Genomic DNA, 57,671 nt, shown 5'->3' on the forward strand with positions numbered 1-57,671 from the left:
GCCGCGCCCTTTATCCTGAGCCCACACCTCTACGACGGCGTCACATACTTCTACCGCGTATTCCATTTCGGTGCCTGTAAAACTTTCAGGCGAATACTGGAAGCTCCAGGTTGTTTGCGGATATTGTGCCGCATACTCTCGTACCCACTTGGCACCTTGGACGGCAATCGCTTTAATGCCATCTTTGTCTAAGCCAAAAACTTGCTCACGTTGGACTGTGGATGTTGAATTGTAGACATGCACAATGGCTTGTTTTACACCTTTAAGAGCTTGGTAAGAACGGCTGATCAACTCTTCGCGAGCCTGTGTTAAAACTTGAATGCATACGTCATCTGGAATTAAGTTTTCTTCAATTAATTTACGCACAAAGTCAAAATCAGGTTGCGATGCCGAAGGAAAACCAACTTCAATCTCTTTGAATCCTAATTTAACCAATAAAGTGAACATACGTGTTTTTTGTTCAACATTCATTGGGTTGATCAGCGCTTGGTTACCATCCCTAAGATCTACACTGCACCAGTTAGGCGCTGAAGTGATCTGTTTATCTGGCCAGGTACGGTCAGAAAGGCGAATCGGAGTGAAGGGACGATATTTGCGATGATCAAACATAACCGGTTTCCTATATGTAAAGAAGAATAAGTTTAATGATGCATAGTGGGTAAAGTTGCTTAACGTAAACGGTTGCTGGCAAAGCCCTGATTCGCTATAGAGTTGCGGCAGGGCTTGCTGAGTATCTGTTGCTCTTGTGGGGCAAAGAGTTGCTGGATAGGCAATGAAAAAACAGATGAGGTATGTAACTTTTGATTACTTTCTCGCCGGAAGTCGGGTAGATACCGGTCTGTTATTCAATGAAACAAAGTTTACGTAGGTTGGTGCGCAATTACCTTGCTAATGTTGCTGAATGCTTTTTATTTACGCAAATTTATGTGAGTATTTAGTTTATATGATTGCTTTAAATTGCGCTGCTAGAGGTTTTGTCGATGTTAGGTGTTGAATTGGACCGTTTTGATATAACAATATTGCGCGAATTACAGCGTGATGCATCGCTATCTAATCAGGAGTTGGCAGAACGGATTGGTTTAACGGCTGCACCGTGTTCGCGTCGAGTTAAACAACTTGAAGATTCTGGTGTTATTGCTAATCGTGTCATCCGGGTGAGTGAGCGTAGTGTTGGGTTGAACCTCATAGCCTTACTTCATATCAGTATGGATAAACATATTCCAGAGCGGTTTGAAACATTCGAAAAAGAGATCGGTTTAATATCAGAAGTCATGGAGTGTTATTTGATTACAGGACATGATGCCGATTATCAACTTAAAGTCGCGGTTCCAGATATGGATAGTTACCATGATATATTGTTAGGAAAGATCACCCGTATTAAGGGTGTTACCGGGGTTAAATCTGCCTTTATTATGCGTAAAGTGATTGATACAACGGCAGTACCATTGCACTATATTCCTTCTCATCGGTGAGCCATCTTTACTTTTTATTTATAGGTCGCCTTTTCATGCATTTTATATTCAGTAGAAAAGCGTAGAATTACTTAATATAAGCTTTTCCTTAATTAATGATTTTGATATGAATATTACAGATAGTCTTCTTTCAGGTTCGTGGCTGTGGGTTACAGATGTTTTATATCTGTGTGCGCTTATGTTTGCGCTATGGCGCAGCCCATGGCAAGTCATTGTAAATAATAGGGGGCTGCAGCATCTATTCTGTGGTGCGACGGTGCTGTTGTTGCTTATGTGGAGTATGAGGGCTGGTATTTCGCCTGGGCTCAGTATTCATTTTCTCGGTGTTACAGCGCTAACTCTTATCTTAGGCTGGGATCTTGCCATACTGTCTGCGTCATTAGTTTTATTGGGAATGACGTTGCTGGGTAAAGAAAGCTGGCAAGGCTTCGCTGTCAACGGCTTGTGTTTAGTTGTGATACCTGCACTTTTAACCTATTGGATTCATCGGCTGGTGGATAAAAAGTTACCAAAGAACTTTTTTATCTATCTGTTCATATGCGGCTTTATCGGCGCTGGTGTGGTGATTGCTGTTTCGGGAGTCGCAGTGTCCACCATACTCTGGCTTGATGGTGTTTATCCGTGGAGCAAAATTCAGCACGAATACATAAACTACTTACCGCTGATTATGTTCCCCGAAGGTTTAGTCAACGGCATTTTAATGACAGGAATAATGGTGTTTTATCCCGACTGGATAAGAACCTTTAATGCACGCCTCTATATTGATGAGCAATAAAGCGTTACTGCCCTGTTTATTGTCTAACGGGGTGTTTAGCGAGCTTGCGTTGTAAGGTTCTGCGGTGCATATCTAGCGCCCTCGCTGTGGCTGAAACATTGCCATCATTTTCACTTAACACCTTTTGAATATGCTCCCATTCTAGTCGGTTAACTGACATCGGCTGATTAGATATGTCGACCTCTTCATCGGCATCGCTTTGCTCAAGAGCATGCAGGATTTCGTCTGCATTGACTGGTTTTGGCAAGTACTGTGTTGCACCTAGTTTGATGGCTTCCACAGCGGTAGTGATGCTTGCGTAGCCCGTTAAAACGACGATGCGCACTGTAGGGTGTGCTAGCTTTAATGGTTGAATAACCGTGAGCCCAGAGGCTCCCTCCATTTTTAAGTCCAGTGATACAAAATCAGGTAGCCAGTTCTTTATTACTTCAAGCGCTTCTTCTGCACTTCTTGCTACCTTCACATTAAAGTCACGTTTTGTGATGGCGCGTGCTAGTACACGTGTGAAAGTGGCATCATCATCGATAATTAAAAACTTTGGTTGTTCAGCCATGAACACTTCTCCGGGATAAGCGAACTTCAGTTATTGTACCTTTACCCTGTGCGGCATAGAGTTTAACGTCGCCGTCATAATGGGCGAGCGTTGTCGAGGTGAGAAACAAGCCTATACCTAAACCCTTACCCTTGGTCGAGATAAAAGGTTGACCTAAGGTGTTCGCCTGTTCAACCGATAAACCCGCGCCATAATCTCGGATAGTTAACCAAATAGCGGTTGGGTCCCAGCGTAACGATATTTCAATATTCTTAGAGCACGCGTCAGCTGCATTATTTAATAGATTCAAAATAGCTTGCCGCAATGCGGTTGTATTGCGCAAATCTGGTGGAAGGTCTTCTTGAATGTTAACGCTATAGGTCACTTCTGGGCGGGTGATATTCCACTGTTCTATGATTTCGCTAAGGAGCTCTGTTGCTAGCGATGTTTTTTCGCTGTCTTTCTCTTCTGCAACGGAGCGCGTCATATGCTGTAGTTTATCGGCACAGGTCTGCACTTGCTGCTGCAGAATATCAATATCCTCCTTGTGTTCATCCGATAGCGTAGAGTCAGTGCGCATTTCATGCAAAATAACACTCATGGTACTGAGGGGCGTGCCAAGCTCGTGCGCGGTGCCTGCTGCCATGGTTCCTAATGCGAGTATTTGCTGGTGATGGACTTTGGCTTCTCGTTCTTCAATAAGGCTTTGTTGCTGGCGCTGTAGAGCACGATTGATGCGTACAATAAAATAGGTAATAACAATCACAGTGAGGATGAAGTTCAACCACATCCCTAGCATATGAAAATTAAAAAGAGACGTTAGTGAATGCTGGTGTTCTGATAGAGCAGTGACAACAGGAACGTAATAAATCAGTAAGGAGCCGTATATAGCCGTTACTGTGATGGCCATCATCCAAATATAGCGGTTGTTGAGTGTCATAACGGTGATGATCAGGGGGATCAACAGCATGAAAATAAATGGATTAGTGCCTCCACCTGATTGGTACAGTATAAAACCGTAAATAATGGCGTCAGCGAGTAGCTGAGTAAAAAACTCGGGTTGAGTGACGGGCCAAGAAGAGTGAAGGCGTGCGTAGGTTATTAGGTTTAATAATCCTAATAATAGTAATGCTGAACCGGTCGCCCATGGGTTGAGGTCGACTCTTAAATACACAAGCGCAAATGCAACCGCGCAACACTGACAAAACAGGATAACAAAGCGAATGTAAGTCAGTTGTAATAGCTGTTGATGGTTGCCTGCCACGTCCTGTCCTGCTCCAAAATAAGGTTAGGACGAATTATAACTGAAAAGTGCTGCGTTGCAGATTGGGACAAATTGTCGCGGTTGTTGGAGTCTAAGGTTTGTGGGATGCTAAAAACAGCGGTACTAAACCACAACTCTTTTATTGTGAGTTGTGGTTTGTGGAGTAATTAATCTGTGAAAGGCTGATCATTACAAATTTAGTAACTGAAAGCTAAGTTATGTATTTACTGAGGTACTGCAGCGTAGACAACGACTTCACACAGCATCTCTTCACGAGCCAGTCCTGCGACTATCATTGCAGCGCGGTTTGGGTAGGGTGCTGCAAAATATTCGGCATAGACCTTGTTGAAAATAGGTAGCTGTTCACGAGCAGTTACATAGATTAGGACTTGCGTCACATCATCCATCGTTAGTTTAGCTGCTTCAATGGTGTGCTTTAAGTTGTCCATCGTTTGGCGTGCTTGGGCTTCAATACCGCCTTCAACAACTTTACCGTTAACATCAATAGGGATCTGAGCTGTATAGAATTGGTTGTTAGCGATAATAGCCCACTCTAGTGGAGCGGCTGAGGCAAATAGGTCTGTTTTAACAGCTGTTTTCATATGGGTTACCACTTTTTTGTAAACGTGAATGTGAATAAGTTTTTTAATGAACAAAAGGAGCCTTAATCAAGCTCCTTGTTTAACCTATTGAAGTTAAAGCCCTTGCTCATCCGCCATTTTTAAAGCGATCTGTGGAGCTGTCCATAATGAAGGTAGCAACACCAGAGATACGGGTACTGCGGTAACAACAATGAAAGACTGTAGTGCTGAAATACCACCTGACCCTATAGAGATCAGTAGTGCAGCGACAACACCCATCATGATGCCCCAAAATACGCGTACAGCGCTTTTTGGGTGATCAGTTCCTGTCATTACCATAGATACTGCGTAGGTCATTGAGTCACCTGTTGTGGCGACAAAAATCGTAGTCAGAATCAAGAACAGTACAGAGATCACAAAACCCATGGGTAGCTGTTCAGTAATCGCTAGCAAGGCGGCAGGTAAATTGAAGCCGGTGAAGGGCTCAGAGATAACGCCGGGGTTTGCCAGCTCAAATGCTAAGCCGCTCCCGCCTACAATGGTGAACCAGAAACAGGTGATAACCGGTGCAACAATGGATATGAGTAAGATCATTTGGCGGATAGTACGGCCACGAGATATACGTGCCACAAACATTGCCATTAATGGGCCATACCCTAGGAACCAGCCCCAAAAGAAGACAGTCCACCAGTCTAACCAGCCTGGGCTAGCACGAAAGGTTGCCATCGGAATGAACTGATCAAGGTAGATACCAAAAGAGTGCAGGTAGCTATCAATGATGAAGGCTGTTGGGCCAAAGAGCAGGATAAATGCCATTAGGGCAACAGCAAGTATAACGTTGGCACGGCTTAGGATTTGTATACCACGGGTTACACCACTTACAGCTGACAAGGTGTAGATGGCGATAAGTCCGAGTAAAATCATGACTTGAGTTGTATAGGTGTTTGGAATGCCGAAAAGTTTTTCCAGTCCAAAGCTAACTTGCAGTCCAAGAAAGCCGATTGGGCCGACGGTTCCCGCTACAACGGCGAGTACGCAGCAAGAATCAACAATGGCGCCGAAAGGGCCTTTCATGACACGATCACCAAATACTGGGTACAGCAAAGTGCGCGGTTTGAGTGGAAGTCCTTTTTCATAATGCAGGTACATGTAAACAATACCTGTCAGGCTTCCGAGAATCGCCCAAGCAAGAAAGCCCCAGTGCATAAAGCTTTGTGCTAATGCATTGTAGGCCGCATCAGTTGTACCTGCTTCTCCACCAAATAGCGGAGGAGGGGAGGTAAAGTGAGCCATAGGCTCAGCGGCTGCCCAAAATACACCGCCACCGGCTAGTAGGGTGCACATGATGATAGATATCCACTGGAAAGTGGACATCTCAGGGGCTTTTAAGCCACCCAGAACAACCGAACCAGTACGCCCGACAGCCAGGAAAATACCGATGATAAATGTCAGCAGAAGTAATACTTGCCAATAAGCACCAAAGTACTTAGTTGATGTAGCAAATGCACTGTTTACCCAGCCTGACATCATATCAATGTCATAGAGTGCTAATACTGCAAACAGTACTATTGCCCCACCGCTGATAAGGAATACCGGCATATCGACGCCTGCCAGCAATTTGCCTTGGCTGCTATCTGGCGTGTCTTTGGCCAGAGAAGCCTGAGTTGCGTTACTCATTTTAGTCTCCTGATGGATCTCTTATATTTATTGGTGTATCAGGTCATCTACTTAATAGCGGGAGCGCATGGCCCGCGTTATTAAGCGCCTAGGTTTAATGGCTTTAACGAATCGTCCAGAAAGTTCAGCCAATTCAGCCCCATGACTTTAGCCACGTCTTCAGGGCTAAAACCACGTGCTAACAATCCGTTGGTGATGTTTGGGAAGTCCCTGCTATCTTTGAACCATGAAAGTGGGCGCGGCCAATTCGCATTCGATTTAGAGCCTTCGCCGTAATCCATATCTTTTGACCAGCGACCGTTACGCATCCACTCTAGGATTGATAATGGTTGCTCTTGGCAAAGGTCGGTGCCAATGCCGATATGGTCAATGCCCATCAGTTCTGCTGTACTGGCCACCATGTCGCAGAATTGATCTAGCGTGCAATCCGGGCCATTTTTTAGGTGGAATGGATATAAGCTAAAGCCCAACAGACCACCCGATTCCCCTAACGCTTTAAGAACGGTATCGGACTTATTGCGTTTGGCTTCGTGAAAGCTCGTAGGATTAGCATGTGAAATTACAATAGGGCGTTGTGAGATTTCGATGGCTTCCAGCGTGCTGCGTTCAGCACTATGGCTCATATCTATAACCATGCCGACGCGATTCATCTCTTTGATCGCTTGGCGGCCAAAGCGAGTAACACCGCTGTCGTGTGCTTCGTAACAACCGCAAGCGAGTAAGCTTTGGTTGTTATATGTCAGCTGCATAATCATAAGGTTTAGCTCACGCATTACCTCGATCATGCCGATATCGTCTTCAATTGGGGAGCAGTTTTGCGCCCCAAACATGATACCTACTTTGCCTAGCTCTTTAGCATGACGGATATCCATCGCGCTTTTCACTGGCATGATTAAGTCGCTGTTTTGTTCGAAAAGCCGGTTCCATTCCGAAATGCGCAGCAATGTTTCACGAATTTGTTCATGGTAAACGATGGTGGCATGCACCATCGTTACACCACCTTCGTGTAGCTGTTCGAAAATTTTTCGGTTCCAGTTCGAATATTGCAGACCGTCAATCACAATCAAATCGTTATGCAGTGCACTATTCATTGATCTGCTCCTGTTAGGCGCGGATGTAAGTCGTTTTTACAATGGTGTAAAACTCTTTAGCATAGGTGCCCTGTTCGCGAGGCCCGAAGCTTGAATCTTTACGTCCACCGAACGGCACGTGGTAGTCAGTACCTGCTGTTGGCAAATTAACCATGACACAACCTGTTTTAGCGTTACGCTTGAAGTCTGTTGCGTATTTCAAAGAGGTTGTACAGATACCGCCTGTCAGGCCGAAGTTTGTATCGTTTAGAGTGTCGAGTGCTTCGGCATAATCTTTAACTTTGATGACACAGGCGATAGGCGCGAATGCTTCTTCACGGTTGATCGTCATGGCATTCGTGGTGTTAGTGAATAGTGCTGGCTGCATGTAGTAGCCGTCAGTTTCTTCTGTTAATACCTCACCGCCATAAACAAGGGTGCCGCCTTCTGATTTGGCTGTTTCCAAATAGCGAAGGTTCTGTTCCATCTGGCGTGCATCAGCAACCGCACCAATGTGAACACCTGCTTTTAGAGGGTGGCCAACAACCAGTTTTTTCATGCGTTCAATAACGGCGTCAACAAAGCGGTCATGGATCCCTTCAGTAATGATCAAACGAGAAGACGCTGTACATTTTTGGCCTGTGCCGCCGTAAGCACCGCCTACTGCGCACTCCACTGCGTTATCAAGATCAGCATCATCCAGAACGACCAATGCGTTTTTGCTGCCCATCTCTAATTGGCATTTCACTAGGTTTACAGCGGTAGCAGCAGCAACTTTACGGCCAGTCTCTAAAGAACCGGTGAACGTTAATGCATTGATACCACGTGAATTAATCATGACATCACCTACTTCAGAGCCTGGGCCCATCACTAGGTTGAGTGTGCCAGCTGGTAAGCCTTGGCGAGAGATGATTTCTGTTAGCGCCCAAGCACTTGCAGGTACTTGGTTAGCTGGTTTGAAAACAACAGCGTTACCAAACGCTAATGCTGGTGCGATTTTCCAAGCGCCGGTAGCTGTTGGGAAGTTCCAAGGTGTGATAACACCCACGACACCCACTGGCTCACGGCGTGTTTCAATTTCAACACCGGGGCGCACAGATTCAGCAGTTTCACCCATCTGGCGCAATACTTCAGCGGCGTAGTAGTGAAAGAACTGACCCGAGCGGTATGTTTCGCCAACGCCTTCTGCAAGCGTTTTACCTTCTTCACGTGCAAGTAACTCACCCAGCTCGTCTTTACGTGCAATAAGCTCATCACCAATGGCCATAAGAACAGAGTAGCGTTGCTCTAACCCGCTTTTTTCCCACTCGGCTTGGCCAACAGCTGCAGCAGCAATGGCTGCTTCAGTTTGTGCTCTATCTGCTTGAGCATAATGACCGATCAGGTCGCTGGTATCGGCAGGGCTGATATTAGCCACGCTTGCATTGTTACCTTCTACCCATTCACCTGCGATGTAATTTTTATATACTGAATCAGACATATTGACCTCCCGAATGTAGTTGGATTGATCATAAAACTTGTGCTGTAATAATAAAAATTAATAAATAATATCTAGCGATAAGGTTTTCTTATTATGCTTCCAGAATTGAAAGTGACTCAGCTGCGCCACTTTGTGTGGGTGTCTGAATTAAAAGGGTTTCATGCAGCTGCGGAGAAAGCACACCGGACACAGCCGGCCATCTCATTATCTATACGTGATCTTGAAAATAAATTGGGCGAGGGGTTGTTTGAAAAGCGAAATGCTAAAACGGCTAAGACTGAGCTAACGCCATTTGGTAAATACTTTTTGCCCAAAGCAAAAGAACTGATAGCGCATCATGATCGTATTGCTGAAGATATGATGTTGTTGTCAGAGCATAAAACTGGTCACTTAAGGCTTGCTTCTGTGCCCTCTATAGCGAGCAGGGTGTTGCCAGAGATTTTGCTGAAGTTTGTCACTAATTCTCCGTCACTGCATGTCAGTTTTTTTGATGATAATTCGGATGCCGTTTTAAAAATGGTAGAAAATCAGCAAGTTGATTTTGGCATTTCTCATTTATTCCACGAGCAGGACCATAGTGACAAGGTGTTTACACCTATTTGGGAAGACCGCATTGGTGTGGTGTGCCCAAAAGATCACCCACTGGCAGGCAAAACGGGTATACATTGGAAAGAGTTGAGAAAGCACCGACTTATTAGTAACGGGACTTCGCGGTTATTAGAGGATACTGAGGCACGATCATTGTTAGGGCACTCACAGTTCTATATTTCCAATATGATCTCTCTGATTGCTATGCTGGAAGCTGGTTTTGGAATGACAACGTTGCCGTGGTATGCGTTTCCTCAAGAGAGTACGACGTTGAGGTTTATCCCTTTGGAAACCCCTGAGGTAACGCGGCGTATTGGTATTGTTAAATTGAGTAACAAGTCACTCACGCCTCCGGCTCAGGCACTTGTGGATTTTATTCTTGCAGAGAGTAAAAATTGATTGAAATCAGTATTGGCTAATTATTTTACAAAAAAATGAATAGGTAAAAAGGGGCTCTAGCATAGGAAAAATAATGGTTTATAGCAGTTTGATAAGTATTGCTTATCAGGCGATATAACCTTTTGATTTGAGTGGTATTGGTTATTTGGCTGATGATAAGTGGCCCTTGTTGCAAAAATCGTGTGAGTCGATTTTCTTGAAGGTGGGCTTCCTCTGTCAATAATGATTATAGACAAAGCCAGCAGAGGGTTAGAAGCGTCATGGTTTTGAACACATCTATGCTGTCGCTGATTTGATATCGGCATTCTGAAACCAGATGTGAGCAAACAAACGAGGATAAAAATAATGACAACGCCTGCAGCCATCAATGCTGCCCTTCGGGGTGATAACGCACTGCCGTTACGGCCTATCAACCAAGTTATGAACCTTGATCGATTGGGTGCCATGCATCAAAGCCGATTAAGCTTTATGCGCACGCTAGTTCGCCGAATCATGCGTGAGCGTTGGCAGATTGAACCGTCGCGTTTTGAGCTTGATGCGCAAGGTTACGGTACTGTAGTCTATGAAGTTAAAGCGCCTCATGGCTTGTTTAGCTTCGTTCTGTTTTCTGATTACCTTGCCCCAGAAGATCGCAATGATCGTGTTATTGCTACACAGTGGGATCTCACCATGGCTTTAGTCGATGGTGAAGTTGACGATATCTATCTTGAAACATTACGCCAGAACGTACCTAAGCAGGAAGCGGGGCGAGTAGATTCACGTGTGTTTGTTTTATCACGTGCCAACCGCAGCGCGCGTAACTTTGATTATGTAGTGAATCAATTAGCTAATGGTGAGCAGCCGGATGTCGCTAAAATTGCACAGGTCGGATACTTGTACCGAACGACTGCCGTTTATGGCAGCGGGAAGTTGGGTATGGCAGATTGGGAGAAAGTCTCTACTCGTTATCCTGACTTCGCACGTCCTTTTGCGGCTGAGATGTTTGTTTGTCTGATGCTACGTAATTTCAGCCTGCTACAAGCCGAATATATAGCTAAAAATCAATCACCTACGTCTTTTGTACCTATGCAGCCAGAGATTAAACGCTTCTTTGGTATCGGTAATTCAACCGGCTTGGGAATGGCTCCTTACTTAATAAACCACCCGATATTGATTAATCAATGGGTCGAAATGCGTGAGTTAGCACTGGCTCGTGTTCGGGTGTTAGGCGGAATTGATGCACACGTTTATCAGCAACTGGATCAGCTGATTGATCGTTGTTGTGTACACACCGCTGAAACAGTCACGGAAGATGAGTGGCAGAGCGCTAATAACCAGCAAGTGCTCAAAGATATGGGTGCACTAAAAGAACGTGTGGCGGACTCTTTCAATAATTGGAATGAGTTATTGCAATGGAGCGAGGAACACTGCTCTTTGCAAGGTCAAGAAATGCTGATCTCTATGATGCTAGAGTTATATCCTGAGCTAGTGGATGATCTAGAGGACTATCATACAGCAGAAGAGTTTTTGGACCTTGATCCACTAATGCCAGTGCAGCAGTTGAAAGAGGTGATAGAGCAGCGTTATGACTGGGCGTTGGCGATCGACTTTAATGCAGAGGGTGCTCGCGAAATTTTCTGGTATCGTTCAGAAGAAAAAATGGAGCCGCGTTTGGGTGGTACTGAGTTAGAAGATGGCCGTAAAAAACAGATGGCACTGGGAGTGGGATATGCCGTACGCAAGTGCTATGACCAACTATGCGAGTATGTAGCGGCTTATCCGGAGCATACTGCGGCGCGCTTTATGGTGGCTAACCCTAAATTGCGAGGCATTGTACGCAGAATTCAGACTATGAATAAATGCGTATACGGTGATATTCAGGCCAACTTGCTGGATAGAAACGTTCTTCCAATGCATTTGCTGCGCGCGAAGTTAGCATTTTTTGGTGTTGGTAAGTTTGACCCTCGATCTCGCTTATGGGTGCGCAACACTATGTTTCAGGGGGCTCCATTACTGGAAGATATCGGTAAAACATTTAATGACGACTGGTTTATGCCTTTAGCACCTAAGCAAGACGCATCAACATTAAATACTTCAAACCCTGAAGCTTCAGCACAGTAGGAGAAAGCTATGCATGTATCAATGATAGAACTCAAAGCTGCCCTGCGACGTTGTTTCGAGGCCAGTGGTTATTTTGTAGGCAACTATGAAGATGCTGCCAATATGATTTTGTGGCTAGAAAAGCACGGGCTTAATGGTCTGGGTGAATTGGATAGAGCTATTTCTTATATAAAAGAAGATAAAGAAAAACCGTTAAGTACAGTTATTTATGAAGATAATACATCCGCTATTATTGATAGTAATGGCCGTAGCGCGCTGAATTGTATTGCTGCTTCTGTAGACCTTGCTCATGCCAAGGCTCTGGAGTGCGGTATTGCGACGGTGACTGTGCATAACTGCCATAACCGCATGTTCGTACTAAAAGCACTGACTGATTGCGGAAGACGAGGAATTAGTGCAGCAGCTTATTGGCAGAATGGCAGTCAGGTGGTCAGTGAGCATGCGGTTTCGATTAACGCGGGTGACCGGTATCCGAGTTACAGTGAAGCGACAACGAACTTAGCCAGTCTTGATGCAACGGCTGCAGAGAAGCAAGCACTGACGATTATTTGTAGCTCTCGTGTCGATCTGACCACCTCTTTGCAGCAATCCAAAGGGAACTCAAACGCCCGTTACGTAAGCGCTTCACAGGTAGCGGCAAACAAAGAGTACAGTGTTGATCATGGCATTGATATTGATGAAACACTGTGGTCTCAAATCAACAAAATTGGCGAAGGTATCTTAGTAGAAAATACTGAACGTTCGCGGATGGGTGCTGGCGGCAGGTGAGTTTTCGCCACTCGTGATTAGCTACTCTGCACTGGATCTATTGGCACTGCTGATAGTCATGAGTGGGATCATTCTACAAACATGGGTAGGTATTGGCTTTGGCTTACTAGCTGCACCAATACTCTACTTAGTTGATCCTGCTTATGTGCCAGTCCCCGCTTTAATCTTAGGGTTTAGTCTGTCGTTGCTCTTGGTATTAAATCAGCGAAAATTCCTGTCTTGGCGACGGGTTCTACCCGCAATTATTGCGCGCTTTCCTGGTTGCTGGTGCGGCGCTCTTCTATTGGTTGCAGCGCCCACTTATCTACTTAGTATACTGTTCGGCTGTGTTTTATTGATGGCTGTTTTAATATCCCTATTTACCTGCAAAATTACGCTAAACCCTATAACGCTAAGTATAGGCGGCTTTTTTTCAGGCCTCATAGGTACAGCTACATCGGTAGGTGGGCCGCCTATCGCACTGGTTTACCAGGGTGTAGATAGAATCACTGCACGTAATGAGCTTGCCGCTTTTTTTCTTATTGGAACGCCTATTTCAATCTTGTTTCTAGTCCTGCAAGGGCGGGTTGATATGGGTAGTCTATTGCTGAGCCTTAAAATGCTCCCTGGAGTGCTGGTAGGTTTTGGGGTCGCACGGCTTTGTGATAACCGTATTAGTGTTTCGTCGACTAAGCCCGTACTGCTTTTCATCTCAAGTGCATCAGCTATTATGATTTTATACAAAGGAATTAATGGCTGGTGGGCTGCTTAGCGGGCGTATATTCGCTTAAACCATCCTGCGCGGATTGTTTCTCTTCCTTATATCGGCGAAAATAGTCAGTAATCCTATTTAACACATGCGGGTTGACGTTAGTTGTTGACTAATTTTAGTCTCAGGCTGCCGACCTATGCATAACTCAGAAGACTCTATCTCATGTCTAACTCAGCTATTGCGCAAGAAGTATTTAAGCGCAGGACTTTTGCGATCATTTCTCACCCGGATGCTGGTAAAACAACAATCACTGAAAAATTATTACTTTTGGGTAACTTGATTCAAAAGGCTGGTACGGTCAAAGGTAAAAAGAGTGATCGTCATGCAACTTCTGACTGGATGACGATGGAGCAGGACCGTGGGATCTCTATTACTTCTTCGGTGATGCAGTTCCATTGGAATGATCGTGTTGTAAATCTTCTGGATACACCAGGGCATGAAGATTTCTCTGAGGATACTTATCGCACCTTAACGGCGGTAGATAGCGCCTTGATGATTGTTGATGGTGCGAAGGGTGTTGAGGATCGTACTATTAAATTGATGGATGTATGTCGCTTGCGTGATACGCCAATTTTCTCCTTTGTTAACAAGATGGACCGTGATATTCGCGACCCAATTGAGTTACTAGATGAAATTGAAGAGGTATTGAAAATTCAAGCAGCGCCTATTAACTGGCCAATCGGCATGAGTACGTTTTTTAAAGGCGTATACAACCTTTATACCGATACTATCCATGTGTATAAAGTGGGACAAAATGCAGTATTGTCGGATGATACAAAGATTCATGGTCTAGAGTCTGAAGAAGCACGTGAGTTATTAGGTGATGACTACGATGATTTTGCTGACGAAATAGAACTCGTTCGTGGTGCGAGCCATGAGTTTGATCAAGAAGCTTTTTTAGCGGGTAAACAAACGCCAGTTTTTTTCGGGACAGCGCTAGGTAACTTCGGTGTTCGTGAAATGCTTAATGACTTTGTTGAGTGGGCACCTGCACCGATTGCACGCGAAACAACGACTCGCAAAGTAGCTGTAGATGAAAGTAAATTCTCTGGTTTTATTTTCAAGATTCAAGCCAATATGGACCCTAAGCATCGTGACCGTATCGCTTTTATGCGCATATGTTCAGGTAGTTATACCCGTGGTATGAAAATGAAGCATACGCGTATTAACAAAGATGTGCGCATTGCCGATGCCGTAACATTTCTTGCAGGGGATCGTGAGAATGTAGAAGAGGCCTGGTCTGGCGATATTATTGGTTTGCATAACCACGGTACTATTCAAATTGGTGATACCTTTACAGAAGGTGAAATTTTAAAGTTTACCGGTATACCGCATTTTGCACCTGAGATGTTTCAACGTGTTAGGTCGCTAGATCCACTTAAGGCTAAGCAGTTGCAGAAAGGTTTGCAGCAGTTGGCTGAAGAAGGGGCAGTACAGTTATTCCAGCCACTTAAAAACAATGATCTAGTGCTGGGTGCTGTTGGTCAGCTGCAGTTTGAAGTGGTTATGTTCCGCTTAAAAGATGAGTACAAAGTAGACTGTAAGTATGAGCCGATATCAGTACAAACGGCCCGCTGGGTTGAATGTGATGATAATAAAATGCTCGAAGAGCTACGTAAAAAAGGTTATGAAAACCTCGCACTTGATGGTGGTGGTTTATTGACTTATCTGGCGCCAACTCGTGTAAACCTGAGTTTGACTCAGGAGCGTTGGCCTGATGTGCAGTTCCGCGCAACACGAGAGCATTAAGTCATTTAGTGACAAGGCTTAAGGAGAAGGGAGATGGCTGACTGGCAAATTATTGATAGTCACTGTCATTTGGATTTTCCTGTGTTTGATGCAATACGCCAGCAGCTTGTGCAAAGTGCGCAAGCTGCTGGCGTGAGCCATTTCGTAATACCGGCTGTTACGTATAAAGACTTCCAACGCGTTATTGATACGGCTTCCCTTTACCCACATGTATCTTTTGCATTAGGGCTTCATCCCTGCTTTATGCAGGAGCACCAATTATCTGATTTAGAAAAATTAGCTGAATATATAGAATCTCAACCTGTCTGTGCAGTAGGTGAAATTGGCTTAGATTTCTATTTAGAGGGTTTCGATTCAGTTGCTCAAATTTCTTTATTAAAAGCACAGTTGAAGATAGCCAAAGAGCATCAGTTACCTGTTCTGCTACATGTACGAAAAGCGCATGACATTATGCTGAAAATGCTCAGGGAAATGAGTTTTGATGAGGGCGGGATTGTGCATGCGTTCAGTGGCTCGGCTGTTCAAGCTGAGCGTTACATACAAATGGGTTTTAAGTTGGGTTTTGGTGGGGTAGTGACTTATCCTCGGGCTAATAAGATAAGGCACTTGGCTAAAACGTTACCGCTTAACTCTATTGTGTTGGAAACGGATTCGCCTGATATGCGACTGTATGGGCGACAGGGAGAGCCAAATCAGCCTAAATACATTGTTGATGTGCTTAAGGAGGTAGCAGGCTTAAGACCTGAATCTATAGAAACCATCGCGGCAATAACAACCGCTAATGCTAGGCGGTTGCTTAAGTTAGATGGCTCCTAGAGTCGTTTTACTAAGCAATAAAACCTATTGGTACTCTGTTCGGTAAAGGTCGCTTAGTGCTTTCCATGCTGTGTTTGTTTTATCGTTCTTAGGTAGGCTATATAATCTGCCGTTTGTGTCTAAACTGGTAGCGCGATAACTGTTATCAGCCGGCTTAAGAAGAATAATCATTAAGCTGCGAGGGTAGTTAGGGCCTGTGATTTTTTGTTGGTAGGCTTTTTCAAATGAATCGAGCTGGCCGTTTTGGCTGGCCACGAGACTTAAGCGAACACAGTAACCCGTATTCCCTTTGCACAATCTTCCCTCTTTGGTATCGACTAGATAAAAGCTGCTGTCTTTTTTCTCTGGTATAAGAGAGCTTGTTGAAAAGCACCCACTAAGAAGAGTCATGGTTAGTAGTATGAGTGAGGTAAACAACTTGTTCATGAATCTTCTCTCTAGATGAGGGGTTATTTAGTAGTGTAATCGCTAAAAGGGTTTCCTGAACTCAGGTCTATCTTGTTTTCAAAACCCGGAAGGCGAATGCTACTGGCTGTGATTTCTAAATCATCACCGGCTAGCACATTGTGGTCGTAGTGGTAGATAGGCCTAGTTAGCCCTAAAGTAGTTTGCTGGTCATAATCACTGGCTCGTGCTTGTGTGATAACTTTTTTGCTTTCCCACTCAGTAATTCTGTTTTGGCCGTGCTTGGTTAAAAGCATTTGTTTTACAATATGCGGAGCGAGTATCGGTGCGCTGGCATTATTGCCGCCAAAACCTTTTGAATTAAGAATGACACTATCCATTCCCAGGGCACCTACTTCCATATGCTGTTGAGAGAGCAATAGGTTTGATTGGTGTACATCTGAAGCAATTTCATCAGTAGTGATAATACCTGGGATATAGCCGTACGCCCATGTACCAAGTGACGTGACGAGTTGATCGCCACCGGCCGTACCTTGAGAGTGACCGAGGTAGCATTTAATAGCAGCGACAGGCCACGACTTAATATCGAACGCTTTCGCTATTTCGTTAATAACATGTGATTCGGTTACTCGGTTTTGTGGAGTGCTCGTGCCGTGTGCTTGAACATAAGAACGTTGCTGTAGCGATGCTTGGCCTAGCATGTCCTTTATCAGGGACGCGGCTTTTCCTAGCGTAATGTAGTTGCCGATTCCTGGTGCTGAAATAGATTTCTTATGGCCATCAGCATTAACAAAGACATCAGGTACCGCGCCGAATATGTCTGCGCCTAGCTCTAGAGCTAGGTCATCACTCATCAGGACTATGAACTGACTAGACTCGCCTATGGTAAAGCCACAGTTGTCACCAAACGGGCGGCAAGCTTTACGGTAATCTTTATCAGTTAGCTCAGCTAGTTTGTCCAAATTACGCAAATCTTTATCTTCAGCCAAAGCTCCCATGGCACGGAAGCCTTCAATAACCTCTTGGGTTACTGGTGCATCACTACCACCGACTAAGACAACCTTTCGGCGTCCTGAGCGGATATCTTGAACACCGCTGCGTAAGTTGTATAAAAAGGTTGCACACGCGCCTAGCGCTCCTCCAGTAGTCCCTACGTTACCTAATATGTAGGCGTTCACAAAGTCTGCGGGCATCTGTGCATAGCCTAGCGGCATTTGTTTGGAGCTGGTGCGTTTGCCGATAGAGGGGTATTTAGTTAGCCCGCCAAAACCAAAGTCATCCAGTTGTCCTATAGAATTACTAGCATATACGGCAATTTGGTCTGGAGAAATTCTATTTAATATATCCTCGTAAGGTATGCCGGCCGAGAGTAATGCATCTGATGCACTAAAAACGGTCATTTGTAGATTACGGGGGTGATTTCTAGATTGGTATAGCTTGCCGGGCTGAAAGCCAGAAGGTAGTTGCCCTGCAGACTGTACTTGAGCTGTTTTAAAATCTGGAAATATTGCTTCTAGGCTTCCACTAACAGTCACTTCTACTTCTTGACCATTGCCTGGCGAAATCGACCAGTTGTCAGGGATGATGTTGGGTAGGTGACGCTTGCGTAATGTAAAGCATATATTGTTGCTATCGGTATTTTTTAACGTGGCAGCTTTATTAAAGGTAACCTTGTTAATATCAAAGCTACTGGCTTCAATGCGGCGAATTAGCGTTGAGTTAAGTAGCTGCTCTTTGATGTTGTTAATAAGTGCGTCTAGAGGAAGCTGTTCACCGGCCTTATTGAAGTAATGACCGTCTTCATAGGACGCCAAGCCCATAAGTGTGGCTAGCCCTAATAGGATGTTTTGCTGATTATTTTGATCCAGTTTATCAAAAATTAAACGGCGGTAAGCATGATGGAATGATGTGCGACCTGCGGGATTTATTCCACCGAAACCGACGATTAGAGGTAGATGTGACAATGAAAACTCCTCGGCTGGAACTATAACTGGATTAACCGGACTGAATAGGTACAGTAAATTTCATATTCTAGCGGCACACTGGTGCTGTGACTAGATAGAATCTAGGCTAATCTTAGGAAAATTACTTATTCAGTGTATTGATTGTGGCTAAGTTTGTTGGAAACTGTTCTAAGGACGATTTGTATTAGGCTTATTGATGTCGGATGATGGCTGTTAATACAGCTGTCGATGCGATGAGCAGAGTAATGTTAGCTTAGATTAGGTAGCCTTATATTATATGGATCTTATGATGAACATTTACATAGGTGCCTGCATGTATTAGCTATTTAGTCGTCGCGCAGCTAAATTGAACTAATTATTAAAATTTGTATGACACGCAGAGGGAAGTTTATGAAAAAGTTAGTGATAGCATTATTGGCAACCAGTGTGCTGGCTGGTTGTACAACTATCGATCCTTACACCCGGGAGCAAAAAACGGGAAATGCGGCTAAAGGCGCCGGTATTGGTGTGCTTGCTGGAGCGTTACTTGGCTCTGCTGTGTCAGGTAAAGGTGATCGAACTCAAGGCGCAGTTATTGGTGCGTTGGTAGGTGGTGCAGCAGGCGGAGGGATCGGCTACTACATGGATCAGCAAGAAGCTCTGTTACGTCAGCAATTAGAAGGTACAGGTGTGAGTGTTGAGCGTGTCGGTGACGAGATTCGTTTGATTATGCCGGGGAATGTCACTTTCCAGACTAATTCGTACCAAATAGCGAGCAACTTTTATCCCGTTTTGGATTCTGTTGTAACGGTTCTCACTAAGTTTGATAAAACGGCGTTGAGCGTGAATGGGTTTACCGACAGCACTGGATCATTTGAGTACAACCAGCAGCTATCTGAACAGCGTGCGGCCAGTGTTGCTAATCAGCTATCTAGTAATGGCATCAATGGGTTGCGTATTAGTACACAAGGGTACGGTGAGCGTTATCCAGTAGCTGATAATGGTAATGCTTCTGGGCGTGCATTGAACCGCCGTGTAGAAATTAATATTCGAGGGACTCAGAAATAATAGGCTGAGTCCCCTTCTTGATCACACTATTCTGCGGCGTCTACTGAATCAAACTTATTCAGGAGTTGCTGCAGGTTTTCCTGCCAGACTTGTTGTCCGTCTTCCAGTTTTTGTTTTGCTTCACGTAGTTCGCTTATTTCCATTCTTAGTAACTCGACTTCGTCGATCATGCTTTCAATTTTAGTTTCTAACTGGTTGAACAGCTCGGTTTGCATTGGAGACCCTTTATCATAAAACTATTTAAAGATGCCGATTATAGAGTGGGTGCGTGCGAAGTAAACCATTACCAGAACATCACGATATCATCAGGCTGAATATTGTGTTGTGTGGTAAGGCTGTCGATGTGTCCTTTTACGACTGTTGGCTGTATCTCATCGACTATCATTGTTAAGCGAGTGTTGATTAATTCTGTAGTTGGTTGGCTGCTTTGATTGTAAAACATGGTCTTACGATAAACGCTAAGTTTGTCTCCTCTTGATAGCCCACTGTCCTTGCCTGCATTTATCCAAAGCTTGTTTTCTTCTGTGCGGGTTATTCTTGCTGAGTAAGGTAAGCAGCGAAGAGATTGGGACAGATCCGTGCTGATATTATCAAGTAGTGTTTTGACATTTTTCCCATAATCTCCGTTAAAAAAGGTGGGAGTGGCAAAGCCTATTCTGTCAGTTTCTGAATGATTCCAGCGTCCTTGGGTGGAGTAGCTTTTCTGTTCTAATAAAGTGCCACTGAAAGCGTCGTGAATAAAGAGGTCTAGGCTAAAGTTTCGTAAATGTTTTTTACTTTTATAATCAAGCTTATTGTAGGTGTCTATTAGCCAATTCTGTTCGTTTGCGGTGCTAGGGTTCATCATCGATAAGTCTCGGATAACTCCAGAGATAATAAACTGGCTATCTAGTTGTTGAGTGTAAGGTAGCATAGTGGTGAGTGCCCCGTTATCTAGCTGGCGGGAAGTCGCGGTACCTAATTGTTTATGTAGCAGCAAGTTCCCTGCATTAAGTGCTGAAATGCCTTCGGTTGTATTTAAACGAGACGCAAGTTGCGAAGCGAGATTGGATTCAACGCTTCTCAGGTTGCCTAGGCTTGCTTGTAAGGGGTGTTCGAGAGGGAATGCAGTAATGGCGACGGTTTTGCGAAAGCTGTTGCCTGTATTCCCATTTTCACAGGTGGTTTTTGTATCAATATCAGCGCTAATGCGCACATGAAGCTTCTTGCCGAAAAGCTTTTCGTCAATAATTTTAATGTTCGATAATTGGCTCATAGTGGAGATACGCATGTTGTCAATTTCAAGAATGCCATCTTCTACTTGTTGGGTGCTGCTAATGTAGGCGGCTGCCTGTAAAGACGCTTGCTGTTTGGCATCAGCAATGGCTTGTTCTCGGGCTTGGCTTATATTGTTGTTATGAATTAATGCTTGGCCTGTTGCTTCTACGGTAGTAGCTGAAGCGTAAGTGCTGCACAGTAAAATAATGATAGAGAAGAAATAATCTTGAAAATGTCTCAACATGAGAGCAACCTGACCGATATATGATTAATAGAAGAAAAGGTATGCAATTTGCGCTCTACATGCAAATCATGTGTATTTTAATTCAAAAAAATTATCAGCATTATGTAGCGAATGGATATATACAGGCAGTTATGATCAGAAATATCGGTTCAATTTTGTTGTTTAGCTTATTCTGTGGCGGGTGCTCATATCAGCAGCCAGTGCCTGTCACTATTGAGAAACTGAGCCCGCAAGCGAGTCAGGCATTAGTTAGCTCCGCGCGTAACACTGTGATTTCTCAGCCTGCGGCTACGGCTGCGGTATCTAGTGGTAATTTAGAGGTTGACCCGATTAGCGAGGCTGTCGAGCAGATGGCAGATCAGTTGGTGAATGGGCTGAGCCAGAATAGAGTGAAGCGTTTTCCTATTGCTGTTTTGCCGTTTGCCTCATTGCGTCATAGTGTGCCTGATTCATTGTTTGGAGATCGGTTGTCAGAAAGCTTTATCTTCCCCTTGCAGCAGCGTGGTTACAATTTGGTAGATTATCGTGCAGTAAGCTTAGCAACTACAGTCAAGTCTCCCGTATCAAGGCAGAGTATTTCTGCACTTCGCCAGCGTTATAAAATTTATTTTGTACTGACTGGAACATATGCGCATCACCCTGACGGTATTGTGATTAACGCTAGAGTGCTAGATACGACGACTCGGCAAGTGTTGGCTGCCGCTCAAACTCATATACCTAATAAGCGGCTCGAAGGGGCGCTTCCCGGCTTTGATCCTGTTAAGGCGCTAAATAATGGTTATATTATCGAAAATGGTGCGAGTTCTGTGAGGGGAGTGAAATGAGGTTATTGTTCGTTGTTATAGTTGCTGCTCTGTTAAGTGGTTGTGAAACCGCTTGGATTACAGCTAACGAGGTTGTAGATAAACTTCCTGCGCCTACTATAGAGAACGATACTTCTAAAAGTGGTGCTGCAGACTGGGTGCAAGCAACAGGGTATGCCCCCATTAGTTTGCAGCCAGGAGCTACTCGTCAACAAAAAGTCGTGATGGCTATGCGAGCTTCGAAACTTAGGGCTTATCAAGAGTTGGTTGGGGTTGTGCATGGACAGTATATATTCGGTACTACAACAGTTCAGGATATGGTGATGCAGCGTGATTCTTTTAAAGCAGCTGTCGCAGGCTTTGTTCGCGGGGCTAGAGTGGTAAAAACCTACCCTATACAAGATGATACTTACGCAACTATTCTTGAGGTGGATATGAGCCAGCTTCAGCGTGCTTGGATTAATTAGCTTCTGAAGCTGGTAGTGCTCTAGTGCTACTTACTGGCTTCGGAGTTAGCAAACGCAGCTAGTTGCTCTGCTGTTGCTTCTTTTTGGTGCTTTGTTTTCCAGTCAGAATAAGGCTCGCCATAGATTATTTCTCTGGCTTGTTCGTAGTCGATCTCTTCTCCGCGTTCTTCGGCTGCAGCTTTATACCACTTTGATAAGCAGTTACGGCAAAATCCTGCTAGATTCATAAGATCAATATTTTGCGCGTCTTTGCGCTTGTCTAAATGTGCAACCAGTTGGCGAAACGCTGCTGCTTCAATTTCAGTTCTCGTTTGTTGATCCATTATTCTTCTCTGTCAGTTATTTATTCATCACGAATATGTTCATCTAGTTCTCTGCAGACACGTGTCTGCAGTTCTTGGCAGAGTACGGGGTCGCTGATAGGCAAGCCATCGTTATCTGTTAGGAAAAAGAAATCTTCTACGCGTTCACCAACACTCGCTATTTTTGCTTTACGCACAGAAATATCAAGTTCTGAGAAAATTTGACCGATACGCGCTAGAAGGCCAGGGCGGTCGGGGCTTCTTACTTCCATTACCGTTAGTTGTAAGTTTGGGTCGTTACTCAGGCTGACCGTGGTTGGCATGGCAAAGAGTTTCATTTGCCTAGGGACGCGTCTATGAATGATATCTGGGTAATCGTCTGGATCGTCTAGTTCTTCGATTAGGCGTTCCTGAATGCTGCTCAAATAGCTCGGATTCTCTGAGAGTGCTTCATCATCGTCGGTTAACACCGTGTAAGTGTTTAACGTTCTTCCATCGTCAGTCAAAATGACGCGTGCATCTTGAATGTTTAAATGCAGTTGATCCAAAGTGGCGACCGTTGCAGAGAAGAGGTTTGGAATATCTTCACTATAAATAAAAATTTCAGTCGCCCCCTCAAAAACGCGATAAGAGGTTTGCTGAATCAAAATCAAGGGAAGTTCATTTGAGCCGTGTTCAAGAATGGACTGCGTGTGCCATGCGATATTTCTGGCTTCTTCTCGTAAGAAGTAGTCCTCGCCTAACATGCTCCAAAACTCTTTTATTTCTTCTTCCGGTTGTCCTGAGTGAGCCAAAATGAGCATGGCATCGTGTTGAACTTGATCAATTCGATCCTCTTTATTGATAGGGTTTTCCAGTCCGCGCCTTAATGCTCGTTTGGTCTCCATATATAGCTGTCTGAGCAACGTGGCTCGCCAGTTATTCCATAGGGTGTGGTTGGTGGCGTTGATGTCGGCAACTGTCAGCACGTAGAGGTAATCTAGGTGAACCGTGTCGCGTACATGCATAGCAAAGTTATGGATAACATCTGGGTCGGTGATGTCTTTGCGCTGTGCTGTCATTGACATCAATAAGTGGCTGCGTACTAGCCAAGCCGTTAAATGACTGTCCCATTTTCCTAAATGGTGGCGCTCGCAAAACTCCATAACATCCACAGAACCTAATTCTGAGTGATCTCCGCCGCGCCCTTTAGCAATATCGTGGTAAAGGCCCGCTATGTATAGGAGTTCGATTTTAGGAAGGTTATTGACGACCCTGTGCGCGATGGGGAACTGTTCGCGGTGGTCGGTATGACGAAATTGGCGCATTTTCTGAATGACTTTCATGGTATGCGCGTCGACCGTATAAATATGGAAAAGGTCGTGCTGCATTTGGCCTACAATTTTTCCAAATTCTGGCAGGTAGCGGCCAAGAATGTCATAACGGTTCATGCGTTTGAGTTCGGTGGATACGCCATTTGGTGAGCGTAGTAGTTCCATGAATAAACTGGTGTTACGTAGATCGCTACGAAAATCATCGTCTATCAGGTGGCGATGATCCCGAATTAGTCTGATTGTTGATGCTCTTACGCCCAGTATTTCATCATTTTGTGCCAGTAGTACAAAAGCCTCTAGCAGAGCGAAGGGGTGGTATTCAAAAACTTTATCGTAGGTGACTTCTAAATAGTCATTATGAATTTGGAAGCGCTTGTTGATGGAGGTAATTGTTTGCTTGTCATCAATTTTGAGAATAGCTTCGCTAAAATATTGCAAAAGCATGTCATTAAATTCACCCATAGCCATAGCAACACGATAATATTTGCTCATAAATTGTTCAACAGCAAGGGCGCCATGTTGGTCTTTGTAACCGAAGAAGTCAGCCAATGTGCGCTGATGATCAAACAGTAATCGATCTTCACGGCGCCTGCAGTGCATGTGCAAGGCGTAGCGAACCGTCCAGAGGTAGAGTTCACCCCGATTAAGTGTTTCAAGCTCAGACTCTGTAACAAAGCCGTGATCAACTAAGTCACGAATATAGGTTGTACCAAAGTGACGTTTAGCAACCCAGCCGATCGTTTGTAGGTCGCGAAGGCCGCCGGGTGATGTTTTTAAGTTAGGCTCAAGATTGTATTCGGTGTTGTTGGTTTTTTCGTGCCGTGCTTTTTGTTCTTTTAGCTTGGCAATGAAGAACTCTTTGTCAGTCCAAGCGCCTTCTGATGTCACGCGGTCATACATGCGCTGATGCAGTTGAGGGTCGCCCGTTAATGGGCGAGACTCAATGAGATTAGTGGCGATAGTAATGTCATCACGTGATTTGTCATAGCAGTCTTCTATGCTGCGCACGCTGGAACCGATTTCTAAGGCGATATCCCATAACAGCGTGAGGAATTGACTGATGCTTTCTTCATAGGTTGCGGGGTCGATGGCATCAACAAGGATCATAAGATCGACATCAGAATGAGGGTGTAATTCGCCTCGCCCATACCCCCCAACAGCAATTAAAGATATCTGTTTATCATCTGGCCACGTAAATAAATCCCAAGCAGAGGTGAGTATGGTATCGATAACCCCTGCACGACCATAGATTAACTTGCGGATATCTTCGCCAGACTTGAAACGGGCGTCCATCTCAGCCTGGGCCTTATTGATTGTGCTTTTGAACACCTTGATGGGTGGTTCACCGCTGGCTAAGCGTGCTTCAAAAGCGTGAATGTCAATAAAAGCGTCAGTCTCTGCAAGTTGCTGCAAGGTCGTGTTCATTATTTAATCTCAATATGATTAAAAGGTTTCTTCAGATCGTCGGGTTAATACTTCAAATCCTGTTTCTGTGACTAGGATTGTGTGTTCCCATTGTGCTGATAAACGACGATCTTTTGTTTCCACTGTCCAGCCATCTTTTTTGGAAAGTTTAACGTCACGTTTTCCTGCATTAATCATAGGCTCTATAGTGAAAATCATACCTTCTTCAAGTTTAATGCCAGTGCCTGAGCGGCCATAGTGCAAAACTTGCGGATCTTCGTGAAATTCTATGCCAATACCGTGTCCGCAATATTCACGAACTACAGTGTAATGGTTGGACTCGGCATGCTTTTGGATGACGTGACCAATGTCACCTAAAAAGGCACCCGGCTTTACTAGCTCAATGCCTTGGTAAAGACACTCTAAGGTGACTTCTGCGAGGCGTTTAGCATGAGGGATCTCTTTACCAACAAAAAACATCTTACTGGTGTCGCCGTGGTAGCCATCTTTAATGACGGTGATGTCTACGTTGATCATGTCACCATCTTTTAACGGTTTATCGTTGGGGATTCCGTGACAAACTACTTGATTGACTGAGGTGCAAATGGACTTAGGGAAGCCGTGGTAATTCAGTGGTGCAGGAATAGCTTGCTGTTCATTAGTAATGTAATCGTGACAAATTTTATCTAGCTGGTTTGTCGTCACCCCTACGGCAATATGAGGTCCGATCATTTCGAGAACCTCGGCAGCTAGCCGCCCAGCAATACGCATTTTTTCGATTTCTTCTTGGGTCTTAATAATAACGGACATAATTTTCCTTGAAATAGTGAATGTCAGACTTTAAATGAGGGTAAGTCTGAGTATTAAGCATAGATTAAACCGATTGTACCGAATTATCCCTCCTGAGCGAAGTCGACCTTCAAATTGATCGCATCTTGTGGTATAAAACGCGCTCCCGAAATGCAGACTGCATTGCGAGGAATATCTCACACACATATCGTCACAGTTTCCGGGTGCCGTTTACGGTTGGATGCTGGGATATGTGGAGGTTGAACCCAATTTAAAACAGGAAATGCTAAACATGGCACAAGTTACTATGCGTGAGCTGCTTAAAGCAGGCGTTCACTTTGGTCACCAGACTCGTTACTGGAACCCAAAAATGTCTCAATACATTTTTGGTGCTCGTAACAAAATTCATATCATCAACCTAGAGCACACTCTACCTGCACTAAACGGTGCATTAGATGTTGTTCAGGGCTTAGCTCAGAACAAAAACAAAGTTTTGTTCGTGGGTACTAAGCGTGCTGCAAGCAAAATCATTAAAGAAGAAGCGCTACGTGTAGGTATGCCGTTTGTTAATCACCGTTGGTTAGGTGGTATGTTGACAAACTACAAAACTATTCGTCAGTCGATTCGTCGTTTGCGTGAGCTTGAAAGTGCTTCAAGCGATGGAACTTTCTCTCAGCTAACAAAAAAAGAAGCGTTGATGCGTCAACGTGAAATGGAAAAGCTGGATCGTTCTATTGGTGGTATCAAGGATATGGGTGGTCTTCCTGATGCTCTATTTGTAGTAGATGTTGATCACGAGCGCATCGCTGTAAATGAAGCAAACAAGCTAGGTATCCCAGTTATCGGTATCGTTGATACTAATAGCAACCCAGATGGCATTGATTATGTTATCCCGGGTAATGATGATGCTCTTCGTGCAATTCAGATCTACGTTAAGTCTGTAGCTGATGCATGTGGCGAAGGCGTTGAAGTTGCTGGTGGCGACAAAAGCGAATTTGTTGAAGTAGAAGCTGCTGCAGAATAAGTTCTGCAGCTGCGAAGTCTATCTTCAGCAGCGTTGAGTACCAGGGGGGAGCTTTGCTCCCCTTTTTTAGATTTTGATTGAATGCGTAATCAAGGGGTAATTGGAATGGCAAGTGTATCTGCTAAGTTAGTTAAAGAACTGCGCGATCGTACAGGCTTGGGCATGATGGAGTGCAAAAAAGCACTCGTAGAAGCTGACGGTAATGTTGAAGCTGCAATTGATGAAATGCGTAAGTCATCAGGCATGAAAGCTGCTAAGAAAGCTGGTCGTACGGCTGCTGACGGTGTAGTTGCTGTCCGTGTTGCTGATGATAATTCTTACGGTATCATCGTTGAAGTTAACTCTGAAACTGATTTTGCTGCACGTGATGAAGGTTTTCTTGGTTTTGTTGGAAAGGTTGCTGATGCAGCTTTTGCAGCCAAGTCTGATGATGTAGCTGCTTTGATGGCAGGTGAGTTGGAATCAGCGCGTGAAGCATTGGTTCAGAAAATCGGTGAAAACATCGGTCTTCGTCGTATCTCCATCGTAGAAGGCGATTTGGTTGGTGCTTATGTTCACAGCAATAGCCGTATCGCTACATTAGTGTCTTTGAAAGGTGCTAGTGTTGACGTTGCTAAAGATGTTGCGATGCATGTAGCTGCAGTAAACCCACAAGTGGTTTCTCAGAGCGATATGCCTGAATCTGTAATCGCTAAAGAAAAAGAAATCATCTTGGCTCAGCCTGATATGGCTAGTAAGCCACCTGCAATTGCAGAGAAGATGGTTGTTGGTCGTATTAATAAATTCCTTGCTGAAAACAGTCTTGTTGAGCAAGCATTTGTTAAAAACCCAGAGCTGACTGTTGGTGCAATGGTTAAAGCAGCTGGCGGTGAAGTTGCCTCTTTCTCTCGTTTAGAAGTTGGTGATGGTATCGAAGTTGAGCAGTTGGATTTTGCAGCTGAAGTAGCGGCACAGTTAAATAATAAATAACTCTGCGCGCTAGAAAGGTGTGTGTGCTGTGTTACAGTACGCACACTGTTTTTTATAAGTCTATATCCTTCTAACTTCGTTCTGCGGAGATCCTGTAATGCCTGCCGTAAATTCTAAACATGCCAAATATAAACGTATTCTTCTAAAGTTAAGCGGTGAAGCTTTAATGGGAGAAGAAAATTTTGGTATCGACCCTAAAGTTCTTAACCGTATGGCGCTAGAGATAGGCCAGTTGGTTGGTATTGGTGTACAGGTCGGTATTGTCATTGGTGGCGGTAATTTGTTTCGCGGTGCGACCTTAAGCGCTGCTGGTTTAGACCGAGTAACGGGCGACCATATGGGTATGCTGGCTACTGTAATGAATTCACTTGCGCTACGGGATGCGCTAGAGCGCTCGAATATTGCAACACGCGTGATGTCTGCTATTCCTATGAGTGGTGTTGTAGATCATTATGACCGACGTAATGCCATGCGTTATTTAAGCCAAGGCGATGTTGTTATTTTCTCAGCAGGTACAGGGAATCCTTTCTTTACAACGGATTCTGCGGCTTGTTTGAGAGGTATTGAAATAGATGCAGATGTCGTTTTAAAAGCGACAAAAGTTGATGGGGTGTACACTGCAGACCCAATGAAGGACCCGGCTGCTAAGCGCTACTTGCACTTATCTTATGATGAAGTATTGGAAAAGCAGCTGGCAGTGATGGATTTGACGGCGATTTGTCTAACCCGTGACCATGATATGCCTATCCGGGTGTTTAATATGAATCGCCCTGGTGCGCTTGTTAATCTGCTGGGAGGCGGAGATGAGGGTACTTTGATAGGTGGTGAAGTAACTGGAGATCAATATGCTGAATGAGATAGCTAGCGATGCTGATACGCGGATGAAAAAAAGCGTTGAATCAGTTGTAGAGCAATTTAAAAAGATTAGAACAGGACGTGCTCACCCAAGTATTTTAGACTCCGTTCAGGTTTTGTATTATGGAGCGCCGGTACCGCTTCAACAGGTTGCCAACATCACTGTTGAGGACGCTAGAACGCTGATGATTTCTCCATGGGAGGCGCAGACTGTTCCCGATATTGAAAAAGCCATATATAAATCTGATTTAGGTTTAAACCCTTCGTCAAATGGTGGTGTTATTCGTGTTCCTATGCCTGCATTGACAGAAGAAACGCGTAAAGTTTATATCCGACAAGCGCGCAGTGAGGCTGAGTCAGCGAGGGTGTCGGTTCGGAATATTCGTCGTGATGCTAATAGCGACCTTAAAGAACTACTAAAAGAAAAAGATATTTCGGAAGATGAAGAGCGTCGTGGTCAGGATGGTATTCAAAAACTGACTGACAAATACGTCGCAGAAATTGATGGTTTGCTTGAGAAGAAAGAAGCAGACTTGATGGAAATCTAAAATCAGAAGGAGGGCTGGTGAGAACTGGCCTATCTGACCCTCTATATGTCAGTACATTCAAAATTAAATATCCCAACTGATAAAGCATTGCCTAAACACATTGCGATTATTATGGATGGTAATAACCGTTGGGCAAAAGCAAATCGCTTACCGAGTCTTGCAGGTCATAAGGCTGGTGTCGATAGTGTACGCAGTGTCATTGAAGGCTGTGTAGAGTATGGTGTCGAGTCATTAACGTTATTTGCGTTTAGTAGTGAGAACTGGAAAAGACCTGAGCTTGAAGTAAAAGGGCTGATGGAGTTGTTTTTCTTGGCTCTTAACAGAGAAGCCAAAAAATTAAATAAAAACAACATTCGCCTTAATGTTATCGGTGATAAATCTCGTTTTAGCGAAGCTTTGCAGAGTAAAATCGCTAAGGTCGAAGAGCTAACTGCTGACAATACTTTGTTGACCTTGAATGTAGCTGCAAATTACGGTGGGCATTGGGATATCGTACAGGCAGCTAAGCGTTTAGCAAAAGAGTGCGCAGAGGGTGTTATCTCTGCGGATGATATTAACGAAGCTGTGTTTGATGAATATGTGATGTTGCATGATCAGCCTAAGCCTGATCTTTGTATAAGAACTGGCGGAGAAAGTAGAATTAGTAACTTTCTCGTTTGGCAAATGGCATATACCGAATATTACTTTGTAGATGACTTTTGGCCTGATTTTGATAAAAAATCTTTAGGTTTGGCTATTCGTGATTTTTGTACACGTGAACGGCGTTTTGGTAAAACCAGTGAGCAGTTAGAGGTTAAGACGAGTGCTTAGACAAAGAATTATAACGGCATCGATATTGGCCCCTCTTGTGTTGTGTGGTGTCTTTCTATTACCTGTTAAAGGGTTTGCTGTTTTCTTTGCTGTCGTCACATTGATTGGAGCTTGGGAATGGGCTTTGCTTTCTGGCATTAAAGTAACAATTAAGCGCATAGGTTTTTCTGTCGTCGTGCTGATGTCTATTCTTTTGGGATGGTGGTTGCATTTAGAAGAGGCGCAAGATTTTGTGCTACTTCCTGTTATTGCCCTTTGGTGTTTAGCATTTATATGGACTATTCGTTACCCGTCTGAAGGCTCGTGGAAGCACTCTTTGGTTAGAGCCTTGTGTGGTGTTTTGATGTTGGCGGCAGCTTGGTTAAGTATGCTTGAGTTAAAGTCTTTGGAGTCAGGGAATGCTTGGCTGCTATTGATTTTACTCATTGTATGGGCTGCCGATATTGGTGCTTATTTTTCAGGTAAGCGCTGGGGTAAAGCTAAACTAGCTCCTCAAGTTAGCCCTGGAAAAACCCGAGAAGGTATGTACGGTGGGCTATTGGCTGTTGCGTTAACGACGTTAGTGTTTGCTTGGTGGAACGGTTTAGGTGTTGCTTCGAGTGCTTTCTTATTGGCGTTGGGGCTGATTGTCGGTTTGGTTTCAGTGATGGGTGATCTCTTTGAAAGTTTGCTTAAACGACATTCTCAAGTTAAAGATAGTGGGTCGATTCTGCCAGGTCATGGTGGTGTTCTTGATCGTATCGATAGTGTGCTTGCTGCCGCGCCTTTTTATTTTCTGGGCTTAACTTTTCTGCCTATCTTGTGAGTGCTGATGGAAATTATTCAAACGCTTTTAGCGACGATTGTCACGCTCGGTATTCTGGTTACCATTCATGAATGGGGCCATTACTGGGTCGCTCGTCGTTGCGGAGTAAAGGTACTCAAGTTTTCTGTTGGTTTTGGTAAGTCTCTGTGGTCGCGTACAGGTAAAGATGGCACTGAATACTCAGTGTCAGCTATACCTCTTGGTGGCTATGTCAAGATGCTCGATGAACGTGAAGGTAATGTTCCTGAACACTTGAGCTCTCAAGCGTTTAATAATAAGCCTGTGTTACAACGAATAGCGATTGTAGCAGCAGGTCCTCTCGTTAATTTAATCTTTGCAGTATTTGCTTACTGGCTTATGTTCGTTGTGGGCGTTAGTGCTGTGGTTCCTATTGTTGGTTCTGTGGCGCAGGGCTCTGTTATGGAGCAAGCGGGTGTGCCTGCGGGTGTAGAAATTGTGCAGGTTGATGGTTATCCAGTGCGTTCTTGGGATGAAGTAAATTTGCGCTTTGCATCCAGAATTGGTGAGTCAGGCTTATTGTCGATTGCTGTGCTCAGCTCTGCCTCTGCTGCGCCTAAAGTTTATAATGTTGCATTAAAAAATTGGAATGTTGATATTGAAAATGAATCGCCCTTGTCAGCTATGGGTATTCAGCCGTATCGACCTGAGATTGAACCAATTCTAGGTCATATTGTACCCGGTGGTGCCGCCGAGTTTTCAGGGTTGCAGGCGGGTGATATCGTTGTAGATGTTGATGGTGTTTCTATTGTTAACTGGATGGCTTTGGTTGAAACCATTCAATCATCTGCGGGTCAAACATTGGCGTTTTCAGTTCGGCGGGCAGGTGAGCTACGCGTGTTGCAAGTGACGCCTAAGAATCGAGTTTTAAAAAATGGTGATGTGCAGGGAGTCATAGGTGCTGGTGTTAAACCTCCAGTATGGCCTGAAGGGATGTTGCGCACGATTCAATATGGACCTATTGATGCGATTGGTGTTGCGTATAATAAAGCACTCCATATGGTAGGTTTAACGCTAGATTCTATTTGGAAAATGATAGAAGGGGCCATCTCTGTAAAAAACTTGAGTGGCCCGATAACCATTGCTAAAGTGGCGGGTGCTTCGGCTGCTTCAGGTTTTGAGCCTTTTATTAGTTTTCTTGCTTACCTGAGCATTAGCTTGGGGGTGTTAAATTTGCTACCAATTCCCGTTCTTGATGGTGGGCACTTGCTTTACTATGGTATCGAACTAATAACGGGCAAGCCGGTAAGCGAAAAGATACAAGAAATTGGATTTAAGTTGGGTATGGCTTTGCTTTTGTCGCTTATGACACTGGCCATCGTTAATGATGTTATGCGCCTTTAAAAAGCAGTAGCTTATACTAGGAAGAGGTTTCATGAAGAATAAATTTGGTCTGGTACTTGGTTTGGTTTTGTGGGCAGGTAATGTGCATGCTGCCTTTGCACCTTTTCAGGTCCATGACATCCGGTTAGAAGGTATGCAGCGAGTTGAGCCGGGTGTTGTATTTAGGAATTTTCCTATTGCGTCTGGAGATACCGTCAGTGAAGCAAGCTTAATAGAGGCTACTAAGCAGCTTTTTAAGTCGGGATACTTTGAAGATATTGATATCGCGAAAGATGAAAATTATCTGATTCTTACTGTTAAAGAAAGACCATCGGTGAGCCTGATTAGACTTGATGGTAATAAAGTTATTAAAGATGAAGATCTGCTTAAAGGACTTAAACAATCAGGGTTGAGTGAAGGTGATGTATTTAAGCGTTCTGCACTCGATCAGATCCGATTAGATTTATTACGCCTCTATGTTGGTCAGGGTCGCTATGGTGCCGCAATTGATACCGAAGTTGAGCCGTTATCAGGCAATCGAGTGGCACTTAATATCGATATAAAAGAAGGCAGTGTTGCATCTATTCAGCACATCAATATTATTGGTAATAGCGTTTTTTCAGATGATGAGTTGAAAAAGTTATTTGCGCTTAAGTTACCCAGTTTTTGGTCGTTCTATACTAAGGATGATCGTTATGCTCGAGAGAAGCTTTCTGGTGATTTGGAGAGGCTACGTTCGCATTATATGGATCGCGGTTATGTGAATTTCACCATAGATTCAACTCAGGTATCTATAACTCCTGACAAGAAAAACGTCTTCATTACAGTGAATATCCATGAAGGTGAGCAATACACAATACGTGATGTAGATGTCTCAGGAAATCTTGTGGTTTCTGAAGAGGAGCTTAAGGCGAAGATAGCACTTGAACAAGGGCAAATATTTTCACGTAAAGCGATGACCAATGCGCAAGAGTCTATGACAAGGCTGTTGGGTGATAACGGCTATATGTTTGCAAATATTAGCCCAGTACCTAGTGTTCATGAAGAAGATAAATCTGTCTCATTAAAGTTCTTTATAGATCCAGGCAAGCAGACTTATGTAAGGCGTATCAATATCCGTGGTAACAGCCGTACCGCTGATGATGTAGTTCGCCGCGAAGTTCAGCAAATGGAAGCTGCTATTGTTTCAACCGAAAGTATTCAGAGAACAAAAGCTAAATTAGAGCGTACTGGGTATTTCAAGTCGATAAACCTTGAGACAGTACCTGTTGCTGGTACAAATGACCAAGTGGATTTGAACTATACGGTTGAGGAGCAGCAGTCTGGACAGTTTACGGCGAGCGTCGGTTTTTCGCAAAGCGATGGTCTAATTTTAGACTTAGGAGTTCAGCAGGACAACTTCTTTGGCTCTGGGAAAAAAGTTGGTTTTAATATTGCTAATAGCTCAACACGAAAAGAGGCAAGCTTTAACTACCTCGATCCTTTCTATACGGTTGATGGTGTTAGTCGTGGTTTTGATATTTTCTATCGTGAAAGCGACTTTGAAGAAGATGATGTTAGTAGCTATTCATTGAATGAGTATGGCGGCGGTGTGACTTTTGGTTACCCTATTGATGATTATCAACGACTCAGCTTTTCTTTGGGTATCGAGAATATTGAAGTAAATGCAAACCAATTTAAGCCGGTTGATGAAATTCAGTCATTTATCGATGATGAAGGTGGTGAGTATCTAAATATCAAAACTACTTTTGCTTGGAGTAATAATCATCTAAATCGCTCTATTTTTCCTACGAGTGGTTATTCTCACCGTGCTAGTTTAGAAATTTCAGTCCCTGGCAGTGATTTAAGTTATTACAAGGCGTTATATCGAACTAAGTGGTACCGCCCATTATCTGATAATTCAGGATGGATATTGGGTCTTAAGGGACGTTTAGGCTATGCTCAAAGCTATGGCGATAATACTTACCCGTTCTTTAAACACTTCTTTGCAGGTGGGCTTAAAACAGTTAGAGGGTATAAAAACAACTCTCTAGGCCCAAGGGATTCAAATGATGATCCATTTGGTGGCAATGTGATGGCTGTCGGTGGAGCAGAATTGATTTTCCCATTCCCGTTCATTGAAGATAAGAGTAGTTGGCGTTCATTATTTTTCCTTGATGGCGGTAATGTGTTCACTACGAAATGTTTAGCCTCAACATCCGCTTCATCTAGCTGTGAAGAGGGTGTTTTATTTGATGAGATAAGGTATTCGGCAGGTATAGGGCTTAGCTGGTTGTCTCCATTGGGACCTCTGTCCTTTTCGGTAGGTAAGGCTCTGAATGAAAAATCTAGTGATGATGCTGAAATATTTCAGTTCTCATTAGGTCAAAGTTTTTAAATTTACGACTTCTTAAGTAAGGAATTAAAGATGAAGTTATTAAAGGTTATTGCTGTATCTGTTTCAATTGCATTTGCTCCTGTTGTATTTGCCGATAAGTTAGCTGTTTTAGGCGTTCAAGAAGCTTTATTGAAATCAAACGCTGCAGCCTCTTTTAAGAAAAGTTTGCAAAACGAGCTTAAAGGCGATGAAAGCCGTTTGTTGGAGCTTGAAAAACAAGCCAAACTGATGCGTGAAAAAATTCAGAAAAACGGCTCTTCAATGAGTGAAAATGAGTTGAAGCAGGCAAGACTGCAGTTTCAGAAGGTCTTTCAAGAGTATCAACGTAACGGGCAAGAACTACAACAAAAGCGAGCTGAGCGTGAACAAGGCTTTATTAAAGATATGAAGCCAAAGCTTGATGACATAATTCGTAAAATCATTAAAGACAACCAGTATGACGTTATTCTTGCAAAGCAGGCTACTGTTTATTACGGCAAAGGGTTTGATATAACGCCTACTGTTGTGAAGCTTCTTAACAAGTAAATGATACGTACTTTACCTAGTTTTACACTTTCTGAGATAGCCTCTCTTGTTAAGGGTAGGCTAGTTGGTGATAGTGAGCTGGTTATTAACTCACTAAGCACCTTAGAGTCTGCTAAGTCAGGTCAATTGAGTTTTTTGGCTAATGCTAAATATACAGCGAGCCTTGGTCAGACTCAGGCAGGCGCTGTGTTAATTACTGAAAATCACCTTGTAAACGCACCTTGTGCAGCCGTTGTAGTTGATGATCCCTACTTAGCTTTTGCACAGTTAAGTAAGTTTTTTGATTGGCGGCTTAAAGCAAACTTTGGTATTGCGTCTTCAGCTCATATCAGCGCGTCTGCTCAAGTTCATGAGCAAGCAAGCATTGCTGCAGGAGTAGTGCTGGGCGAAGAGACTATAATTGAGTCTGGCGTTTATATTGGTCCAAACGCCGTTGTTGGCAATCGTTGTGTAGTGGCTAAAGATGCTCGTATAGAAGCGGGTGTTATACTATATGACGATGTGCATATTGGGCAGAGAAGCCTAGTTCACTCTGGAGCAGTGTTGGGAGGAGACGGGTTTGGATTTGCTCCCACAAAAGGTGCTTGGGTAAAAATTTATCAGTTAGGCGGTGTGCGTGTTGGGCAGGATGTTGAGATTGGTGCTGGTACAACTGTTGATCGTGGCGCATTAGATCACACTTATATCAAAGACGGCGTGAAGCTCGATAACCAAATTCAAATTGCTCACAATGTAGTTATAGGTGAGCAAACTGCAATAGCTGGCTGTACGGCGATAGCCGGAAGCACTAAAATTGGGCGCCGCTGTACTATTGCTGGGATGAGTGGAATAGTAGGGCACCTTACTATTGCTGATAATACCCATATTACGGCTATGAGTTTAATTAGTAAGTCGGTTACTCAGCCAGGGCAGGTTTTATCTTCAGGTACGGGGCAAGAACTGCACCGAAGCTGGAAGAAGAATGTCATACGCTTTAAAAAATTAGATAGTATGGCAAAGCGTATTACAGCGTTAGAAAACAAAGTTGATAATTTCTCTAGTGAAGGTTAGTACACATAATGGATGTTAATGAAATTAGGGAATATCTCCCTCATCGCTACCCCTTTTTATTGGTTGATAGGGTTCTTGAAATCACACCTGGAGAGTCCATCGTAGCCCTTAAAAACGTGACGGTGAATGAACCATTTTTTAATGGCCATTTCCCAGAACATCCTGTTATGCCGGGTGTGTTGATTGTTGAAGCGATGGCGCAGGCCGCTGGGATCCTTGGTTTTAAAACCATGGATAAAAAACCTCAGGACGGATCTATCTACTATTTTGTAGGGTCGGATAAATTACGTTTCAAGCGCCCTGTTGTTCCGGGCGATCAGCTTAAGCTTGAAGCAAGCATCCTTTCAGAAAAGAGAGGAATCTGGAAGTTTGCGGTGAAAGCAACGGTTGATGGTGATATGGTTAGTTCAGCAACAATTCTATGTGCTGATCGAAAGGTGTAAATAAGTGATTGATCCACGAGCCATTATTGACCCTGGGGCTAAGCTGGCAGATAACGTTAGTGTTGGTCCTTGGTCTTATGTTGGCCCTGATGTAGAAATTGGGGAAGGTACGACTATTGCTTCGCATGTTGTAGTTAAAGGTGCGACTAAGATAGGTGCTAATAACCAGATCTTTCAGTTTTCATCTATCGGTGAAGACTGTCAGGATAAAAAATATGCTGGTGAGAAAACGTATCTTGAAGTGGGTGAGTCCAACGTGTTTCGCGAAGGCTGTACTATCCATCGCGGAACCGTGCAGGATCAAGCTCTGACAAAAATTGGTAGTCATAATTTGTTTATGGCTTATGCACATGTAGCGCATGATTGTGTTGTTGGTGATCACGTGATTCTTGCAAATAATGCAGCAATTGCGGGACATGTTCGCGTAGGTAATAATACAATTTTGGGTGGGTTTACTGCTGTCCACCAATTCTGTCATATCGGCTCTCATGTAATGTGCGGTGCTGGCACGGTGGTTCTTAAAGATATTCCTGATTATGTTATGGCTACTGGAAACCCAGCAAAGCCACATGGCATAAATTCGGAAGGGTTGAAGCGTAGAGGTTACAGTGCTGAAGTGATAAGGCAGATAAAACAAGCCTATAAGGTTATTTATCGTCAAAAGTTAACTTCTGAACAAGCACTAGAGCAGCTTAGGGAGATGGCCGTAAATACGGCGGAAATACTTCCACTTATTCATTCTCTACAAGCCTCATCTCGAGGAATTGTTCGCTAGGAGGCTATGTGACCAAACTGCGCATTGCAATGGTCGCTGGAGAAGCCTCAGGCGACATTCTCGGAGCAGGCCTGATTCAAGCAATTAAAAAACGTTATCCCCATGCTGTATTTTATGGCATTGGCGGTGATTTGATGTGCGCTCAAGGTTTTGATTCAGTCGTTCCCATGGATAAGCTATCAGTAATGGGGCTGGTTGAAGTCTTGGGGCGTTTGCCTGAGTTGTTGTCTATTCGAAAGAAATTAAGTAATAGTTTGATCGATAATCCGCCTGATCTTTTTGTTGGTATTGACGCCCCTGACTTTAATTTGAAATTAGAACATCAATTAAAGGCCGTTGGTATTGCTACGGTTCATTATGTTAGCCCTTCTGTTTGGGCATGGAAGAAAAAGCGCATATATAAGATTAAAGAATCTACAGACCTTGTATTGGCCTTGTTCCCTTTTGAAGCACAGCACTATAAACCGACAAAACAAAATGTTGTTTTTGTTGGACACCCTTTAGCAGACCTCATTGCTAATGATTCGCGCCTACTTGAAGCACGAGCGCATTTTGATATAGCGGATACAACCAAAGTGATAGCCCTTTTGCCAGGTAGTCGTGGTAGCGAGCTAAAGTACTTGGCTGAGCCTTTTTTGCAGGCCGCCGAATTATTACAAAAAAAATACCCCGATATATTGTTTCTTCTTCCTGCTGCCAATACTAAGCGCAAGGAATCACTTAAAGAACTACTTGGTGAGAAGTTTTCAGGTCTTAATGTGCGCTTATTACTCAATCAATCTAGAGAATCGATGGCAGCGGCGGATGCCATATTGATTGCTTCAGGAACAGCGACTCTAGAGGCGACTCTGTTGAAAAAACCGATGGTGGTTGTTTATAAAATGGCATCATTAACTTATGCGATTTATTCACGCATGATCAAAACCCCGTATATATCATTACCCAATATTTTGGCAGGTGAGAAGTTGGTCCCTGAGGTGTTGCAGGGTGATGTGACGCCAGCTCGATTGGCCGCGGAGCTTGAAAAAACTCTTCAAGATAAGGCTTATCAAGCTTTGCTCGATAAACGCTTTACTGAAATTAATCAACAATTAAAGTTGGATGCAGATGAGAGAGCCGCAGACGCCGTTATATCGCTTTTGCAGCAGCGAGGTATTTTAACATGCAATCAATAGCTCTTGATTTTTCACACTATGGAAACGTAGCGGGTGTCGATGAAGTTGGACGTGGCCCATTAGTTGGTAATGTTGTTGCCGCCGCCGTTATTTTAGATCCTAATTATAAAATTCATGGGTTGGCTGATTCAAAAAAACTAACAGAAAAGAAGCGTGACGCTTTATATATAGAGATAGTTGAAAACGCACTGGCTTGGCATGTCGCTTATGCTTCGCCTGATGAGATTGATCAGATAAATATTCTCCACGCTAGTATGCTCGCTATGCAGCGGGCAGTTGAAGGACTGAATGTTCCGCCTGACTATGTGGTGGTAGATGGCAATCGATGTCCACAACTTACATACCCTTGTGAGGCAGTTGTTAAAGGAGACTCTAAAGTTGCAGCTATCAGCGCTGCTTCTATTTTGGCAAAAGTGGTGCGTGATAAAGAAATGTATGTACTACACGAGTTACACCCCGAATACGGCTTTAATAAGCATAAAGGTTACCCGACTGCCGCACATATGAACGCCTTAAAAATGTATGGCCCTCTTCCTGAGTATAGGAAGTCTTTTCGTCCAGTTGCAAAGCTGCTCGATGCATTAGTTAAATAATAGGAAGAGTATGTCTACAACCTCATTTATACATTTGCGTGTACATACCGAATTCTCACTAATTGATGGGCTAGTACGTGTTAAAGGCTTAGTTGCTGCGGCTAAAGAAGCGGGCATGCCGGCGGTAGCGGTTACTGATCAGGTTAATTTGTTTGCCTTGGTGAAGTTTTTTAAGGCGTCGGCAGGCGCTGGGATTAAGCCCATTTGTGGGGCTGAGATACTGGTACTGAACGAAAATGATAACGAGGCTGAGCCTTATCGCGTTACTTTGTTGGTACAGAATGCGCTGGGTTATCGGCATTTGATGGAGTTAATCTCTAGAGCTTACGCAGAAGGGCAGGGTTTTATTTTAGATAAAGCTTTGGTTAAAAAGTCGTGGTTAATTGAAAAGTCGGAAGGGCTTATTGCATTATCCGGTGCGCGTGAGGGCGAAGTTGGGCGTGCCATGATTTCAGGCAATGGCATGGCAGATGCTATTCTAGATGAGTGGATGCAAATATTTCCTAATCGTTTTTATTTAGAGGTTCAAAGAACAGGACGCCCAAGAGAGGATGTAATTGTTTCAGAGAGCGTTCGTTTAGGCTTGGCTAAGCAGTGTCCATTAGTCGCGACGAATGAGGTTATGTTTCTCCAAGAGTCTGACTTTGACGCTCACGAAGCGCGAGTATGCATTAATCAAAGTCGCACGTTAGAAGACCCAAGGCGGACACGTAATTACTCAGCACAACAGTATTTTCGTACTGCAGATGAGATGGTCGAACTTTTCTCTGACATTCCAAGTGCAATACAAAATACCGTTGAGATAGCTAAGCGCTGCAATATTGAACTAGATTTAGGTACCTATTACCTTCCAAAATACCCTGTCCCTGAAGGGATGATGATGGATGAGTTTTTTTGTAAGGTTTCTGAAGATGGTCTTGAGCAGCGCTTAGAAGTACTGCTCGATAAAAATGATCCTGAGTATGCGCAAAAGCGCAAAGCATATGATGACCGTCTTACCTTTGAGTTGGATATCATTACCCAAATGGGTTTTCCCGGGTACTTCTTGATTGTTATGGACTTCATACAGTGGGCTAAGGATAACGATATTCCAGTAGGTCCGGGCCGTGGTTCTGGTGCGGGCTCTTTGGTTGCTTATGCACAAAAAATCACTGACTTAGATCCATTAGAATACGACCTTCTGTTTGAGCGCTTTCTTAACCCTGAACGTGTTTCGATGCCCGATTTTGATATCGATTTCTGTATGGATAATCGTGATCAGGTTATCGATTATGTCGCACGAACTTACGGGCGTGATGCGGTTTCACAGATTATTACCTTTGGTACGATGGCAGCCAAAGCTGTTGTTCGAGATGTGGCACGTGTGCAGGGTAAGCCGTTTGGATTAGCTGATAAGTTGTCTAAGCTGATTCCTTTTGAAGTAGGAATAACGCTGACCAAAGCGATGGAGCAGGAGCCTGCCTTGAGCGATTTTGTTTCAGGCAGTGAAGAAGCTCAAGAAATTATGGACATGGCTTACAAGCTGGAGGGAGTAACCCGAAACGTTGGTAAGCATGCGGGTGGTGTGGTGATTGCCCCAACGAAGCTCACTGATTTCTCAGCAACCTATTGTGATGAAGAAGGCCATGGTTTAGTTACACAGTTCGATAAAAATGATGTCGAAGAAGCGGGCCTTGTTAAATTTGACTTTCTAGGTTTGCGAACACTCACTATCATTGATTGGGCTATGAAAACAATTAATGGTATTCGTGCTAAAGAGGATAAAGAGCCTCTCGATATTTCATTAATACCTTTGGAAGATAAAACGGTTTTTGACCTGCTGCAGTCTGCAAACACAACGGCTGTGTTTCAGTTAGAGTCCAGTGGTATGAAAGACTTGGTTCGACGTCTATTACCTTCTCGCTTTGAGGATATTGTCGCACTAGTAGCATTGTTCCGTCCCGGGCCTTTGCAGTCTGGCATGGTAGATGACTTTATCAATCGTAAGCATGGGCGGGCTGAAATGGCTTGGCCGCACGCCGATTATCAGCTAGATAGTTTGCAGCCAGTGCTAGAACCTACCTACGGGATTATTCTCTACCAAGAGCAAGTAATGCAAATCGCTCAGGTGATGGCGGGTTACTCGCTCGGTGGCGCCGATATGCTGCGTCGTGCTATGGGTAAGAAAAAGCCTGAAGAGATGGCTAAGCAGCGTGAAGGGTTCTTGGTAGGGTGCGAAGAAAACAACATCGATCGAGACCTTGCCGGAAACATTTTTGATCTGGTGGAAAAATTTGCAGGGTATGGTTTTAACAAATCACATTCTGCAGCTTATGCTTTAGTTTCTTACCAAACGGCTTGGCTAAAAACGCATTATCCTGCTCCTTTTATGGCATCAGTAATGTCTGCTGATATGCAAAATACTGAAAAAGTCGTTATCTTTATTGAAGATTGTCGAGCAATGGGGCTGCCACCTGAATTACCTGATGTGTGCTCAGGCGAGTATATGTTTACGGTCAACGAGGAGGGTAAGATTGTTTATGGTCTAGGAGCCATAAAAGGGGTGGGTGAAGGGCCTATAGAATCTATTATTAAGGCGCGTAATGACGGCGGTGGTGAATTTAAAGATTTCTTTGATTTCTGTAAAAGAGTTGGCGCTAAAAAACTTAACAAACGTGTGTTGGAAGCGCTTGTTAGGTCAGGTGCGCTAGATAAGTTGGGCGCCGATCGTGCTGTTCTTTGGGCTGCTATCAGTGATGGTTTACGGTCAGCGGGTCAGAATGAGCGTAACCAAAGTGCTGGTATCTTTGATATGTTCGGGGAGGTAGAAGCTGAACAGCCTCGAGATCCTTACGAAGATTATAAAGGGGTTCGTACTTGGTCCGATAAAGAGCGTCTTAAAGGCGAAAGAGATACGCTTGGCTTATATCTGACCGGTCACCCTATTGATGAGTATGAAAAAGAACTTAACCGCTTTGTGTCTAAAAAAATTGTAGATCTGCAGCCAGCGCGCGGAAGGCAGCAAAAGATAGCGGGTTTGATTGTTGATCAGCGAGTGAAGAAAACTAAACGTGGTGACTCTCTTTGCTTTTTGACATTGGATGACCGCTCTGCACGTATCGACATTACACTTTACGGTGAAATATATGAGCAAACTCGTGATTGGGCGGTCAAAGATACCATTGTTATTATGGAGGGCGAGGTTAACCAAGATGATTATTCAGGCGGCCTCAAGGTTCGTTGTAATAAATTATCGAGTATTTCGCAGGCAAGAACACAGTATGGCTCGCTGTTTAAAGTTAAATCAGCCCAGAAGATGCTCTCTGGTCGCAATTTAAAGCAGTTCGAGAATATTTTGCAGACATATAGTTCTGTGGAGGGTTTGCCGGTTGCAGTAGAATACCAAAGAGATGATGCTGCTGGTGCTGTTCGACTTGGTGATAACTGGAGAGTAGACCCTTCAGATGAGCTGATTTTGGCGTTGAAAGAGCATTTTGGTGACGAAAGCATCATGCTAGAGTACTGATCAGGGTGGTTATCCTGCGAGGGTAACTGTAAAATCTGCACTTTAAATTTGTCATATTTATTTAATGATTAAGCGGAAAGAATCAAATGAATCCGAATTATCTGGATTTTGAGCAGCCTATAGCAGAGCTCGAAGCCAAAATTGAAGAGTTAAGACTAGTTGGTGATGGCACAGAGATTAACATTGCTGATGAGCTAACTAAGCTGTTAGGAAAAAGCCGCAGTTTAACGGAATCTATTTTTACAAACCTTTCCGCTTGGCAGATTTCTCAATTATCACGTCATCCTCAGCGTCCGTATACTTTAGATTATTTGTCGTTGATGTTCGAAGACTTTGAAGAGATACATGGGGACCGTCATTTCTCTGATGATGCCGCTATTGTTGGCGGTGTGGCTCGTTTAGATGGCCGCCCAGTGATGGTTGTCGGTCATCAAAAAGGCCGCGAAGTAAAAGAAAAGGTGCGTCGTAACTTTGGTATGCCACGCCCTGAAGGATATCGTAAAGCGTTACGTCTGATGGAGATGGCTGAGCGTTTCCAGATGCCCGTGTTAACTTTCATCGATACGCCAGGTGCTTATCCTGGTATTGATGCTGAAGAGCGCGGTCAGAGTGAAGCGATTGCTTACAACCTTGCTAAAATGTCGCAATTGAAAACTCCTATTATTTCAACGGTAGTTGGAGAAGGCGGTTCCGGTGGCGCATTAGCAATTGGCGTCTGTGATGAGCTAATGATGCTGCAATACTCTACCTATTCAGTGATTTCGCCTGAAGGTTGTGCATCTATTCTTTGGAAAAGCGCAGAAAAAGCTTCCGATGCAGCTAAAGCAATGGGTATTACTTCTAGCAGTCTTCATGAGCTGGGTTTAGTTGATAAAGTTGTACCTGAGCCTCTTGGTGGTGCACACCGTAATCCTGAAGCATTATGCGTAGACTTGAAACAGTCACTGGTCGATTCCTTGTCAAAGCTAGAAGGTCTATCGGTTGATGAACTACTTGAACGCCGTTATAACCGCTTAATGTCCTACGGATTAACGTCTGCGTAAGCGCTAAAAGATGACTCGCCTACCATTGATTGCTGATTTCTTAGAATCAATTAATCAATATCCCGCTAAGCGATGGGTTATTGCTTTAAGTGGTGGGCTTGACTCGATTGTGATGCTGCATTTGGCGGCATCGCATCTCCCTTCTAATATGCTTCATGCTCTTCATATTAATCATCATTTGCAGAGTAGTGCGGATGAATGGTCTGCTTTTTGTAAAAGCCAATCAGAAGATCTGTCCCTGCCATTTAGCCAAATCGATGTGTTCCCTCAGAGCAATGGCGAAGCTGCTGCACGTGATGCGCGCTATCATGCATTTAACGATTTTTTGCAGGATGGTGATGGGTTGCTATTGGCTCATCACGCTGATGATCAAGCGGAAACGATACTGTTTCGTTTATTAAGAGGCAGTGGCTTGCGTGGGCTTGCAGGCATTCCAGTCAGCAGGAAGTTGGGCGCTAATGATATTGTACGTCCGTTATTGTCTGCATCGCGCGCCGATATTGAGCACTACGCGCATATACATCAATTGGATTGGGTAGAAGACCCTAGCAACCAGCAGGATGTCTACGATAGAAACTTTCTACGATTAAATGTCCTCCCTGTTTTGAAAGAGCGCTGGCCAAATGTGGTAGAGCGATTTTCATCGACTAGCCGACTGTTGTATCAGGATCGGGAGCTGCTTGATGAATATCTTGATCAAGAACTTGCTGGGTTGATGCTCAGTAAGATTGTTCTTAATGGGCTGATGCTTGCGTCGTTGGCAGTTGATAAGCGAAAGGCGCTGATTCGTCGGTGGGTTTATACACAGCAAGGTGAGTCTTTAAATGAAACACAGTTGTTGCAGTTAGAGAAGAACTTTTTTCAATCGGGTATAGATAAAAATCCTGAGCTTATTTTGAAGGCAGGAGTTCTTAGGCGATATCGTAAAAACTTATATCTATGCGCCAACCTTGTTTTTGAGGAGGAGTCAAACGTTCAGCCTTTGAGCCCAGGGCAGTACAAGAGAAAGGCGGGTGTTCTCACGGTAAAAAGTGAGCTCAGTGGCGCTAGCTGCTTGAAAACATTAGATAAGCTTGTTTGTGTTCAAAGGACGAACGGAATGAGCTGTAAGCCTGTTGGTCGAGGCACTAAGTCGCTTAAAAAACTTTTTCAAGAAGCGTCCATTCCTCCGTGGCAAAGAAAAAACTGGCCTGTTTGTATGGTCGGAAATGAGATCGTTGCCATCCCCGGCATATGTGTCTGTGAAGGGTGGGGTGTTTCATCTTCTGAATTGCCAGGATTCTCACTAAGATGGGAGCCTTTCTGATTGTCGAAAGTCCCTTTCTTTGCTACCCTGTAGCCCCATCTTTGGTTAGTTTTTTTTTCCTCACTTTCAGCTAAAACAGGTTCCACATGACGCGTTACATTTTCGTCACAGGTGGTGTCGTGTCCTCTTTGGGCAAAGGCATCGCATCCGCTTCGCTTGCAGCTATTTTGGAAGCCCGCGGCTTAAAAGTCACTATGTTGAAACTCGATCCATATATTAATGTCGATCCTGGTACGATGAGCCCTTTCCAGCATGGGGAAGTGTTCGTTACGGAAGATGGAGCTGAGACGGATCTTGATCTTGGGCATTATGAACGCTTTATTCGTACCACTATGAATAAGCGTAATAACTTTACGACGGGGCGTGTTTATCAACATGTACTGAATAAAGAACGCCGAGGCGATTATCTGGGAGGTACTGTTCAGGTAATCCCGCACATCACTGATGAGATTAAACGACGCGTTGTTGAAGGCGCTGGTGATGTAGATGTTGCGTTAGTAGAAATTGGCGGCACGGTTGGTGATATTGAATCACAGCCGTTCTTGGAAGCGGTGCGCCAGCTGAAAGCTGAAGTTGGTTTTTCTCGTGCTATGTTTATGCACCTGACATTGGTTCCATACATTGCTACAGCAGGTGAAATTAAAACGAAACCTTCTCAGCACTCTGTAAAAGAATTGCGTTCAATTGGTATTCAGCCTGATATTTTAGTCTGTCGTTCAGAGAAGGCTATTCCTGATTCGGCACGTCGTAAATTGTCACTCTTCACTAACGTTGAAGAGCGTGCTGTTATCTCTATGCCAGATGCTGAGACTATTTACGATATTCCTGAAATGCTGTGTAACCAAGGGCTGGACGATATTGTTGTTGAACGTTTCAACTTAGAAGCTCCCGCCGCAGATCTTGGTGAATGGAAAGCGGTTGCTGATGCTCACCTTCACCCTGAAGGTGAAGTTAAAATCGCTATGGTTGGTAAGTACATGGAATTACTGGATGCCTACAAGTCGCTCATAGAAGCGATTTCTCATGCAGGTATCCAGTTGCGTAAAAAAGTACGTATTGAATATATTGATTCTGAGCGCGTTGAGCGTGAAGGCGTAGAAATCTTAAAAGATGCTGCTGCTATTTTGGTACCAGGTGGATTTGGCGAGCGTGGTGTGGAAGGTAAAATATCCGCCGTACAATATGCGCGCGAGAATAAAGTCCCCTATCTAGGAATCTGTCTTGGAATGCAAGTTGCTGTTATTGAATTTGCCCGTAATGTAGCCAAGCTAGACGGCGCTACTTCTACAGAGTTTGATAAAAATGCTGAACACCCAGTAATTGGTTTGATTACTGAATGGATTACAGAAGAAGGTGATGTTGAAGTACGTAATGCTGAAGTTGATTTAGGTGGAACTATGCGACTTGGTGCGCAAAAGTGTCATTTGAAAGAAGGCTCTACAGCAGCACTTTCTTACGGTAGTACAGACATTGTTGAGCGTCATCGTCATCGCTATGAAGTTAATAATAACTACGTGTCGGCCTTAGAAGATGCTGGGTTAAGTATCTCGGGCCGTTCTGTAGATGGTGAACTGGTTGAAGTTGTTGAAGTGCCTGATCATCCTTGGTTTGTGGCATGCCAATTTCATCCAGAATTTACCTCTTCGCCACGTGATGGGCATGGGCTCTTTACTGGATTTATCGAAGCAGCAATAACTGAACAGGCACGCCGCTAAGTAATCGAGCGTACTGGGATTTACATCGTTTTAGGAATAATGGAGAGAAAGAATGGCTCAGATTACCGATATCAAAGCACGTGAAGTGCTGGATTCTCGTGGTAACCCAACAGTTGAAGCAGACGTTATTTTAGCATCTGGTGTTGTTGGCTCTGCATGTGCGCCGTCTGGAGCATCGACTGGCTCGCGTGAAGCATTGGAATTGCGTGATGGTGATAAATCTCGTTACCTCGGTAAAGGTGTCTTGAAAGCAGTAGCTGCTGTTAATGGCGTTATTCGTGATGCATTAGTTGGTATGGATGTTACCGAACAGCGTGCATTGGACAATGCGATGCTGGCCTTGGACGGAACCGAGAATAAAGAAAATTTAGGTGCTAATGCTATCTTGGCTGTTTCTTTAGCGGCAGCCAAAGCGGCAGCAGTGGAAAAGAACATTCCTTTATATGCGCATATTGCTGAGATCAATGGCACAGCAGGTCAGTTCTCATTGCCAGTACCGATGATGAATATCATCAACGGTGGAGAGCATGCTGATAACAACGTTGATATCCAGGAATTCATGGTTCAACCCGTTAACTTTACTAAGTTCTCTGACGGTCTACGTTGCGGTGCTGAAATTTTCCATTCATTGAAAGCTGTACTTAAAGCGAAAGGTTTAAGTACATCGGTAGGTGATGAAGGTGGTTTTGCTCCGGATCTAGCATCAAACGAAGACGCTTTGGTTGTTATCAAAGAAGCAATCTCAAATGCAGGCTATGAGTTAGGTAAAGATGTAACCCTAGCACTTGATTGCGCAGCTTCTGAGTTCTATAAAGATGGTAAGTATGACCTTTCAGGTGAGGGTAAAGTATTTGATGCTGAAGGTTTCAGTGACTATCTAGCTGAATTGACGGAAAACTATCCAATTGTTTCTGTTGAAGATGGCCTAGACGAATCTGATTGGGACGGTTGGGCATATCTGACTAAAAAAATCGGCAACAAAGTTCAGCTAGTCGGTGATGATCTTTTTGTGACTAACACTAAGATTTTAAGCCGTGGTATTGAGCAAAGCATCGGTAACTCTATCCTAATCAAGTTCAACCAAATTGGTTCATTGTCTGAAACACTAGACGCTATAAAAATGGCTAAAGATGCTGGTTTTACGGTTGTTATTTCACATCGTTCAGGTGAGACAGAAGATACCACTATTGCTGATTTAGCAGTGGGTACTGCAGCCGGACAGATTAAAACGGGCTCATTATGCCGCTCAGATCGTGTCGCTAAGTACAATCGCTTGTTGCGTATTGAAGAAGAACTAGGTGAGAAGGCTGTGTACAACGGTCTTGCAGAAATTAAGGGACAAGCATAACGCTTGAATACCTTTAGAAGGGGGCTTAGGCCCCCTTTTTAGACTCTGAGGTAAGCTGTGTTCCGTTGGTTTATTGCATTATTGCTTTTGATTCTTTTAGGACTTCAGTATCGACTCTGGTTCGGTGATGCTAATATTTTTCAAATATTAGATTTGCAGGAAAAGATCGCTGTTCAAGCTGATGAGAATGAGCGTTTGCAAATGAGGAATAGGCAGCTTGAAGCCGAAGTGACCGATTTGAAAAAAGGTCTTTCTGCTATAGAGGAGCGTGCCCGCAGTGATCAGGGAATGGTGCGTGAGGGGGAAACCTTTTATCAGCTTGTTGAACCGTCTGTTGAAGCTATCGAGAAATAAGAATGGATTTGCCTACCCAGTACCGCTATCTGTACAACCCACCTACTAGCCAAGCCACTATTCGCCAGTTACCTGAAGATTTTCATGTTGTTGAAATTCCTTCATTTATTGCGGAAGGTGAGGGGGAGCATGAGTTTCTGCTTATTCGTAAAACTGGAGAGAATACAGATTGGGTAGCAAAGCTGTTAGCTAAGTTCTGCCAAATCCCTATTAAAGATGTTGGCTATGCCGGTAAAAAAGATCGTCACGCGGTTACAGAGCAGTGGTTTAGCGTACGTTTGCCCATGACACGTAAAGTAAATTGGGCTCTTTTTGGTGGTGAGTCGATTCATGTACTTGAATCTGTAAGGCATCAGAGGAAACTTAGGCTAGGCGCTTTACTAGGTAACCGCTTCTCTATTCGCTTGAGAGACCTGACAAATGAAGACGACTTTGTTGCGCGACTTGAAAAAATAAAGGCAGGCGTACCTAATTATTTTGGTGAGCAGCGCTTTGGGCATGGCGGTGGTAACTTAACCAAAGGTTTAGCGCTGATTAATGGTGAGTTTAAAGAACGCCAAAGGCACAAGAAAGGTTTATATATTTCAGCTGTTCGGTCTTGGTTGTTTAATCATATAGTTTCAGAGCGTATTGCTCAAAATTTATGGGATAACGTGTTACCGGGCGATATGATGATGTTAAGTGGTTCACGTAGTCACTTTCTTGCTGAAGCAGTTGATGAGAGTTTACTCTCAAGACTGAAAGAGCATGATCTACATTTAAGTGGCCCTTTGTGGGGGCGAGGTTCAACGCTTGTTCAAGGTGAGGCTGCTGAGTGGGAAGGCGCTGTTATTCATCCATGGGAGAGCGTCACCGAACGCCTTGAGCATTTAGGTTTGCAACAAGAGCGCCGCGCGTTACGATTAATACCTGAAGGGCTAAAAGCAGTTAAAGAATCTGATGGGCAGTGGTTGCTGAGTTTTTCGCTTCCAGCAGGGTCTTTTGCCACAAGTGTACTCAGAGAATTATGTGAACCTTTGACGGCTGGAATAGAAGATAAATAGCGATGAAGATTCTTATATCAAATGATGATGGTGTATTTTCTCCAGGCCTTGAAGCACTCGCATTAGCATTGTCTGAGGTGGCCGAGATACAAGTTGTTGCTCCAGATAGGAATCGTAGTGGTGCGAGCAATGCGTTAACACTTACTCGCCCTGTCGATGCTCATCGCCATGAGAATAATGATTTTGTTAGCTTAAACGGTACCCCAACTGATTGTGTCCATATGGGGATTTCCGGTTTGTTCGGTATGGAGCCTGATATTGTTGTTTCTGGTATTAATTCTGGTGCAAACCTAGGTGACGATGTGATCTACTCGGGCACGGTGGCGGCCGCGATGGAGGGGCGTGCTCTCTCATTACCACCGATTGCCGTCTCACTGGCAGGTCATAATCCTAAACATTTTTCTACAGCAGCTGAAATTGCTAAAAGCATGGTGCAAAGAATTACCAAACTTTCTTTACCCGCACGTACTGTTTTGAATATAAATGTGCCTGACTTGCCCCTTTCTGAAATTAAAGGTGTCCACATTACTCGCCTTGGACATAGAGCGGCGGCTGGGAAACCAGAAGCTGTTGCTGACCCAAGAGGGAAGATACGCTATTGGGTTGCAGGTGCCGGTGATGCTGTTGATAAAGAACCAGGAACTGACTTTTATGCTATTGAGCATGGGTTTGTGTCCATCACCCCCTTACATATTGATATGACGTTATATTCAGGTATGGATGATTTGGGAGAGTGGCTGGAGGGCTTGTTGTGAATGATATTCAACTTCAAGGCATAGGCATGACGTCTCGTAGAACAAGAGACCGCTTAATCAGCCGGCTTAAAGGGCAGGGCATTAGTGATGAGCAGGTGTTAAATACTATACGAGAAACCCCTCGGCATATTTTCATTGATGAAGCGTTATCTCATCGTGCATATGAAGATACGGCATTACCTATTGGCTTTAATCAAACGATATCACAACCCTATATTGTGGCTAAGATGACAGAGGTGCTGGTGTCTACAGGCCCATTGAAGCGCGTTCTTGAAGTTGGAACGGGTTCCGGCTATCAAACGTCAGTATTGGCGCAGTTGGTTGAACAAGTATTTTCAGTCGAACGTATTAAGCCGTTACAAGATAAGGCGAAAGAACGTTTAAATCAGATGGGTTTGAGAAATGTGCATTTGCAGCACTCTGATGGTGGTATGGGGTGGCCTTCGAAGGCGCCTTTCGATGCTATTATGGTAACTGCAGCACCAGAACAAGTGCCTGAAGAGTTATTAGTACAACTTGCTATCGGCGGGTCTTTAGTCATTCCGGTAGGGCAAGATCAGCAGCAGTTAAAGCTGATCACGCGTCAAAGTGATCTTGAATATAAAACCCGTATTATCGAAAATGTAAATTTCGTTCCTCTGCTGGCTGGAACAATACGATAAGGAGATAGATATTGTGAGCCAGTCTCGCCGACTTAAAGATTATGTGGTATTAACCTGTAAAGGTATTTTGATGGGCGCAGCTGATGCTGTACCAGGAGTGTCAGGAGGCACTATTGCTTTTATTACAGGGATTTATGAAGAGCTAATAGGGAGTATCAGGCGGTTTGATTTAGAAGCGCTTAAGTTATTGTTTACGCAAGGGCCTCTAGCGGCTTGGCGGCACGTTAATGGAAGTTTCTTGTTGGCCTTATTGCTTGGAATAGGGTTTAGCCTTGCGACATTAGCGCATATAGTGCTCTTCATGCTGGCAACTTATCCCGTTATGCTGTGGTCGTTCTTTTTTGGGTTGATTTTGGCATCTACATGGGTGATTTCCCGTCATGTGAAACATTGGGATTCGAGCTTTACGCTGTTGTTTTTATCGGGTGCTGTTATTGCCTATCTAATAACAAGTTTGACCCCAACCGAAATTGAAGTGTCGGCGCTAACAGTATTTTTATCGGGCAGTGTTGCTATCTGTGCAATGATTTTACCTGGAATTTCAGGATCGTTTATATTGTTGCTCTTAGGGATGTACAGCCCTATTTTGCAAGCTGTCAAAGATCTTGATCTAACCATCATCGGGTTGTTTGCTACAGGGTGCGCCGCTGGTTTACTGAGTTTCTCAAGATTGCTTAATTGGTTATTTACCGTTTATAAAATGCAAACGCTAGCGGTTATGTCTGGTTTTTTATTAGGCTCGCTCAATAAAGTTTGGCCTTGGAAGTATACAACGGCTTACACATTGAATAGTCATGGTAAGCAGGTGCCTTTAGCCCAAGATAATGTATCACCTTTTAACTATGAAGCACTCAGCGGACAAGACTCTTTTTTGATGGCATCAATTGTATTGTTTGTGCTGGGAATGGTAATTGTACTGTGGATGGAAAGAGGCCAATCAACTAACCGATAAGTTGTGTATATCAAACAGAGTAAAATAATAAATAATATACATGTACTGTTTCTAGCCGGCTTGCTGCTGATGCTGGAGGGCTGCTCATCGGGATACGCTCCGGTGAGTGAGCGTTCTGTGGTGCATAATAATAAAGTTGAAGTTGTTAAATCGTCTAGGCGCCAGAAAGCACCAGCAAGCTATAGTGTTAAAAGTGGCGACACTCTGTACTCAATTGCTTGGCGCTATGGTCTGGATTATCGCCAGCTAGCACGTATTAACGGTATTGGTCGTGATTTTCGGATTAATTCAGGCCAAAAGTTACGCTTAAAAACGACAAGTACTAAAATGAAGGTTGCTAGTAAGTCTCGTGCTAGTTCAAAAGCATCCACTGCTGAAAAGAAATCCTTAAACAATAAAGTTGTCGTTGCAAAAGCTTCCCCATCTAAAACCACTGCCTCTAAAGCCGCAAAAGTGAAATCGTCATCTTCTAGCGTTCCCGCCAGAAGTACTGCGTTATCTAACAAGTCACAAAAGGTAAGGTGGCGCTGGCCGACAAGAGGCAAGGTAATTAGTGGTTATTCAGCCAAAGGGAATGTGAATAAGGGTATTAATTTGGCTGGCACACGGGGCGAGCCTGTTTATGCTGCTGCTACAGGAAAAGTGGTATATGCAGGGAGTGGTTTATTAGGTTATGGCAACCTGATAATCATTAATCATAACCAGGAATATCTTAGTGCATATGCACATAACAGCTTAATTTTAGTAAAAGAGAACGAAAATGTTAATGTTGGAGCGAAAGTTGCCGAAATAGGTAATAGTGGCGCCACACGTACAATGCTGCATTTTGAAATTCGCAAGGATGGAAAACCAGTAAACCCGCTACGGTATCTACCAAAAAGGTAGGCGATAATAATTTGATAGTGATGGATAGGTGATGACAGTGATGACGAGTCTCGATAAAAATGAGCTGGAAAGTGAAGAGCTGTTACTCGAATCGAAAGACAGCAATGAGGTTACAACTGCAGCAGAAGAGCCTGAGTTCCTGAATAGCGGGCGGGGGCGAGGTAGTTTGGCACATAAAGACTTAATCAATGCTAAGTCTTTAGATGCTACGCAGTTGTATCTTAATGAAATTGGCTTTTCGCCGTTACTCAGTGCTGAAGAAGAAGTATATTTTTCTAGATTAGCGCTTAAGGGCGATATTAAAGCGCGTAAGCGAATGATTGAGAGTAACCTTCGTTTAGTGGTGAAAATCTCACGTCGCTATATCAATCGTGGTTTGACCCTGCTTGATTTGATCGAAGAAGGTAACCTTGGGTTGATTCGTGCAGTAGAAAAGTTTGACCCTGAACGTGGTTTTAGGTTCTCAACGTATGCGACCTGGTGGATCCGTCAAACGATTGAACGGGCTATTATGAATCAGACGCGTACTATCCGCTTACCGATTCATGTGGTTAAAGAGCTCAATGTTTATTTGCGTGCTGCTAGAGAGCTTTCTCAAAAGCTTGATCATGAGCCGACAGCAGAAGAAATTGCTGAGTTGGTTAGCAAACCAGTAGATAAAGTCCAGAAAGTTTTAAAGTTGAATGAACGAGTAGCATCTATTGATATTCCAATGGGTGATTCTGATAAATCAGCTATTGAAACAATTGCAGATACAGAAACGTCTGACCCTGAAATTTTGCTTCAAAACACGAATATCAGTGGCAACCTTGATAAGTGGTTAGATATGCTTCCTGATAAGCATGCTGAAGTGCTATCAAGGCGTTTTGGTTTGCGTAATTATGAAATGAGTACATTGGAAGAGGTAGGTACTGAAATAGGTTTAACACGTGAGCGTGTTAGACAAATTCAGGTAGAAGCATTGCGTAAATTACGAGAGATCGTTGAGAAAAACGGCCTTACCAGCGAAGACTTGCTGGCATAGGCTACGTTATTACTTGATCAGAAGGGCAAGTTTGTTTGGCTTGTCTTTCCATTCCTCAGCATCTTCAAGTGGCTCAATACGTTCCGTAATATTGGGCCACTTTTCTGAAAGCTGTGCATTAATTTCTATAAAGATCTGCTGATCATCAGTGACATCATCATCTAAGAAAATAGCTTCGGCTGGACATTCAGGTTCGCATAGACCGCAGTCAATACACTCATCTGGATGGATGACCAGAAAGTTCTCTCCTTCGTAAAAGCAGTCCACCGGGCAAACTTCCACACAGTCCGTGTATTTGCAGCGTATACAGTTTTGCGTTACCACGTAGGTCATCTTATACCTCCACGCTGAGTTGCCATTAGAGTTTGTTTTTTAATGAATATAGCAGTTCTTGTGCTTGGCGTGGAGACAGATCATCTAGATCGGCGGTTTTTAACTGTTCAATAACAGGGTGAGTGGTTGAATTAAACATATCATCTTGTACTGGCGGCGGTGGTGCTAGTCGGCTATTAGATACAACGCTATCTGTTTCTAGCTGAAACAGCTTTTGTTTAGCTTGATCGATAACATGTGTTGGGACGCCAGCAAGTTGTGCCACCTGTAAGCCATAGCTTTGGCTTGCGGGCCCGTCCTGGACTTCATGCATAAATACAATGGTATCTTGGTGCTCAAGAGCGGTTAGATGAACATTAAAAACACCTTCTTGCTGGTCAGGTAAAGCGGTTAGTTCAAAGTAGTGCGTAGCAAATAAGGTAAACGCTTTAATATGTTGAGCAAGAAACTCAGCCGCTGACCATGCTAGTGATAGGCCATCAAATGTGCTCGTGCCACGACCAACCTCATCCATTAACACAAGGCTTCTTTGCGTTGCATTGTGTAAAATGTTGGCAGTTTCTGTCATTTCAACCATGAAGGTAGAGCGCCCGCCTGCTAAATCATCAGACGAGCCCATTCGCGTGAAAATGCGATCCATAATACCTATATCAACATGCTCTGCTGGCACATAACTACCGATGTGGGCTAACAAGCTGATGAGAGCTGCTTGGCGCATAAAGGTAGATTTACCACCCATGTTCGGACCGGTAATAATCAGCATGCGGCGCTCAGGATCAAGTGACAACTGATTGGCGACAAAAGGAGAGTCCAGCACTGACTCAACGACAGGGTGACGGCCCGCGATAATATTGAGCTGCGGCGTATCATGTAAGTGTGGCACGCTAAAGTTGAGTGTATCAGCTCGCTCTGCAAGGTTATTAAGGGTGTCTAGTTCTGCGAGTGCTTGAGCGCAGTCTTGTAGGGCTGGGAGTTGCTCCGCCAGAGTAATGACCAGTGCTTCATAGAGCGCCTTTTCTCTCGCTAGGGCACGGCTTTTTGCGCTGAGGGCTTTGTCTTCAAAACCTTTTAGTTCTGGAGTGATAAAGCGCTCTGCATTCTTTAATGTTTGGCGACGTATATAATCGACAGGAGCTCCACCTGATTGGCCTTTACTGATTTCAATAAAGTAGCCGTGTACGCGGTTATAGCCCACTTTGAGAGTAGCAATACCTGTGCGTTCACGTTCTTGTTGTTCAAGTTTTATCAAGTAGTCGCCAGCGTTTTCACTGATATTGCGTAGCTCGTCCAACTCATCATCATAGCCTTGTGCAATAACCCCACCGTCACGAATAACAACAGGCGGATTGTCTAAGATGGCTTTTTGTAGCAGCTCTGCCTGTACAGGAAACTCACTGATAGAGCTTGCTAAGTTATTGATATGCTCGGCACGGTTTTCATCAGCGAGAAAGCTTTGTAGCTCAGGTAGCCTTTGTAAGGAATCTCTTAAGCGTTCAAGATCTCTGGGGCGTGCAGAGCCAAGACCTACACGAGATAAAATGCGTTCGATATCCCCAATACCCTTAAGAGTTTCCGCTAAAGGTTCGTAGCGATAATCCTGTTGTAGCCATTGGATCGAATGTTGGCGCTGTAGCAGTACGTGTTTATCTCGCAGTGGCTGATTTAACCAGCGGCGCAATAAGCGACTACCCATAGGTGTAGCGGTATTATCCATGACACTCAGCAGTGTATTTTCTCGCCCGCCTGCTAGGTTTTGGTCAATTTCTAGGTTGCGACGAGTGGCGGCATCTAAAATAACCGTGTCTGAGCGTTGCTCAATTTGCAAGCGGCGGATATGTGGTAAAGATGAGCGCTGTGTATCTTTAGCATACTGCAAGAGGCAGCCGGCAGCGCCGATAGCAGTAGGCATCTCAGCACAGCCAAAACCTTCTAGGTCTTGTGTGTTAAATTGCTGACATAACAAACGTTGCGATGTTTCCGGCTCAAAGTTCCAGGGCGCTTGAGGGCGAATACCTTTGCGTCCTTTGAGGAGTAGATCAAGGTTACTGTCGTCGTTATACAGAACTTCTGCAGGTTTTAGTCGCTCTAACTCAGCTAATAGCGATTCGTCATCATCAAGTTCCATCAAGCTAAAGCGGCCGGTACTGATGTCGACCAAAGAAACACCATAGCGAGACTGTGAAGAGTAGATGGCCAGTAATATATTATCCCGGGACTCGTCTAAGAAGGCTTCATCACTTAAGGTGCCTGGTGTAACGATACGAGCAACCTTGCGCTCCATTGGGCCTTTGCTAGCAGCAGGGTCGCCAAATTGCTCACAGATAACCACAGACTCGCCAGCTCTCACAATCTTAGCAATATAGCCTTCTGCTGCATGAAAAGGCAGGCCCGCCATAGGAATAGGGTTGCCACCAGACTTTCCACGTGCAGTTAGAGAGATATTGAGTAAAGCGGAAGCACGCTTAGCATCATCATAAAATAGTTCGTAAAAATCGCCCATTCGGTAAAAAACAAGCTCATCAGGATGCTCTGCCTTGATCTTAAAATACTGCTGCATCATTGGTGTGTGTTCAGGCTTGGCTACTTTTGGGGTATTCGTTTTTTTACTCATTATGATTCTGTATTAGTGATGTTCAATTTGGCAGTAAGCTGCTCTTTTAAAGCAACAGCTAGGCTGCACATAAAATTCATTAGATCAGACGTGCTTAAGTAATTAATTGCACGCTTAAAACCAGTCGTGCAGATTACCAAATCAACTTGAAAATCGCTATCGCTATGAGGAGTCCTGTGTTGTTAATAGCGTATCTTTAAGTACAGGTCACTGTCGTAAATTGACACCCTCGAGGCGCATCTAAGCATAGTGGCTCAGATGTTTCCCGATACCATTGCTGGCATGGGAGTTGTGTGACATATATTAAGCGTACTTAGCTATGTCACTTCAGTGTAATGTGAAGTAGCAGTTCCTACCTACGCTGTTTGTTTTGCTTTGATGTAGAGAAGCACTTGAAAGCAGGAAAAATAATTAGAAATTGATCGAATACTCGCCTTGCTGGCTGGGTGTGGAGGCATGAATGTTTAGCAAAAATGATCAGGTTCAGGGATACGACGATGTATTGTGGGCTGCTGTTTGTAAAGAAGAAGTGCGTCAAGAAGAGCATATCGAACTAATCGCATCTGAGAACTATACAAGCCCTCGTGTAATGCAGATGCAAGGTTCTGTACTTACTAACAAATATGCAGAAGGTTACCCTGAAAAGCGTTACTACGGCGGCTGTGAATATGTTGACGTTGTAGAGCAGCTGGCTCTGGATCGTGCTAAAGAGTTGTTTGGTGCAACATATGCTAACGTTCAGCCGCATTCTGGGTCTCAAGCAAATGCAGCCGTTTATATGGCTCTTTGTGCACCAGGCGATACTATCTTGGGTATGAGTCTGGCGCA

General features: G+C 44.0%; 54 protein-coding genes (2 of these 54 only partly in view). 38 read left to right on the forward strand and 16 right to left on the reverse strand.

Going from position 1 to position 57,671, the window contains the following annotated elements:
* Positions 1 to 609, reverse strand: the beginning of a protein-coding gene (leuA, locus tag G511_RS0101695; protein WP_028468073.1) for a 2-isopropylmalate synthase. Its footprint begins 1,059 nt before the window's first position; the window shows 609 of its 1,668 coding nt (coding positions 1-609); the start codon lies at positions 607 to 609; the stop codon falls past the left edge of the window.
* Positions 610 to 980: 371 nt separating this feature from the next.
* On the opposite strand from leuA, the gene G511_RS0101700 reads away from it, so the two are divergent.
* The gene (locus tag G511_RS0101700) at positions 981 to 1,472 is read left to right on the forward strand and encodes an Lrp/AsnC family transcriptional regulator (protein ID WP_036550842.1); all 492 of its coding nucleotides are present in this window, start codon (positions 981 to 983) and stop codon (positions 1,470 to 1,472) included.
* Positions 1,473 to 1,578: 106 nt separating this feature from the next.
* Positions 1,579 to 2,247 (forward strand): energy-coupling factor ABC transporter permease, encoded by a 669-nt coding sequence (locus G511_RS0101705; RefSeq protein WP_028468075.1) that lies wholly within the window; start codon positions 1,579 to 1,581, stop codon positions 2,245 to 2,247.
* Between the two features lie 16 nt (positions 2,248 to 2,263).
* Here G511_RS0101705 and G511_RS0101710 read toward each other — a convergent pair whose 3' ends face one another.
* From G511_RS0101710 to G511_RS0101735, 6 genes are all read right to left on the reverse strand, one after another.
* Positions 2,264 to 2,800, reverse strand: a complete 537-nt coding sequence (locus tag G511_RS0101710; protein ID WP_036550844.1) for a response regulator transcription factor — start codon at positions 2,798 to 2,800, stop codon at positions 2,264 to 2,266.
* Entirely contained in the window at positions 2,793 to 4,043 is a 1,251-nt protein-coding gene (locus G511_RS0101715; RefSeq protein WP_028468077.1) for an ATP-binding protein, read from the reverse strand. The genes G511_RS0101710 and G511_RS0101715 overlap by 8 nt, the downstream gene beginning before the upstream one ends.
* A gap of 224 nt (positions 4,044 to 4,267) precedes the next feature.
* Positions 4,268 to 4,645: a RidA family protein gene (locus G511_RS0101720; RefSeq protein WP_028468078.1), complete on the reverse strand. Its 378-nt coding sequence runs from the start codon at positions 4,643 to 4,645 to the stop codon at positions 4,268 to 4,270.
* Between the two features lie 93 nt (positions 4,646 to 4,738).
* Positions 4,739 to 6,301, reverse strand: a complete 1,563-nt coding sequence (locus G511_RS0101725; protein WP_028468079.1) for a BCCT family transporter — start codon at positions 6,299 to 6,301, stop codon at positions 4,739 to 4,741.
* 80 nt (positions 6,302 to 6,381) lie between these two features.
* The gene (locus G511_RS0101730; RefSeq protein WP_028468080.1) at positions 6,382 to 7,392 is read right to left on the reverse strand and encodes a dipeptidase; all 1,011 of its coding nucleotides are present in this window, start codon (positions 7,390 to 7,392) and stop codon (positions 6,382 to 6,384) included.
* A gap of 13 nt (positions 7,393 to 7,405) precedes the next feature.
* Complete coding sequence (locus tag G511_RS0101735) at positions 7,406 to 8,851, reverse strand: aldehyde dehydrogenase family protein (protein WP_028468081.1); 1,446 nt, start codon at positions 8,849 to 8,851, stop codon at positions 7,406 to 7,408.
* Positions 8,852 to 8,944: 93 nt separating this feature from the next.
* Between G511_RS0101735 and G511_RS0101740 the strand changes: the two genes are divergently transcribed.
* From G511_RS0101740 to G511_RS0101765, 6 genes are all read left to right on the forward strand, one after another.
* Positions 8,945 to 9,838 (forward strand): LysR family transcriptional regulator, encoded by an 894-nt coding sequence (locus tag G511_RS0101740; RefSeq protein ID WP_028468082.1) that lies wholly within the window; start codon positions 8,945 to 8,947, stop codon positions 9,836 to 9,838.
* A gap of 345 nt (positions 9,839 to 10,183) precedes the next feature.
* Positions 10,184 to 11,938 carry a hypothetical protein gene (locus tag G511_RS21560; protein ID WP_051221406.1) on the forward strand — a complete coding sequence of 585 codons (1,755 nt, stop codon included), beginning with the start codon at positions 10,184 to 10,186 and terminating at the stop codon, positions 11,936 to 11,938.
* Positions 11,939 to 11,947: 9 nt separating this feature from the next.
* Positions 11,948 to 12,706 (forward strand): DUF3726 domain-containing protein, encoded by a 759-nt coding sequence (locus tag G511_RS0101750; protein WP_028468083.1) that lies wholly within the window; start codon positions 11,948 to 11,950, stop codon positions 12,704 to 12,706.
* A gap of 13 nt (positions 12,707 to 12,719) precedes the next feature.
* Complete coding sequence (locus tag G511_RS0101755; RefSeq protein WP_245573795.1) at positions 12,720 to 13,457, forward strand: sulfite exporter TauE/SafE family protein; 738 nt, start codon at positions 12,720 to 12,722, stop codon at positions 13,455 to 13,457.
* 162 nt (positions 13,458 to 13,619) lie between these two features.
* Complete coding sequence (locus G511_RS0101760; protein WP_028468085.1) at positions 13,620 to 15,206, forward strand: peptide chain release factor 3; 1,587 nt, start codon at positions 13,620 to 13,622, stop codon at positions 15,204 to 15,206.
* A 33-nt stretch (positions 15,207 to 15,239) separates the two neighbouring features.
* The gene (locus G511_RS0101765) at positions 15,240 to 16,022 is read left to right on the forward strand and encodes a TatD family hydrolase (RefSeq protein ID WP_028468086.1); all 783 of its coding nucleotides are present in this window, start codon (positions 15,240 to 15,242) and stop codon (positions 16,020 to 16,022) included.
* Between the two features lie 24 nt (positions 16,023 to 16,046).
* Here the strand turns inward: G511_RS0101765 and G511_RS0101770 are convergent, their stop codons facing one another.
* Together G511_RS0101770 and G511_RS0101775 are read right to left on the reverse strand one after the other, a co-directional pair.
* The gene (locus G511_RS0101770) at positions 16,047 to 16,448 is read right to left on the reverse strand and encodes a hypothetical protein (protein ID WP_028468087.1); all 402 of its coding nucleotides are present in this window, start codon (positions 16,446 to 16,448) and stop codon (positions 16,047 to 16,049) included.
* Between the two features lie 23 nt (positions 16,449 to 16,471).
* Positions 16,472 to 18,391: a beta-ketoacyl synthase gene (locus G511_RS0101775; protein WP_028468088.1), complete on the reverse strand. Its 1,920-nt coding sequence runs from the start codon at positions 18,389 to 18,391 to the stop codon at positions 16,472 to 16,474.
* Positions 18,392 to 18,781: 390 nt separating this feature from the next.
* Here G511_RS0101775 and G511_RS0101780 point away from each other — a divergent pair, with 390 nt between their 5' ends.
* Positions 18,782 to 19,438 carry a YiaD family glycine zipper/OmpA-like lipoprotein gene (locus G511_RS0101780; protein WP_028468089.1) on the forward strand — a complete coding sequence of 219 codons (657 nt, stop codon included), beginning with the start codon at positions 18,782 to 18,784 and terminating at the stop codon, positions 19,436 to 19,438.
* Between the two features lie 26 nt (positions 19,439 to 19,464).
* On the opposite strand, the gene zapB is transcribed toward G511_RS0101780, so the two are convergent.
* Positions 19,465 to 19,653 (reverse strand): cell division protein ZapB, encoded by a 189-nt coding sequence (zapB, locus tag G511_RS0101785; protein ID WP_028468090.1) that lies wholly within the window; start codon positions 19,651 to 19,653, stop codon positions 19,465 to 19,467.
* Between the two features lie 68 nt (positions 19,654 to 19,721).
* Positions 19,722 to 20,939, reverse strand: a complete 1,218-nt coding sequence (locus tag G511_RS0101790; protein ID WP_051221408.1) for a flagellar assembly protein T N-terminal domain-containing protein — start codon at positions 20,937 to 20,939, stop codon at positions 19,722 to 19,724.
* Positions 20,940 to 21,070: 131 nt separating this feature from the next.
* Here G511_RS0101790 and G511_RS0101795 point away from each other — a divergent pair, with 131 nt between their 5' ends.
* Positions 21,071 to 21,763 carry a FlgO family outer membrane protein gene (locus tag G511_RS0101795; RefSeq protein ID WP_028468092.1) on the forward strand — a complete coding sequence of 231 codons (693 nt, stop codon included), beginning with the start codon at positions 21,071 to 21,073 and terminating at the stop codon, positions 21,761 to 21,763.
* A complete protein-coding gene (locus G511_RS0101800) occupies positions 21,760 to 22,209 on the forward strand; it encodes an LPP20 family lipoprotein (protein ID WP_028468093.1) in 450 nt (149 codons plus the stop codon). The genes G511_RS0101795 and G511_RS0101800 overlap by 4 nt, the downstream gene beginning before the upstream one ends.
* Positions 22,210 to 22,235: 26 nt before the next feature.
* Here G511_RS0101800 and G511_RS0101805 read toward each other — a convergent pair whose 3' ends face one another.
* Genes G511_RS0101805 through map form a run of 3 tightly spaced genes read right to left on the reverse strand, consistent with a single transcriptional unit; the run spans position 22,236 to position 26,038 of the window.
* Positions 22,236 to 22,532 carry a DUF1244 domain-containing protein gene (locus G511_RS0101805; RefSeq protein ID WP_028468094.1) on the reverse strand — a complete coding sequence of 99 codons (297 nt, stop codon included), beginning with the start codon at positions 22,530 to 22,532 and terminating at the stop codon, positions 22,236 to 22,238.
* 20 nt (positions 22,533 to 22,552) lie between these two features.
* Positions 22,553 to 25,249: a [protein-PII] uridylyltransferase gene (locus G511_RS0101810; protein ID WP_051221409.1), complete on the reverse strand. Its 2,697-nt coding sequence runs from the start codon at positions 25,247 to 25,249 to the stop codon at positions 22,553 to 22,555.
* A gap of 18 nt (positions 25,250 to 25,267) precedes the next feature.
* Positions 25,268 to 26,038, reverse strand: coding sequence for a type I methionyl aminopeptidase (gene map, locus G511_RS0101815; protein ID WP_028468096.1), 771 nt, complete (start codon positions 26,036 to 26,038; stop codon positions 25,268 to 25,270).
* Between the two features lie 271 nt (positions 26,039 to 26,309).
* Here map and rpsB point away from each other — a divergent pair, with 271 nt between their 5' ends.
* The 26 genes from rpsB (at position 26,310) to rpoS (ending at position 53,899) form a co-directional block, all read left to right on the forward strand.
* Entirely contained in the window at positions 26,310 to 27,041 is a 732-nt protein-coding gene (rpsB, locus tag G511_RS0101820) for a 30S ribosomal protein S2 (protein WP_028468097.1), read from the forward strand.
* 105 nt (positions 27,042 to 27,146) lie between these two features.
* Positions 27,147 to 28,010 (forward strand): translation elongation factor Ts, encoded by an 864-nt coding sequence (gene tsf / locus G511_RS0101825; RefSeq protein ID WP_028468098.1) that lies wholly within the window; start codon positions 27,147 to 27,149, stop codon positions 28,008 to 28,010.
* A 97-nt stretch (positions 28,011 to 28,107) separates the two neighbouring features.
* Positions 28,108 to 28,866: a UMP kinase gene (pyrH, locus tag G511_RS0101830; RefSeq protein ID WP_028468099.1), complete on the forward strand. Its 759-nt coding sequence runs from the start codon at positions 28,108 to 28,110 to the stop codon at positions 28,864 to 28,866.
* On the forward strand, positions 28,856 to 29,413 hold the full coding sequence (frr, locus tag G511_RS0101835; protein WP_028468100.1) for a ribosome recycling factor: 558 nt from the start codon (positions 28,856 to 28,858) through the stop codon (positions 29,411 to 29,413). Before pyrH ends, frr begins: the two co-directional genes overlap by 11 nt.
* A 45-nt stretch (positions 29,414 to 29,458) precedes the next feature.
* Positions 29,459 to 30,223, forward strand: coding sequence for a polyprenyl diphosphate synthase (uppS, locus tag G511_RS0101840; RefSeq protein WP_051221411.1), 765 nt, complete (start codon positions 29,459 to 29,461; stop codon positions 30,221 to 30,223).
* Positions 30,216 to 31,028, forward strand: coding sequence for a phosphatidate cytidylyltransferase (locus G511_RS0101845; RefSeq protein WP_028468102.1), 813 nt, complete (start codon positions 30,216 to 30,218; stop codon positions 31,026 to 31,028). Before uppS ends, G511_RS0101845 begins: the two co-directional genes overlap by 8 nt.
* A gap of 6 nt (positions 31,029 to 31,034) precedes the next feature.
* Entirely contained in the window at positions 31,035 to 32,390 is a 1,356-nt protein-coding gene (gene rseP, locus G511_RS0101850) for an RIP metalloprotease RseP (protein WP_028468103.1), read from the forward strand.
* A 31-nt stretch (positions 32,391 to 32,421) separates the two neighbouring features.
* On the forward strand, positions 32,422 to 34,746 hold the full coding sequence (gene bamA / locus G511_RS0101855) for an outer membrane protein assembly factor BamA (RefSeq protein ID WP_051221413.1): 2,325 nt from the start codon (positions 32,422 to 32,424) through the stop codon (positions 34,744 to 34,746).
* 30 nt (positions 34,747 to 34,776) lie between these two features.
* Positions 34,777 to 35,271, forward strand: a complete 495-nt coding sequence (locus tag G511_RS0101860; protein WP_028468105.1) for an OmpH/Skp family outer membrane protein — start codon at positions 34,777 to 34,779, stop codon at positions 35,269 to 35,271.
* A complete protein-coding gene (gene lpxD / locus G511_RS0101865; RefSeq protein ID WP_028468106.1) occupies positions 35,272 to 36,321 on the forward strand; it encodes a UDP-3-O-(3-hydroxymyristoyl)glucosamine N-acyltransferase in 1,050 nt (349 codons plus the stop codon).
* 8 nt (positions 36,322 to 36,329) lie between these two features.
* Positions 36,330 to 36,764, forward strand: a complete 435-nt coding sequence (gene fabZ / locus G511_RS0101870; RefSeq protein ID WP_028468107.1) for a 3-hydroxyacyl-ACP dehydratase FabZ — start codon at positions 36,330 to 36,332, stop codon at positions 36,762 to 36,764.
* Between the two features lie 4 nt (positions 36,765 to 36,768).
* A complete protein-coding gene (lpxA, locus tag G511_RS0101875; RefSeq protein WP_028468108.1) occupies positions 36,769 to 37,539 on the forward strand; it encodes an acyl-ACP--UDP-N-acetylglucosamine O-acyltransferase in 771 nt (256 codons plus the stop codon).
* An 8-nt stretch (positions 37,540 to 37,547) separates the two neighbouring features.
* Positions 37,548 to 38,714: a lipid-A-disaccharide synthase gene (gene lpxB / locus G511_RS0101880; RefSeq protein ID WP_028468109.1), complete on the forward strand. Its 1,167-nt coding sequence runs from the start codon at positions 37,548 to 37,550 to the stop codon at positions 38,712 to 38,714.
* Complete coding sequence (gene rnhB, locus G511_RS0101885; RefSeq protein ID WP_051221415.1) at positions 38,702 to 39,307, forward strand: ribonuclease HII; 606 nt, start codon at positions 38,702 to 38,704, stop codon at positions 39,305 to 39,307. Before lpxB ends, rnhB begins: the two co-directional genes overlap by 13 nt.
* Before the next feature lie 10 nt (positions 39,308 to 39,317).
* Positions 39,318 to 42,812 (forward strand): DNA polymerase III subunit alpha, encoded by a 3,495-nt coding sequence (dnaE, locus tag G511_RS0101890; RefSeq protein ID WP_028468111.1) that lies wholly within the window; start codon positions 39,318 to 39,320, stop codon positions 42,810 to 42,812.
* An 86-nt stretch (positions 42,813 to 42,898) separates the two neighbouring features.
* A complete protein-coding gene (gene accA / locus G511_RS0101895; protein WP_028468112.1) occupies positions 42,899 to 43,855 on the forward strand; it encodes an acetyl-CoA carboxylase carboxyl transferase subunit alpha in 957 nt (318 codons plus the stop codon).
* 10 nt (positions 43,856 to 43,865) lie between these two features.
* Positions 43,866 to 45,161 (forward strand): tRNA lysidine(34) synthetase TilS, encoded by a 1,296-nt coding sequence (gene tilS / locus G511_RS0101900; RefSeq protein WP_028468113.1) that lies wholly within the window; start codon positions 43,866 to 43,868, stop codon positions 45,159 to 45,161.
* 86 nt (positions 45,162 to 45,247) lie between these two features.
* On the forward strand, positions 45,248 to 46,876 hold the full coding sequence (locus G511_RS0101905) for a CTP synthase (RefSeq protein ID WP_028468114.1): 1,629 nt from the start codon (positions 45,248 to 45,250) through the stop codon (positions 46,874 to 46,876).
* A gap of 52 nt (positions 46,877 to 46,928) precedes the next feature.
* Positions 46,929 to 48,224 (forward strand): phosphopyruvate hydratase, encoded by a 1,296-nt coding sequence (eno, locus tag G511_RS0101910; RefSeq protein ID WP_028468115.1) that lies wholly within the window; start codon positions 46,929 to 46,931, stop codon positions 48,222 to 48,224.
* A 57-nt stretch (positions 48,225 to 48,281) separates the two neighbouring features.
* Complete coding sequence (gene ftsB, locus G511_RS0101915; protein ID WP_028468116.1) at positions 48,282 to 48,578, forward strand: cell division protein FtsB; 297 nt, start codon at positions 48,282 to 48,284, stop codon at positions 48,576 to 48,578.
* A gap of 2 nt (positions 48,579 to 48,580) precedes the next feature.
* Positions 48,581 to 49,621, forward strand: coding sequence for a tRNA pseudouridine(13) synthase TruD (gene truD / locus G511_RS0101920; RefSeq protein ID WP_028468117.1), 1,041 nt, complete (start codon positions 48,581 to 48,583; stop codon positions 49,619 to 49,621).
* Between the two features lie 2 nt (positions 49,622 to 49,623).
* Entirely contained in the window at positions 49,624 to 50,376 is a 753-nt protein-coding gene (gene surE / locus G511_RS0101925) for a 5'/3'-nucleotidase SurE (RefSeq protein WP_028468118.1), read from the forward strand.
* A gap of 26 nt (positions 50,377 to 50,402) precedes the next feature.
* Positions 50,403 to 51,038 (forward strand): protein-L-isoaspartate(D-aspartate) O-methyltransferase, encoded by a 636-nt coding sequence (locus tag G511_RS0101930; protein WP_211224847.1) that lies wholly within the window; start codon positions 50,403 to 50,405, stop codon positions 51,036 to 51,038.
* 13 nt (positions 51,039 to 51,051) lie between these two features.
* Positions 51,052 to 51,990: a polyprenyl-phosphate transporter gene (locus G511_RS0101935; protein WP_245573796.1), complete on the forward strand. Its 939-nt coding sequence runs from the start codon at positions 51,052 to 51,054 to the stop codon at positions 51,988 to 51,990.
* A gap of 102 nt (positions 51,991 to 52,092) precedes the next feature.
* A complete protein-coding gene (locus G511_RS0101940; RefSeq protein ID WP_245573797.1) occupies positions 52,093 to 52,875 on the forward strand; it encodes a peptidoglycan DD-metalloendopeptidase family protein in 783 nt (260 codons plus the stop codon).
* Positions 52,876 to 52,906: 31 nt separating this feature from the next.
* Positions 52,907 to 53,899, forward strand: coding sequence for an RNA polymerase sigma factor RpoS (gene rpoS / locus G511_RS0101945; protein ID WP_028468122.1), 993 nt, complete (start codon positions 52,907 to 52,909; stop codon positions 53,897 to 53,899).
* Positions 53,900 to 53,908: 9 nt separating this feature from the next.
* On the opposite strand, the gene fdxA is transcribed toward rpoS, so the two are convergent.
* Positions 53,909 to 54,232: a ferredoxin FdxA gene (gene fdxA, locus G511_RS0101950; protein WP_028468123.1), complete on the reverse strand. Its 324-nt coding sequence runs from the start codon at positions 54,230 to 54,232 to the stop codon at positions 53,909 to 53,911.
* A 25-nt stretch (positions 54,233 to 54,257) separates the two neighbouring features.
* On the reverse strand, positions 54,258 to 56,843 hold the full coding sequence (mutS, locus tag G511_RS0101955) for a DNA mismatch repair protein MutS (protein ID WP_028468124.1): 2,586 nt from the start codon (positions 56,841 to 56,843) through the stop codon (positions 54,258 to 54,260).
* Between the two features lie 460 nt (positions 56,844 to 57,303).
* On the opposite strand from mutS, the gene glyA reads away from it, so the two are divergent.
* On the forward strand, positions 57,304 to 57,671 hold the start of the coding sequence (glyA, locus tag G511_RS0101960; protein ID WP_028468125.1) for a serine hydroxymethyltransferase. It continues 895 nt past the right edge of the window; the window shows 368 of its 1,263 coding nt (coding positions 1-368); it begins with the start codon at positions 57,304 to 57,306; its stop codon lies off the right edge, out of view.

Origin of the sequence: Neptunomonas japonica DSM 18939 (genome assembly GCF_000422765.1) — a bacterium.
In the GTDB taxonomy this organism is placed as follows: domain Bacteria; phylum Pseudomonadota; class Gammaproteobacteria; order Pseudomonadales; family Balneatricaceae; genus Neptunomonas; species Neptunomonas japonica.

Bases quoted from the DNA above. Each gene is read 5' to 3' on its own strand.
- G511_RS0101700 (WP_036550842.1), top strand. From the start codon at position 981: ATGTTAGGTGTTGAATTGGACCGTTTTGATATAACAATATTGCGCGAA.
- G511_RS0101705 (WP_028468075.1), top strand. From the start codon at position 1,579: ATGAATATTACAGATAGTCTTCTTTCAGGTTCGTGGCTGTGGGTTACA.
- G511_RS0101710 (WP_036550844.1), bottom strand. From the start codon at position 2,800: ATGGCTGAACAACCAAAGTTTTTAATTATCGATGATGATGCCACTTTC.
- G511_RS0101720 (WP_028468078.1), bottom strand. From the start codon at position 4,645: ATGAAAACAGCTGTTAAAACAGACCTATTTGCCTCAGCCGCTCCACTA.
- G511_RS0101725 (WP_028468079.1), bottom strand. From the start codon at position 6,301: ATGAGTAACGCAACTCAGGCTTCTCTGGCCAAAGACACGCCAGATAGC.
- G511_RS0101730 (WP_028468080.1), bottom strand. From the start codon at position 7,392: ATGAATAGTGCACTGCATAACGATTTGATTGTGATTGACGGTCTGCAA.
- G511_RS0101735 (WP_028468081.1), bottom strand. From the start codon at position 8,851: ATGTCTGATTCAGTATATAAAAATTACATCGCAGGTGAATGGGTAGAA.
- G511_RS0101740 (WP_028468082.1), top strand. From the start codon at position 8,945: ATGCTTCCAGAATTGAAAGTGACTCAGCTGCGCCACTTTGTGTGGGTG.
- G511_RS21560 (WP_051221406.1), top strand. From the start codon at position 10,184: ATGACAACGCCTGCAGCCATCAATGCTGCCCTTCGGGGTGATAACGCA.
- G511_RS0101750 (WP_028468083.1), top strand. From the start codon at position 11,948: ATGCATGTATCAATGATAGAACTCAAAGCTGCCCTGCGACGTTGTTTC.
- G511_RS0101760 (WP_028468085.1), top strand. From the start codon at position 13,620: ATGTCTAACTCAGCTATTGCGCAAGAAGTATTTAAGCGCAGGACTTTT.
- G511_RS0101765 (WP_028468086.1), top strand. From the start codon at position 15,240: ATGGCTGACTGGCAAATTATTGATAGTCACTGTCATTTGGATTTTCCT.
- G511_RS0101770 (WP_028468087.1), bottom strand. From the start codon at position 16,448: ATGAACAAGTTGTTTACCTCACTCATACTACTAACCATGACTCTTCTT.
- G511_RS0101780 (WP_028468089.1), top strand. From the start codon at position 18,782: ATGAAAAAGTTAGTGATAGCATTATTGGCAACCAGTGTGCTGGCTGGT.
- zapB (WP_028468090.1), bottom strand. From the start codon at position 19,653: ATGCAAACCGAGCTGTTCAACCAGTTAGAAACTAAAATTGAAAGCATG.
- G511_RS0101790 (WP_051221408.1), bottom strand. From the start codon at position 20,939: ATGTTGAGACATTTTCAAGATTATTTCTTCTCTATCATTATTTTACTG.
- G511_RS0101795 (WP_028468092.1), top strand. From the start codon at position 21,071: ATGATCAGAAATATCGGTTCAATTTTGTTGTTTAGCTTATTCTGTGGC.
- G511_RS0101800 (WP_028468093.1), top strand. From the start codon at position 21,760: ATGAGGTTATTGTTCGTTGTTATAGTTGCTGCTCTGTTAAGTGGTTGT.
- G511_RS0101805 (WP_028468094.1), bottom strand. From the start codon at position 22,532: ATGGATCAACAAACGAGAACTGAAATTGAAGCAGCAGCGTTTCGCCAA.
- G511_RS0101810 (WP_051221409.1), bottom strand. From the start codon at position 25,249: ATGAACACGACCTTGCAGCAACTTGCAGAGACTGACGCTTTTATTGAC.
- map (WP_028468096.1), bottom strand. From the start codon at position 26,038: ATGTCCGTTATTATTAAGACCCAAGAAGAAATCGAAAAAATGCGTATT.
- rpsB (WP_028468097.1), top strand. From the start codon at position 26,310: ATGGCACAAGTTACTATGCGTGAGCTGCTTAAAGCAGGCGTTCACTTT.
- tsf (WP_028468098.1), top strand. From the start codon at position 27,147: ATGGCAAGTGTATCTGCTAAGTTAGTTAAAGAACTGCGCGATCGTACA.
- pyrH (WP_028468099.1), top strand. From the start codon at position 28,108: ATGCCTGCCGTAAATTCTAAACATGCCAAATATAAACGTATTCTTCTA.
- frr (WP_028468100.1), top strand. From the start codon at position 28,856: ATGCTGAATGAGATAGCTAGCGATGCTGATACGCGGATGAAAAAAAGC.
- uppS (WP_051221411.1), top strand. From the start codon at position 29,459: ATGTCAGTACATTCAAAATTAAATATCCCAACTGATAAAGCATTGCCT.
- rseP (WP_028468103.1), top strand. From the start codon at position 31,035: ATGGAAATTATTCAAACGCTTTTAGCGACGATTGTCACGCTCGGTATT.
- bamA (WP_051221413.1), top strand. From the start codon at position 32,422: ATGAAGAATAAATTTGGTCTGGTACTTGGTTTGGTTTTGTGGGCAGGT.
- G511_RS0101860 (WP_028468105.1), top strand. From the start codon at position 34,777: ATGAAGTTATTAAAGGTTATTGCTGTATCTGTTTCAATTGCATTTGCT.
- lpxD (WP_028468106.1), top strand. From the start codon at position 35,272: ATGATACGTACTTTACCTAGTTTTACACTTTCTGAGATAGCCTCTCTT.
- fabZ (WP_028468107.1), top strand. From the start codon at position 36,330: ATGGATGTTAATGAAATTAGGGAATATCTCCCTCATCGCTACCCCTTT.
- rnhB (WP_051221415.1), top strand. From the start codon at position 38,702: ATGCAATCAATAGCTCTTGATTTTTCACACTATGGAAACGTAGCGGGT.
- dnaE (WP_028468111.1), top strand. From the start codon at position 39,318: ATGTCTACAACCTCATTTATACATTTGCGTGTACATACCGAATTCTCA.
- accA (WP_028468112.1), top strand. From the start codon at position 42,899: ATGAATCCGAATTATCTGGATTTTGAGCAGCCTATAGCAGAGCTCGAA.
- tilS (WP_028468113.1), top strand. From the start codon at position 43,866: ATGACTCGCCTACCATTGATTGCTGATTTCTTAGAATCAATTAATCAA.
- G511_RS0101905 (WP_028468114.1), top strand. From the start codon at position 45,248: ATGACGCGTTACATTTTCGTCACAGGTGGTGTCGTGTCCTCTTTGGGC.
- eno (WP_028468115.1), top strand. From the start codon at position 46,929: ATGGCTCAGATTACCGATATCAAAGCACGTGAAGTGCTGGATTCTCGT.
- truD (WP_028468117.1), top strand. From the start codon at position 48,581: ATGGATTTGCCTACCCAGTACCGCTATCTGTACAACCCACCTACTAGC.
- surE (WP_028468118.1), top strand. From the start codon at position 49,624: ATGAAGATTCTTATATCAAATGATGATGGTGTATTTTCTCCAGGCCTT.
- G511_RS0101930 (WP_211224847.1), top strand. From the start codon at position 50,403: ATGACGTCTCGTAGAACAAGAGACCGCTTAATCAGCCGGCTTAAAGGG.
- rpoS (WP_028468122.1), top strand. From the start codon at position 52,907: ATGACAGTGATGACGAGTCTCGATAAAAATGAGCTGGAAAGTGAAGAG.
- fdxA (WP_028468123.1), bottom strand. From the start codon at position 54,232: ATGACCTACGTGGTAACGCAAAACTGTATACGCTGCAAATACACGGAC.
- mutS (WP_028468124.1), bottom strand. From the start codon at position 56,843: ATGAGTAAAAAAACGAATACCCCAAAAGTAGCCAAGCCTGAACACACA.